Genomic DNA, 41,001 nt, shown 5'->3' with positions numbered 1-41,001 from the left:
TCGCGGCGATCGCGCTCGTGGTGTTGGCGGACACGTTGTACAAGATGAGCAAGGGCGAAGCCGACGGGTGGGACCTCGCGTTCTCCCTGCTCGACTGCGTCCCCGCAGGCGGCGCAGTCGCCGCGGCGCTCAAGGGGACGCGAGCCGCGACCGCGATCGCGAAGTCGACGAACGCGATCGGTTCGCTCGGCGCTGTCCGCGTGGTGCGTTCACTCGCCGGAGGCGCGGCCCGCGCGACCACTTTGGCAGCAAGCCGTGCCGCGTACCGCTTCGGACAGAAGGTCGATGGCATCGCTCTCGCAGCGAAACGATCCGATCGGGTTCAGGACGCGTACATCGCAGCCCGTTCCACCATCCACCGGCTCCGCGGAGGGCAGTTCACCGATCAGGGGAACATCATCATCCACCGGTGGACCCCCGTCGAACGTGGCCCACTGAGTGGTGAAGTCGCGGACACTGCACACACCTTCCGGTCGGGCACGTACAACGAGGTGCTCGTCACCAACCGTGAGAGCACGCTCTACCGAAGTGTGAACGGCGACTCCGAGCACCCGATCGGAGAGTTCTGGGGGAAGACGAAGCCGAGCGGACCGTTCGCGACGCAGCAGGAGTTCGCTCTGCGGCCCGAATGGCACGCCGACCCCACGACGCCCGGCGTCAACACTCCGCTCCCGCAAGCCGACCAGTACCTGCAGGCCGACATGCCAGTGGGGACCCGTGTATACGAGGGCCCCGCGGCGCCCCAGTCATCGATGTCGTGGAACCCGGACACCGACAGCACCCTGTACGGGAACGCGTTCCAGCAGACTCCGGGCGGCAAGGAGCAGGTCTACCTGCCACGCGACGCGTTCGGCGACCAGGCGGCGGCAGCAGAACGGCTCGGTCTACCGTGGAATGATGCGCTGAACCGTCCGGCGACCCTGCCCGTGGTCCGCGACTGAACAAAGGAACACCGTGACCTTCCCCTCGAACGAGCTGGAGCAGGTACTGCTCGCCGCGAGCCGCAACGAGACCGGTATCGATTCGTTCCTCGATCAGCTGCTCGCGTCGGCGGTGTTCGTGCCGTCGAGTGCCGCACCGGACGGTGGGCGCGCACTGGACATCACGTCGATCGACAACCGCGCCTACGTCACGGTGTTCACATCACCCGATCAGGCTGACTCGGCGTCGGCCACCGGTGAGCTTGCTGAGGTACCAGCGTCGAGCCTCCTCGAGATGATTCCGGAACACGTCGGTTTCGCGGTGAATCCCGGCGGCGACCTGGGACTGCCCGTGTACGCGGAGACGCTCCGACAGGCAGCGCACGGTTCCACGAGACTCACCGCGGGGACGCGCATCCGGATCGGCGACCCCGCAGAGGAGCCAACGGCGTTCCTGGAGGCGGTCGCGGCTGAGTTCCGACAACTTAGGCCGGTGCGATCTGCGCGTCGCGCATGGGCTGCTGTGGACGATCAGGCCCCCGGTCTCGTCATCGGTGTCGACGTCGATCCCGACAGTCCCGACACCCGCGCCTCGGTCGTCGATGCCATCGGGCGAACAGCCCGGTCTCTCGGAACCCCCTTCACTGTCGATGCCGTCTTCACGAACGATCGCGACAGTTTCACGGAGTGGATGCAAAGCGAAACGCGCCCGTTCTACACGGATCACTGATCTTGGAACGTATCCCCGCGGTAGCTGTCCCCGACACGCTCCACCTCGCAGTGGACTCAAGCGGTGAGCGAGTCACCGAACCGTACGACCGGGGCGTCTTGGTGGAGTTCGCCTACTCGATCGCAGGTGATCGGCCCGCTGGGCGGGGCACGTCCACTCGGCAGGTGAGCCGTCAATCGCTCATCGACGATGAGACCGGCGGTCGGTACATCGTCCAAGTCGACGCAGCAGCTGATCGCTTCGAGGGGCTCCCAGTCGTGGACAAACCCATTCGTCATCATGGGCTCCTGCCGATCCCGACCCGCGCAGTTCATGCACTGCCGATCACAGCGATCCAGGGGATCTGGGCCGAGATCGTCCGCGACACGGCACGACCGCAGTCGGCCTGGCGGTTGTTCGAGTCTGCTTCCCGTCCGACGCTGAACCTGGTGATCGACCGCGATCCTGCCAAGTGGCGGGCGCGGGCGACCACGGCGCTGGGGCGGAGGCCACACCCGGAGATAACGGTCGTCGAGGACCTGGACGAAGTTCCGCGAATCTGGCGCAAGGCCGCGCGTCATCTCCTGGCCGCCGAGGTGAGCGCTTGACGCCCTCCACATTCGAGCGCCGACTACGCGCAGGCTGGAGACGAGTTGTCGATCTCGGTTTGTGGGTGCTCGGGACGGAAGACGGTGTGCGCGCCATGGCCTCGCTGCGGCTCGGTGCGTGACATGACGACCTACGAACGAACCGCCCACAGGAACGGCACGAGCGCGCCGGCGACCGTGATCGTCGAGATGGACCTGACGAACCCCGATCATCAGGTGCGCTACACCGTGACCGTGTTGCTGCTGGGCGCAGAGCACACGGCCACGGCGTACGACGCCTTCGAGGCACTGAGCCTGGTGCGCGAGGCGCTCGACGACGAGGGCTGGCTCCTGGGCGTGCAGGGGGCACGCGTCGACGTGTGGCCGAGTGGGATGGCGCGACAGCAGGGCGGTGGCATGCGGGCGTACCGACTCCGCCGCGGTCGTCGGCCTCGGTTCAAGGACCTCGTCGATGTGTTCGCCCCGGCCGACGAACACCTCGGCACCGTGCAAGCGCAACGCGCGTTCGTCGAAGCGAAGTTCCCCGACGCCTGACCGGGTGCCGGCGACGACCGGCCGTGACTCCCTGAACACCGAGCCCCCGCGCACGGTTGGGTGGGTACATGTCCTCTGCCCCGCTCTCCGGTGACGACTCCCTGCACCTGCCCGAGTTCGACAGCCCGCCAGCGTCTCCGCTCGACCTCGCTCGCGAGTGGCTGTCCGCGGCGAAGGACCGGGAGGTCTCCGAGCCGCTCTCGATGACCCTCGCCACGGCCGGTGCCGACGGCCGCGTGTCTGCTCGCACCGTCGACGTGAAGCGGATTGCGGCCAACGGACTGGTCTTCGGGACGTCGGAGGACAGCCCGAAGGGCCGGCAGCTCGCCGAGAACCCGCACGCAGCGCTGCAGGCGTACTGGCGCGAGACGATGCAGCAGCTCCGGTTCGAGGGCCACGTGGTCCGGCTGTCGGATGCCGAGTCCGACGCCCTGTTCGCGGACCGCTCCCCGAAGTCACGCGCCGCGACGGCCATCGCTGACCAGTCCGCCGTGCTCGAGCCCCGCACCCTGCAGGACCTGATCGACGACGCGAACGACCTGCTCGACGACTCCGGCGATGATGTCCCCCGGCCGGCACGGTGGGTTGCCTGGCGTCTCGAGCCCGACATCGTGGAGTTCTGGCACGGCAGCCGTGACCGGATGCACCGACGACTGCAGTACGCACTCTCCGAGGGCGCCTGGACGGCCACACGCCTCCAGCCCTGAGGCCGACGGTCGGCGTTCAGTCCCTGGACCACCACCCCGGCTGAGCGGGTTCGACTCGGACCGTGAACGATCGAGCATCGTTCGATCGTTCCGCGATGACGAAGTGGCTCTCCGCTGGGTCGACGGTACCGATCCGCCACACCGGCCACGAGTGCGGCCCGAGTTCGGGATCGAACCACGGCGCGGGCCCGTTGTCGTCCTCGCGCAACGCACGCCGGACGCTCTTCGGATCGAGGTCCGGAAATCCCGCGGCGCGTGTCGCCACGAGCATGCGCTCTGCGGCGGCATCGACGGCGGCGGACCGTTCCGCCCGCGGGTTCCGGGTGATCCAGTAGGCGGCGAGGTACCCGATCACCACGAGGCCGATCGCCGCAACGGTCACGACCCACAGTCCAGCGTCGGGATCGACCGTGATGCGATCGATGCCGGAGACCCCGACGACGAACCCCAGGACGCCGAGCACCCATCCGATGCCCGCGACGCGTTGGGCACGGTGCGACGCTCGAGCGAGGACGCAGCGTGCCTCGGCGACGTCCTCGATCGCAACCGAGATCGCCCCCACACCCGCGCCCGCACCGATCTCCATCGGACCAGTCTCGCTCACGCCGCACAACCGAAGTCGGCTCGAACCACGCAAGACCGCGGCACGAGCCGACTTCGGTTGTGCGAACCGGAACGGAACCGGCGACCGCACCAAGCGCCGCTGCCGCCCCGAGAGCACGCCCCTACCGCCCGATCGGGTTCACCATCGCCCCCGCCCGGATGAGCGACGCCGACTGGTCCGCCAGGTCCACCATCGACAGGGTGTTCCGCAGCTGCAACCGGTTCAGGCACGAGTGCTCGAACGTCGGCACCCGCAGGTCCAGGGGACGACGGCGGTCCGGGTGCGCGGCGGCGTGGGCGTCGATGCACTCCCCCACGACCTGCCAGAAGCGGGATTCCGGCAGCACCCCGTCGTCGTCGAGGATCGCGGCGACGAACCGCAGCACCCCGTCGAACACGTCGGTGAACACCGCGAGCGCGGCCTCGTCATCGGTCACCGGGTGCACGATCCGGTCGATGTCGGCGGGTACCGGGCGGTCGTCGTGCCGACCGAGCACGGCGGCCTCCTCGCCGATGTCCTTCATCACGGCCCGGACCACGACGCCGTCGCGCACCACGAGCACCAGGTTCTCGCCGTGCGGCATGAACACCAGGTCGTGCACGGTCAGGCAGTGCACGACGGGCAGCAGGTAGGCGTCGAGCCAGCGCCGGACCCAGACGTCGGCGGGCAGACCGGAGGCCTCGATCAGCGCCGAGACCACGGCGTTCCCCGAGGCGTCCCGGTGCAGCAGCGCCGCCATCGTCAGCAGTCGCTCGCCGTCCGCCACCCGTGGCAGCGGACTCTCCCGCCACAGTGCCGCGAGCATCTTGCGCTGCGGCGAGGACACGTCGACCCGGTGGTAGGCGTCTCCCGTGTAGCCGATGGCGGCGTGTTCCCGGAGGACCGAGAACCCGGCGGCGGCGAGCGTGGGGTCGGCGGAGACGATCGACTCGACCCAGTCGTTCACGGCCGGGGTGTTCCGCATGTACGCGGGCGACATCCCCCGCAGGAACCCCATGTTCTGCACGGCGAGCGCCGTCTTCACGTACGAGCGTGCCGGCTCGGTGCGGTTGAACGCGGTCCGGATGGACTGCTGCGGCTGGTACTCGTCGGGTCCCTCGCCCAGGTCGACCAGGTCCTGTCGGCCCAGGTCGGGCGCGAAGGTCACGGCGATCCGGTGCTGCCACTGCCACGGGTGCACGGGCAGCCACACGTAGTCGTCGGGGTCGAGCCCACGACGCTCCAACGTGGCACGGAACCCGGCCACGACCGCCGCCGACAGCTCAGACTCCCAGTGCGCCTGCTCGGTCCGGTCCGCGGCGAGCGCCAGGTGCGTGTGCTCGCGTCGGGCGGCGAGCCACCGGTACCGGAACCGTCCGCCGGACTCGGGCGCGAACGCCCGGTACTCGTCGAGCCCGAACCCGATCCGCCCGTTGGCGGCGACGAACGCCGGGTGCCCCTCGGTCATCGCCGCCTCGACGTCCTGGAACGACGCGACGACGCCCTCGACGGAACCGGCCGAACCGGCCGCACCGGACGAAACGGACGCCCCGCCCGACCCGGACGCCTCGGCCAAACCGGCCCCGCCCCGCCCCCGCGCCAGCTGCCCGGCCGACGGCCCGCCCCGCCGGTGCTTCGCCGCGGCACTCGCCAGCGTCGACGCGATCTCCTCCAGGTACGTGCCGAGCAACTCGTCGGGGATCCCGAGCACCTCGTGCAGTTCGAGCACGAGCTCCTGCGCGCTGAGCGGCGCCGACACCCCCGCGCGGGTCCGCGTCAGCGAGGCCTCGTCCATCGACCAGTGCTCGAGCACGTGCTGCCGGGCCCGGAACCGGTAGGTCGACTCCCCCGCGTCGAGCCGCCACCCGTCCCCGTCGGGCACGGGTGCGATCAGCCGTTCGTGGGTGAACTCCGCGATCGCCTTCGCGACGAGGTGCCGTTCGGCGGGTTCCAGGTGCTCGGGCCGCAGGTGCGCGGCCGGCCCGTCGTCGTCGGGGACGCCGATCCGGTCGGTGTCGAGCACCGACAGCAGGGCCCGCTTGCCGTCGACGTCCACCTGTCGCAGCGCGCGGAACCCGACCTCGGCGTTCTTCGCCTGCACGGCGGTGTTCCGCACGTCCGGTTCGACGACGACCCGGCGGGCGCCGAGGGCGTCCCGGCAGTGCTCGACGACGGCACGCATCACCGCGCTGGTCAGGCCGTGCACACGACGGTCAGCGGGCGCCGGCGCGACGAGCAGGTGCATGCCGACGTCGCCGGGTTCGGCCGCCCACACGTCGGTGAGCAGGACGGCGGAGGGGTCGTAGGTCTCCGCCAGGAAGCACGGTTCGCCGTTCCGGCGGCCGAGCCACGCTGCCTGCGCGGGGTCCGCCTGCACGCCGGCCAGGTAGGCACGCACGGCGTCCACGTCGAGGTCGCCCATCTCCCACCACGACGACGCCGGGTGGGCGAGCCACGACTGCACGACGGCGGCGTCGCGTTCCGGGTCCACGGGTTCGACGGTCAGGAGGCCCGGCTCGGCTCCCCCGGGCGCGGTCGCGTCCGGCGCGGTGGTGGTCACGGTCGTGCTCATGCGGAGACCTCCGTGCGCTCGGTCGCGGGGCGGGCCGGCGCGCGCTCCGCGGCGCCGGGGTGCGCCGTGGACGGCGCTGCTGTTGACTGCCCCGAGGCGGGCAGGCCGAACTCCTGGAAGGCGATCCGGGCCTCCAGGCCGTACACGGGGCGACCCGTGACGGACCGGATGATCGACGCGTTCCGCCACGCACCCATGCCGAGGTCGGGCGCGGTCAGGCCGTGCGTGTGCTCCTCGGCGTTCTGCACCCAGATGCGTCCGCCCAGGGTGTCGACGTGGTGGTCGCGCGCGACCGCCAGGCGACCGCGGGAGTCGCGGGCGACGAGGTGCTCGACCGGGTCGAGGAACCGCGGGACCCGCGGGGTGTACCCGGTGGCCAGCACCAGCTGCTCGACCTCGTGCTCGTACGTCTGGTCGAGCTGCTCGTGCCGGAGCGTCAGCCGGTACGTGCCGCGGTCGGCGAGCCAGGCGGCGTCGACGACGCTCGTCTCGGTCCGGAGCGTCGTCGGGACGGGGCCGCGCGCACTGATCCGGTAGAGCTGGTCGTACAGGTCGTCGACCAGGTCGGCGCTGATGCCCTTGTACAGGCCGCGCTGTTCCCGCCCCAGGCGATCGCGGACGGCTTCGGGCAGCCCGTGGAAGTGGTCCGTGTACTCCGGGCTCGTCATCTCGAGGGTGAGCTTGGTGTCCTCCATCGGGAAGAACCGGGGCGACCGCGTGATCCAGTCGAGGCGGTAGCCGTCCTGCCGGATGTCCTCGAGCAGTTCGCGGTAGACCTCGGCAGCGGACTGCCCGCTGCCGACGACGGCGATCGACCCGGCGTCGCGCAGGGCGTCGCGGTTCGGCAGGAACTCGGCGGAGTGCACGGCCGGCCCGCCGATCCCACGCAGCGGGGCGGGGACGGACGGCTCGGTGCCGATGCCCACGACGACGTGGTGTGCGCGGTACGTCTCGGGACCCTGATCGGTCTCGGCGTGCACCGTGAACGTGTCGGTGACCGGGTCGTGCTCGACGGCGGCCACTCGGCGGCCCCACCGCAGGGTGTCGAGCCGGTCGGCGGCCCAGCGGCAGTAGGCGTCGTACTCGCTGCGCAGGGGGTGGAAGTCCTCGCGGATGTAGAACGGGTACAGGCGCCCGGTCTCCTTGAGCCAGGCGAGGAACGAGAACGGCGAGGTCGGGTCGACCATCGTCACCAGGTCGGCGAGGAACGGCACCTGGATCGTGGCGTCGTCGAGCATCATGCCGTGGTGCCAGGCGAAGCCGTCGGCCGCGTCGAGGAACACCGCGTCGAGGTCGGCGATCGGGTCGGTCAGGCAGGCGAGGCCGAGGTTGAACGGGCCGATGCCGATGCCGACGACGTCGTGCACGGCGGGGTCGGCGGTGCGGTCGGCGGTCATCGGTTCGCTCCCTCGGTCTTGGTGGTCGTGGCTCGGACGCGCGCGGCCGTCGCGACGACGTGCTCCAGCGAGGCGCGCATCTGGTCCGGAGTGGTCTCCGGGTTGAGCAGCGTGAGCTTGTTGCACGGCCGGCCGTCGATGACCGTCTTGGCGATGAGCACCCGGCCCTCGGCGAGCAGGGCCGAGCGGATCGGGGCGACCAGCGCGTCGGCGGCCTCGTCCGTCATGCCGGCGGGCTGCCAGCGGAACAGCACCGTGCTGAGCTGCGTCGGCGCGACGAGCACCAGGTCGGGGTGCTCCTCGACGATCCGGTGGGTGACCACGGCGAGGTCGATGACGGCGTCGAACGCGGAACCGATCGCGTCGGCACCGGTCGCCCGCAGGGTGGCCCAGAGCTTCAGGGCGTCGAACCGGCGGGTGGTCTGCAGCGACTTGTCGACCTGGTTCGGCTCGGCGGCGTCCTCCGGGTTCAGGTAGTCGGCGTACCACGCGGTGCGCCGCAGGTCCTCCGGGCGCTGCACGAGCAGGGCGCTCGACGACACCGGCTGGAAGAACGACTTGTGCAGGTCGGCGGTCACGCTCCGGGCCCGTTCGACGCCGTCGAGCAGGTGCCGGCGGGTCGGGGACACGAGCAGACCGCAGCCGTACGCGGCGTCGACGTGCAGCCACACTCCCTCCAGATCACAGACGTCCGCGATCGGCTCGAGCGGGTCGATGACCCCGCGGTCGGTGGTGCCGGCGGTGGCGACGACGGCCATCGGCGTCTGCCCGGCTGCGCGGGCGGCGGCGATCGCCTCGGCGAGGGCGGCGGGCACCATCCGGCCGGCGTGGTCGGTGGCGACGGCGACCACGGCCTCCAGCCCGAGCAGCCGCGCCGACTTCGCGATGCTGAAGTGGGTCTCCGCGGTCGTGAACACGGTGCCGCTGGTGCCGAGGGCCTCGCGCGCCAGCAGTAGCGCCTGCAGGTTCGACTGCGAGCCGCCCGAGGTGAAGATGCCGTCCCCCGCGGCGAACCCGATCCGACCGGCGAGCCAGGCGACGACGTGCCGCTCGATCTCGGTGCCGATGCGGGACTGGTCCCAGGTGTCGACCGACGGGTTCACGGCGGCCAGGACCGACTCCGCCGCGACCGCGGGCAGCGCGACCGGGCAGTTCAGGTGCGCGAGGTACGCCGGGTCGTGGAACCAGACGGCCTCGCGGACGAACAGCTCGTCGAGTTCGGCGAGTGCACGGTCCGTCCCGAGGGGTTCGGCGTCGAGGTCGACGTCCTGCACCCGGGCCCGGAGGACCTCGGGAGCGGTGTCGGTCGTCGGACGGTCGGCGGCGGCGAAGCGGTCGGCCAGACGGTCCACCGTGGACGTCACGGCGGAGCGGTAGCGCTCGGCGGTGGCGGTGGTCAGGAGTTCGATGGGAGGTGTCACGTTAGGTAAGGCTAACCTCACAAACCGCGATCGTGCCACCCGAACGAGGGGCGCGCCGAACGGCCGGGCGTGTCAGACGCCCGTCTGCCGGGTCGTCAGGCGTTCATGAACTCGCTCGGCTGCAGGGCCCGGCCGACGATGCGCACGTCGCCGATCGACCCGACGAACACGTTGTCGAGCTTGTCGCCGTAGCGGTACCCACCGAGCAGCCACGGCTTGCCGATCGTGCTGAGACCGCGGTTCGGGGTGGACGGGTTCCGCACGACCGGGCACCCGTCGACGTACAGCACGGTGTGCGTCCCGTCGTTCACCACGGCCACGTGCCACCAGGCGCCGAGCGGCAACTCGTGCCCCCAGTTCGTCAGCGATCCGTCCTGGCTCGTCGGGTACACGCACCACTGCAGTTCGCGGTCCCCCGACAGGCTCAGCGTCATCGCGGGTTCGTCCGGGTCACCGTCGGCTCCGGTCGCCTTCCCCACCTGGCCGGCGCTCGAGTACTGCGACAGCAGGGCGCTGAAGCCGTTCGAGCTCGGGTCGAACGTGGTCGGCAGCACGAAGAACGCCTCGACCGTGTAGCCCCGGGGGAAGTGGGTCCGGTTGAGCGGTGCCGTGTCGACGGTCTGCAGGTGGTCGCCGCCGGTCTTGCCGCCCTGCAGCGCGAGGCTGCCGGCGCCCGGCTGGTCGGGGTGGTGCGCCGCCGTCCAGCGCAGCGCCCCTGCGACGGCACCGGTCCGCCGGGCGACCACCAGGTCGTTGCCCTTGCCGCTCTGGTCGCGCACCCGCGTCGTCGGCGCGAGCGCCGCCCCGTCCGGGTTGCCGTCGAACCGCCAGTACGCGAGCGTCCCCGGCACCAGCATGCGTGCCGCCGGCCGGGAGGCCCGTGGTGCGACCGGCGCGAACCCCGCGAAACGCGCGTCGAAGTCCACGGCCATGGTGAAGCGGTCGACGTCGCCGCTGAGCGCGGTCTCCTGGGCTGCGAGTTCGTTCGCGTCGCCGAGACCGCCGGCGAGCAGGAAGGGCGACAGCGTCTCGACGTCGATGACGTTCCGCTCGAGGTCGACGTGGTACAGCCGGATCATGGCCGCCCCGCCGTAGTAGCGGTTCTGGTAGTTGGTCAGGTGGAGTGCGACGTCGTGCCCCACGGCGTTCTTCACCGTCGTGCGGCCCGGACCCCAGTAGTGCCCGTTGAGCGTCAGGAACACCTGGTCGTGCTTCGAGATGAAGGAGTCCCAGAGCTGCTGGCCGTAGGGGTCGAACGCCGCTCCACCGCTGGCGTCCGAGTCGACGAGGGCGTGCGTCGTGAGGATGACCGGAGCGTGCGGCCGGGCCGCGAGCACGGAGCTGGCCCAGGCGAGCCCGCTCGCGCTCGTCCGCCAGTCGAGCGCCAGGACGACCCACTCGCGGCCGGCCGCGGTGAACCGGTGGGCGGTGTTGTAGCCGTCGGGGCTCGAGCCGATCCAGCCAGGGGCCTTCCGGAACCGCTGCGGACCGAACACGTCGAGGTACAGGGTGCGGCCGCGCTGGTCGTCGGTCGAGGAGTCGACGTCGTGGTTGCCGGCGAGCACGCTGTAGGGCGCCCCGGCTCGGTCGAGCACGTCGAAGACCGCACCGGACGCGCGCATCTCGGACGCCGCACCGTTCTGGGTCAGGTCGCCGAGGTGCACGAGGAACACGGTGTTGTGCCGGGTCTGCTCGCGGACGACGTACTCGAGCGAGGCCCGCATCGGCGCCGGGTCGACCGCGGCGCCGTCGAACATGTACTGCGTATCGGGCATCACCGCGACGGTGAAGCGCGGCGAGGTCGTGTCCGGGTGCCACCGTCCGGTGTGTCCGCGCACCACCGCTGCCTGCGCGGCCGCGGCCGATCCGCCGAGCACTGCCGGGGCCACGGCGGGTGCCGCGGTCAGCGCATCGGCGACGGCCGGGGCGCTGCCGAAGCCGTTCGACGCCACGAGTCCGGCGGCCCCGGCGAGTCCGGATCCGACCAGGAAGCCCCGGCGGGAGACCGGGATGCGCGTGCTGCGGTCTCCGGCGTGGTCGTGGGCGTCGTCGCGGTCGTCAGGGCTGTTCTGCACAGCACCGCACCGTACGGATCGCGGGGGAACACCCCGGGTCCGTTCCGTGAACTCCAGACCGGCCGCGGCTGCCGGTTCGGTGTGGACCGGTGAGGGCTCCTACAGCTTCTCGATCGGGGCGATCTTGATGAGGAGCTTCTTGCGGCCCGCGGAGTCGAACGCGATCTCAGCGATGCGCTTGGCACCCTGCCCCGTCACCGCGGACACCGTGCCCTCGCCGAAGTCGACGTGCTTGATACGGTCGCCGGCGACGAGTTCCATGTCGCCGTTGTCGCGCACCTGCCCGGACACCCGGTTCGCCCACTCGGTCTTCGGGCGGGTCTTCGAGGCCGCCGCTGCGCGGTCGTACGAGCCGCCGCCCCAGCCGCCACCACCGCGGTAGCCCCCGCCACCGCCGCCGCCACCGAAGCCGCCGTCGCGCTTGGCGTTCAGGGCGCGGGGCTGCGTACCACCACGACTGTTCGCCATGCCCGGGGACTGCTTCCACTCGATGAGCCCCTCGGGGATCTCCTGCAGGAAGCGCGAGGGCATCGCCACGTTCACGTCACCGAACTGCGCACGGGTCATCGCGAGGGACAGGAACAGGACCTTCTTGGCGCGGGTGATGCCCACGTAGAACAGCCGACGCTCTTCCGACGGCCCGCCGGGTTCGTTGGCGGACATCCGGTGCGGGAGCAGGTCTTCCTCGACGCCGGTCAGGAACACCGCGTCGTACTCCAGGCCCTTCGCGGTGTGCAGGGTCATCAGCGAGACCGTGCCCGAGGAGTCGTCGAGCTCGTCCGCCGCGGCGACCAGCGAGACCTCGGTCAGGAAGTCCGACAGCGTGCCCTCGGGGTTGTTCTTCTGGAACTCACGCGTGACGGCCACGAGCTCGTCGATGTTGTCGGCGCGGGCGGCGTCCTGCGCGTCGGGCGACTTCCGCAGGTTGTCGAGCAGCCCGGAGCCGTCGAGCAGCTGCGTCAGGGTGTCGACCACCGGCTGCGTCGGGGCCTTCTCGGACACGGCGTCGAGCAGCGCCGCGAACTCGGTGATGGCGTTGCGCACCTTCGGCCCGAACCCGAGCTCACCCGCGTGCCGCAGGGCGTCGCGCATGGTGGTCTCGTGCTCGTCGGCGTAGCGCTGCAGCGTGGTCTCGGTGACCGAGCCGATGCCGCGCTTGGGCACGTTGAGGATGCGGCGCAGGGCCATCGGGTCAGCCGGGTTGGCGACCGTGATCAGGTACGCCATGGCGTCCTTGATCTCGGCACGCTCGTAGAACTTGGTGCCACCGAGCACCCGGTACGGGATCGCCGCACGGATGAAGATCTCCTCCAACGCACGGGTCTGCGAGTTGGTCCGGTAGAACACCGCCATGTCGCGGTAGTCCATGCCGTCTTCACGCAGGCGCTGGATCTCGTCGGCGACGAACTGCGCCTCGTCGTGGCCGGTGTACCCGGTGAAGCCGACGATCTTCTCGCCGGCACCGACGTCGGTGAACAGGCTCTTCGCCTGGCGGTCGAAGTTGTTCGCGATGACGGCGTTCGCCGCGTCGAGGATGTTCTGCGTCGAGCGGTAGTTCTGCTCGAGCAGGATCGTCTTGGAGTTCGGGAAGTCCCGCTCGAACTCGACGATGTTGCGGATGTCCGCCCCGCGGAACGCGTAGATGGACTGGTCGGAGTCACCGACCACCGTCAGGGACGCGGGGGCGATCGATCCGTCGGTCTCCCGCATCCGGGCGACGTGCTGCCCGGAGTCCTCGAGCTTGTCGACCTGTTCGACCGGCACCGGGCGGGTGAGCTCACGGATCAGGGCGTACTGGGCGTGGTTCGTGTCCTGGTACTCGTCGACCAGGATGTACCGGAAGCGGCGCTGGTACAGGGCGGCGACGTCCGGGAAGGCGCGGAACAGGAACACCGTCTGGCCGATGAGGTCGTCGAAGTCGAACGCGTTCGCCCGGCGGAGTTCGTTCGTGTAGCGCCGGAACACCTCGGTGAACATGACCTCTTGCGGGTCGTTCACGTTGATGTTGCGCGCGTAGGTGTCGATGTCCTGCAGCTCGTTCTTGAGCTTCGAGATCTTCGACGCCGCGGCGCCGACGGTCAGCCCGAGGGAGTCGGCCTCGAGCTCCTTGATGATCCGCTTCAGCAGCGCCTTGGAGTCGGCGGAGTCGTAGATCGTGAACGACTGCGGGAACCCGAACCGCTCGGCTTCGCGCCGCAGGATGCGCACGCACGCCGAGTGGAACGTGGAGATCCACATCCCCTCGGCCTCGCCACCGACCAGGGCCCGGACGCGCTCGCGCATCTCGGCGGCGGCCTTGTTCGTGAACGTGATCGCCAGGATCTGCGACGGCCAGGCTTCCCGGTTGGCGAGCAGCAGCGCGATGCGGCGGGTGAGCACGCTCGTCTTGCCGGAACCGGCGCCGGCAACGATCAGCAGGGACTCGCCGCGGTACTCGACGGCTTCCTTCTGCTGGGGGTTCAGACCCGCGGTGAACGGGTCTTCGTACGCGCGGGCACCGGCGCCCGGCTCGGGCGTCGATTCGAAGGGGTCGAGCACGATCGTCATGTTCGGGACATTCTAGGCGAGACCCCCGACAGCGACCTCGTGCGGCAGGATGGCGCCGTGGCGATCACACCGGACCGACCTGACGTCTTCGTGCTCCCTGCGATGTCGGCCGCGATCCCCGCCACCCAGGACGTCCTCTGCATCCTGCCCCCGGACGGGCGCGACGACCCCGCCGCGATCATCGAGAGTCAGCGTCGTGCCCGTGCTCAGCGGTCTCGACAGGACACGGCGGGGTGCCTGGTCCCGCTGTCGGTCGGCCTGGTCACCGCGGTGCTGTGCCTCGCCGCACTCGGAGCATTCGCTTCGTCGACGTTCCCGAGGAGTGCCCGGCTCGTCGTCACCGTCGTGGTGTTCCTCGTCGTCTCGTCCGCCGTCGCGGTCCTCGTCGATCGGCGGCAACGGCGACGGCCACCGGCGCAGCCCCTCCCGGTGACACCGATCGACCCTCGGGTCGCCCGTCTCGCACCCGGGGACCTGCCCGCGGCCGAGGTCATCCGCGCCTCGGCAGTCCTGCAGGCGCTCGACCGTGCTCGTGCCGACCTCCGGAAGGGCGAACACGACGCCGACCTGACGGACGCGCAGCGGACCGTCCAACCCGGCGACCGGAGCGCGTGGTTCTTCCGGCCCGAGGACCTGGCCGGGCTCCGCACCGCTGCCGCGTCCGCACGCGAGGAGGCCACCGAGGTCCTCCGGTCAGCCGGCATCCCGCTCGAGGCGCTCGAGGACTGACCGGGCACGCACCGCGAGGTCGGGGTGGTCGGCGAACACCCCGTCGAGTCCGGTGCGAATCACGGACGTGAACCACCGCTCCCAGTCGCCGAACGCCGCGACGTCCCCACCACGACGCAGCGGCGACGGCAGGAACCGGTTCTCCGGCCGGAGGGTCCACGTGTACACCGCGAGCCCCACAGCGTGGGCGCGGTCGACGATCGCGCTGCGCACCGGCGTCGGGTCGTCGAGTGCGACGCTGTCGACGCCGGCCATCAGGGTGCCGAGGTCGACGCTGATGCCGTGGAACTCGGTCGCGAACGACGCCAGCGCGGCCTCGGAACGCTCGGCGGCGTAGGTGGGGGCGAGCGACCCGTGGGACGCGACCTCGTCCGCGGCGCTGCCACGGGCCTCCTGGAGGTACACGAGCCGGCCACCGGTCCCCCGCTCGCGCAGGTCCCGCAGCACGCCCTTCTCGAAGCTCTCCACCGTGAGCCGCTCGTCCTGCCGCCACCCGGCCTCGCCGAGCGCGGCGTCGACGAGTGCACCCATCGGGAACCCGGCGCGGTCGAAGGACGCGGCGTGCTTCACCTCGGCGACGAGCCCGACCGGGCGGGGCGCCGCGTCGAGGATCGCGAGCAGGTCGACGAGCCGCAGGATCGGTTGCGCACCGTCGTGCTCGGCGGATCCCGGACGCAGCACCGGCAGGCGCTCGCGGGTGCGGAGCGTCTGCAGCTCGGCCCACGTGAAGTCCTCGGTGAACCAGCCGGTCAGGGTCTGGCCGTCGACGGTCTTCGTCGTGCGCAGGTGCCGGAACTCGGGGTGGTCGGCGACGTCCGTCGTGCCCGAGACCTCGTTCTCGTGCCGGAGCACCAGCACGCCGTCCTTCGTGGGCACCAGGTCCGGTTCGATCGCGTCGGCGCCGAGTTCGATCGCGAGCTCGTACGCGCTCCGCGAGTGCTCGGGACGGTAGCCGGACGCACCGCGGTGGGCGATCACGAGGGTCATGGCGCGACCCTACTGGCCGCGGGTGACCAGCGGGGCGCCTGTGTCGCGGGACACACCCGGCGCTCCGAGGCCCGTCGTTCCCAGCGACGACGCCGAGCATCACCGCATGACCGTCCGTTCGCTCTCCACCGCCGTCGAGGCCCGGATCGACCGCGCCGCACGCCGCGTGCTCGACGCCGGGCACCAGCCGCACCGGCCCGTCCGGGTGTTCGTCACCGAGTTCCTGGTGTTCGGCGCGAAGCAGGCCTGGGCGTGCGCGTTCGGGGCGCTGCTGCTCGCGACCATGGCCGTGGTGCACCTGACCGTGCCGGCGGCGATGCGGAACGACGTGCTGACGATCGCGGCCGTGCTGCTGCAGGTCGGGATGCTCGTGTCCGGGCTCGAGACCGTGCGGGAGCTCCGGGTCGTCCTGCTGTTCCACGTCGTCGGCACCGCGATGGAGGTGTTCAAGACCCACATGGGCTCGTGGACCTACGAGCCGGGTGGGCTGTTCGTCGTCGCCGGGGTGCCGCTGTTCTCGGGGTTCATGTACGGCGCCGTCGGGTCGTACATGGTGCGGGTCTACCGGCTGTTCGACCTGCGGTTCGACCGGTACCCGCGGCAGTGGCTGCTGGCGGTCGTGGCGGGCGGGATCTACCTGAACTTCTTCGGCCACCACTTCGTCGCCGACGCCCGGTACGTGCTGCTCGCGCTCGTGCTGCTGCTCTTCACCCGCACGACCATGCACGTGCGGATCCACCGGGCGACGCTGCGGATGCCCGTCCTCGTGGCGATGGCCCTCGTCGCGGTGTTCATCTGGGCGGCGGAGAACGTCGCGACCTGGGCCGGGGCGTGGAGCTACCCGGCGCAGCTCGCGGTGTGGCAGCCGGTGGCGCCGACGAAGATCGTGGCGTGGTTCCTGCTCATGACGATCTCGGTCGCGCTCGTCACGTGGCTCTACCCCGCGCTGCCGTCGGGACGGGCGGGCTCGACGGGCTCGACGGGCTCGACGGCGGACTCTCGACGTCCTCGGGGCGCGCGTGCAGCGGGCGACCCTAGGCTTCCCTCGACGGGGCCCGCTGGGCCCGCGTCCGCTCGCCGCGAATCCTCAGCCTTCCGCGACCGAGCGCCCCTAGGCTGAGAGGACTCGAATCTCCTAGGAAGAGGACACCATGGCCTTCAAGCCCGGTTTCGACCAGTCCCCCGCCTTCAACGCACAGGGGGCAAACACCTGGGGCGGGCGCGGTGCTGGTCAGCAGCAGGCCGGCTGGGGACAGACCCCGCAGCAGGCCCAGGGCGGCATGACCCCCGAGCAGCTGCAGTACATGTACGACCGTCCGACCGCGTCACCGGTGGACACCGACCGCATGTCGTACGAAGACACCATCGTCAAGACGCTGCTCGCGTTCGGCGTGCTCGTCGTCGGCGCGGTGGCCGGTTGGAACCTGCCGCCGGTCGTCTGGATCGTCGGCGCGCTCGTCGGGTTCGTCCTGGCGCTCGTCAACACCTTCAAGAAGAAGCCGTCGCCGGGACTGATCCTGACGTACGCGTTCTTCGAGGGTCTGTTCGTCGGCGGTATCTCGAACTACTTCCAGACCGCGTTCCCCAAGGCCGACGGCATCGTCGCGCAGGCCGTGTTCGGCACGCTCGGTGTGTTCTTCGTCACCCTGCTCCTGTTCCGTTCGGGCAAGGTCCGCGCGACTCCGAAGGCCACGCGCTTCTTCCTGATCGCGATGGTCGGGTACATGGCGTTCTCCCTGGTGAACCTGGTCCTGATGTGGACCGGCGTGACGCAGAGCGCGTTCGGCCTGATGGGCGTGACGCTCTTCGGCATCCCGCTCGGTGTGCTGATCGGCATCTTCGTGGTCGTCATGGCGGCGTACTCGCTGATCCTCGACTTCGATCAGATCAAGACCGGTGTCGAGCGTGGCGCACCCCGCATCTACGCCTGGACCGCGGCGTTCGGCCTGATCGTGACGCTGGTCTGGCTGTACCTCGAGATCCTGCGCATCCTCGCCATCATCGCGAGCAGCTCGCGCAACTAGTACCACCGCACACGCGAAGGGCCCCGGCGCTGCCGGGGCCCTTCGTCGTTCCCGGGCCGGTGGGCGCGAGAGCGGCAGCGGGACGGCGGTCCCGGCGGCGGTCCGAGTGGTCACGACACCCCGCCGGTCGCCCGCCGAGTGGTCACGAAGTGTCGCCCAGGCCGGGGCCAGCCGACAGTTCGTGACCCCTCGACACCGGGCCCGCGGGGTGTTGTGACCTCTCGACGGCCTCGGCAGCACCCACGCCCACGACTCCAGCCGCCCGAGGTCGCACAACACGCCGCACGCCTAGCGCCTGGGTCCCACGAACTGCCGTCCGACCTCCCGGCAGACGGCAGTTCGTGCGACCCCGCCACCGCCACCGCCACCGCCCCCGCCCCCGCCCCCGGACGCACGAAGGCCCGGCACGCATGACGCGTACCGGGCCTTCGTGGCTCAGGGGAGCCCTACTCCCACTCGATCGTCCCCGGCGGCTTCGACGTGACGTCGAGCACGACCCGGTTGACGTCGGGCACCTCGTTCGTGATGCGGTTCGAGATCTTCGCGAGGGTGTCGTAGGGCAGACGCGTCCAGTCGGCGGTCATGGCGTCCTCGGACGAGACCGGACGGAGCACGATCGGGTGCCCGTAGGTCCGGCCGTCGCCCTGCACGCCCACGGAGCGGACGTCGGCGAGCAGCACGACCGGGCACTGCCAGATCTCCTGGTCGAGGCCGGCCGCGGTGAGCTCTTCGCGCGCGATCTTGTCAGCCGAGCGGAGCAGTTCGAGCCGCTCCTTCGTGACCTCGCCGACGATACGGATGCCCAGGCCCGGGCCGGGGAACGGCTGGCGACCGACGATGACCTCGGGCAGCCCGAGCTCGCGGCCGACCGCACGGACCTCGTCCTTGAACAGGGTGCGCAGCGGCTCGACGAGCTCGAACGTCATGTCCTCGGGCAGGCCGCCGACGTTGTGGTGCGACTTGATGTTCGCGGTACCCGCTCCGCCGCCGGACTCGACGACGTCGGGGTAGAGCGTGCCCTGCACGAGGAACTTGACCTCGGCATCGGAGTCGGAAGCCTTGGCCTCGAGCACGAGTGCCTCGGCCGCGCCCTCGAACGTGCGGATGAACTCGCGCCCGATGATCTTGCGCTTCTGCTCGGGGTCGCTCACGCCGGCGAGGGCGTCGAGGAACTGCTGCTCGGCGTCGATCGTGATGAGCCGGACACCGGTGGAGGCGACGTAGTCCTCTTCCACCTGCTTGCGCTCGTCGGCACGCAGGAGCCCGTGGTCGACGAAGACGCAGGTCAGCTGGTCGCCGACGGCCTTGTGCACCAGGGCTGCGGCGACGGCGGAGTCGACACCACCGGAGAGCCCGGCGATGACCCGCGCGGAACCGACCTGCTCGCGGATGCGGGCGACCTGCTCCTCGATGACGTTGCTGGAGTTCCAGTCGCCGGGCAGGCCCGCGGCACGGTGCAGGAAGTTCTCGAGGACGGCCTGGCCGTACACGGAGTGCTTGACCTCGGGGTGCCACTGCACGCCGTAGAGCTTGCGCTCGTCGGACGCGAACGCCGCGACGGGCGTCGATGCGCTCGAGGCGAGCACCTCGAAGCCGGCCGGTGCCTTGGCCACGGAGTCGCCGTGCGACATCCAGGTCACCTGGTCCGCCGGCTGGTCGCCGAGCAGCGTGCTGGTGCCGGGGGCGAGCGTCACGTCGGTGGCGCCGTACTCGCGCAGACCGGTGTTCGCGACCTCGCCACCGAGGGCGGTCGCCATGGCCTGGAAGCCGTAGCAGATGCCGAGCACGGGGACACCGAGGTCGAGGATGTCACCGTCGAGGGACGGCGCGCCTTCTTCGTACACGGACGACGGACCACCGGACAGCACGATGGCCGCCGGGTCCTTGGCGCGGATCTCGTCCGCGGTGATGGAGTGCGGCACGATCTCGCTGTAGACGTTCGCTTCACGGACCCGACGCGCGATGAGCTGCGCGTACTGGGCCCCGAAGTCGACGACGAGGACGGGACGCTGTTCGGTCTCGCTCACCGAGCGGCCTCCTTCTCACGCTGCTGGGCAGCGATCAGCTCGTGGTAGGTGTCCATGGCCCGCTGCTGCATGCGGTGTTCGACCACGAAGGACATGAACGGGATGATGCCCCCGAGGGCGATGAGCAGGAAGCGCGACGGCCTCCAGCGCATGATGCTCCACAGACGGAAGTCCGTGAAGAGGTAGAGCACGTACAGCCAGCCGTGGGCGATGAGGATCGCGATCGACAGGTTGAACGTGCCCGGGGTCTCGCCCGCCGTGCCGTTGGGCACGAAGAACGGACCGTTGCCGAGCTGCATCTCGAGCTGCAGCGGCGTGTACTTGATGATGACCTCGACCACCAGGGCGAGCAGCAGCACACCGGTGATGTACGCCGAGACGCGGTACCACTTCACCGCCCCCGGGATCTTGGGGATGTCACGGGTTCGGACGGTCAGGGCCATGCCGGCAATCCTACCGTCGGAGCGCGTCGGCTTCGGTGGCGACCGCTGCCTCGCGCTCCTCTTCCTGCTCGCGCTCCCAGGCGTCCTTCACGAACCGGTACCAGAGGAACACGGCGAAGCCGGCGAAGACGACCCACTCGATCGCGTAGAACAGGTTGAGCCAGTCGAACTGGACCTCGCGCGACGGTGCACGGTCGGCGATGGTACCGAGGTCGGCGGCCTTCGCGGTGGTGCCGTCGGCGACCACGTACCCGAGGTACATGCGGTCGTCGAAGGCCTGCCAGGTGTTCACGAACCGGGCGGGGGCGACGGCTGAGTACTCGCCCTTCTTGTAGGCGTCCTGGTCGGGCGACTCCGCCGGGTAGTACCGGCCCTGGATCGTGAGCGTCTGCCCGTCCGCAAGGCGCTCGCCCCCGGCGACGGCGGCCGACCGCTGGTCGGCCCACCCGATCACGACCGGGAGGCTCGCCCCACCGTCCGAGTCCACCAGGTGTCCGACGGTCTGGTACTTCCCACCCCCGGTGCGGCCGGTCAGGACGGTGGTGTCGTCGGCGACGAAGGTCCCGGTGACGGTGACCTTCTGCCCGGCGAGACTCTCGCTGACGGGGCGCTCGGGGGTGGTGACCGCCTCGAGCGTGCGGCGGGTCTCGGTGGTCGCCGGCAGGGGCTTGCCGTTGGCGATCGACCGCTCCAGCTGCCACTTGCCCAGCCCGGCGAACACCGCCGCCAGCACGAGCGCCAGCAGCAGCAGCGCGATCCACCTCGGTCGTCGGGCAACGGCCCACATCTGTATCAGTACTCCGGATCGCGCTGTCGGACCGGGCGCTCGGGGCGCTCGGCGGGGATCTCGACCGGCGACGTCACGGGTGCGGACGTCGGCTCGGACCCCTCATTGTCTCGCTCGTCCCTGCCAGCCGCCTCGACGAGCGCGAACTCCTCGGCGAACTGGCGGTCCCGCTCGGCCTTCCGCGCCGCGGCGGTGGCGTCCGCCTCGGCCTCGGCTGCTTCGGCGCTCTCGGCAGCGGCTGCGGCGGCGACGGCACGTCGACCGCCCATGCGTCCGCGCAGGCGGATGAGCCGGCCCGGGCGCACCACGAGGCGGCCGATCCGGTCCGAGTTCACCGCGAGCAGCGGCCCGAGGACGGCCATGCAGAGGACGTAGAGGCCCGCGAAGGCGGTGATCCGCGCCTCCAGCCCGGCGGCAGCCGACAGCGTCGCGAGGATCAGCGCGAACTCGCCACGGTTCACCAGGATGACGGCGGTGTTGATGCCCTGCTGGACGTTGAAGCCGTTCATCCGCGCGACGATCTGGCCGGCGACCGCGTTGAGCACGACCGTCATGCCGATCGCGCCGAGGACGGGCCAGAGCACCTCGCCGAAGGTCGACAGGTCGAGGCCGAGCCCGAAGTTGACGAAGAAGAACGCGGCGAAGACGTCGCGCATCGGCAGGGCGAGCTGTTCGATGCGGTCGCGGTACCGGGTCGCTCCGCAGAGCAGGCCGATGACGAAGGCACCGATGGCGTCGGTCACGCCGAGCAGATCGCCGATGCCACCGAACATGACCGCGAGTCCGAAGAACAGCACCGTGAACAGCTCGTCGTCACGGGTGGCGAAGATCTTCGAGACCCACTTGCCCGCGAAGCGCGCGAGCGTGAACATCACGATGAGGAACCCGAACGCGAGTGCCAGCTTGCCGACGACGGCCCAGACGTTGGTGTCGCCGGAGAGCACGACCGAGACGATCGCCAGGTAGACGGCGATGAAGACGTCCTCGATCACGGTGACGCCGAGGATCATCGGGGTCTCGTCGTTCGCCAGGCGCCGGAGCTCGATGAGGAGCTTCGTCACGATGGCGCTCGAGGACGTCGCCGTCATGCCCGCGATGATCAGGGCTTCGCGGGTGCCCCAGCCGAGCGAGAACCCGAAGGCGAACCCGACGCCCATGTTGATGACGACGTAGGTGCCGCCCGACACCAGGAGCTTGCCGGCGTTGCCGTAGAACTCCTCTTGGTCGAACTCGAGCCCGAGGTTGAACAGCAGCAGGATGAGCCCGAACGTCGCGATGAGCTCGATCGTGTGGGACTCGACGCTCAGCCCGAACCACGGGGTGTTCGGACTCGCGACGAGTCCGACCACCATGTAGATCGGGATGGCCGGCAGACCGATGGTCTTGCCGAGCCGGCCCAGGACGTAGGCGATGACGAAGAGCACACCGATGGTGAGCAGCTCACCACCCAGGTGCATGCGCTAGCTCTTCCGCGGGGCCTCGGCCGAGGCGGCCGCAAGCTCTCCGCTGCGGTAGAAGGAGAACGCCTTGGCGACCTTCTCGGGGGATCCGGCGACGACGATCGTGTCTCCGGGGAAGACGACGAAGTCCGACGAGGGCGCCGGGTTGGCGCTGTCGCCACGGACCACGGCGACGACGGTCAGGCCGATGAACCCCGAGTCGTGCAGGTCACCGAGGGGCTTGCCCGCGATGGCGTCGTCGTAGTCGACGGAGAACCAGTCGATGGACAGCCCGGGGATCTCGTCGAGCTTGTCGAGGCCCTCGGTGATCCGGGTGCCGCCGAGCAGTTCGGCGAGCGTGTGCGCTTCGTCTTCGCTGAGACGCAGCGAGACCTTCTCGGACTTGTCCGCGCCGTCGGAGACGTCGGCGAACGAGATGAGGTCGGAGTGCCCCGACCGGTGCGTGATGACACCGCACTTGCCACCGTCGTCGGTGTAGAAGCTGTGCAGCACGCCGACTCCGGGGAGTTTGACGCGATGGACGTCGACCATGATGGCTCCCTCTTCGAGTACCCCCATGCTAACCACCCGGTGACCCCGCGCATTCCTCCCGCTACTGTTCTGTGGATGGGGAGAACACGGATCGTCGTGGCCGTCGTCGGGGTGCTGGTCGTCGCGCTGTACGCAGCACTGCTGGCGGTGAACGCACTGGTGCTGGACCCGCTCGCCGCAGTCCCCGGTGCGACCCTGGCGGAGATCCACGCCGAGCTCTCGGAGCAGGGCTTCGCGGTCGGAGCGGACATCGCGACCGTCATCGGGATCGCCGTCGTCGGTGTCCTGTTCGCCGCGGGGCTGTCGGTGCTGCTGCTCATCACCCGGGCGAGGGCGCACGTCATCGCGGCAGTGCTGCTCGCCGTCGTCGTGATGGGGACGCCGATGTCGTTCGTGGCGGCGATCGCCCTCGGCATGGACGTCGCGGACGCCTACGGGGTCGGCGGCGGGGACCACACGATCTGGTCGGGCGTGCTGTACGTGACGAGCCTCGTCGCGCTGATCGGGATCCCGGTGGTGCTCGTGGTCGGCCAGGCGGCGCACGTGCGCCGCGCCGCCCTGCGGGCGCACGCCGCCTGACGGACGCACCACGGGCCTCCAGTCCGGTCTGCTGGCCTGGAGGCCCGCGGTGCGTCCGCGACGCGGCTCGCTACTCCGGCTCGCTCGTCTTCTCGCCGACGACCTGCTCGTCGGACGCCTTCGCGCCCTCGGCGCCGTCCGAACGACCGCCGCCCACGACCACGTCGTCCTCGTCGAAGCCGAACGCGATGTCCGGGGCTTCGAGCCGCACGCGGTCCGCGCTCTCGTCATCGGGCTGCAGCTGCGACTCCCGTTCGGCGGCGACGCGCTTCAGGTAGTTCGCGACCTCGTGCTCGGTCGTCTCCTGGTCCCAGCCGAGCACGTCCGCCATGAGCTTCGCGGCGACGGGCGCCGCTGACTCGCCGCGGTCCCACGCCTCGATGGAGATGCGGGTTCGGCGGGCGAGGACGTCCTCCAGGTGCAGGGCGCCCTCGTGCGAGGCGGCGTAGACGACCTCGGCGCCGATGTAGTCGTCGGCCCCCGGCAGCGGCTCGGCGAGTGCCGGGTCCTGCTCGACGAGCTGCAGCACCTCGGTCGCGAGGGTCCCGTAGCGGTTGAGCAGGTGCTCGATGCGGACCTTGTGCACGTTGAAGCTCCGCGCGGTGCGGGCGCGTCGGTTCCACGCGGCGGGGTATCCCTCGGCGCCGAGGAGCGGGATGTCCTCGGTCGTCGACTCCGGGATCCTGCCGTCCATGGCCGCGACGGCCTCGTCGATGGCGTCCTTGCCCATCACCCGGTAGGTGGTCCACTTGCCGCCGGCGACCACGACGAGCCCGGGCACGGTGTGCGCGACGACGTGCTCGCGGCTGAGCTGCGAGGTCTGGTCGGACTCCCCCGCCAGCAGCGGGCGGAGTCCGGCGTAGACGCCCTCGACGTCCTCGCGGGTGAGCGGGACGGCGAGCACCTTGTTGACGTGCTCGAGGATGTAGTCGATGTCCGCCGCGGTCGCTGCCGGGTGCGCCTTGTCGAGGTACCAGTCGGTGTCGGTCGTGCCGACGAGCCAGTGCCGGCCCCACGGGATGACGAAGAGGACGCTCTTCTCGGTGCGCAGGATCATGCCCGTGTTCGACTGGAACCGGTCACGGGGGATGACGAGGTGGACGCCCTTCGACGCCCGCACCTTGAACTGGCCGCGGGTGCCGATCATCGCCTGGGTGTCGTCGGTCCAGACACCGGTGGCGTTGACGACCTGCTTCGCGCGGATCTCGAACCGTTCGCCGGTCTGGATGTCGTGGGCCTGCGCGCCGACCACGCGCTCCCCGACCTTGATGAACCCCTCGATGCGGACGCGACTGGCTGCCTCGGCGCCGTAGGAGGCGGCGGTGCGCACGAGCGACGCGACGTAGCGGGCATCGTCGACCTGGGCGTCGTAGTAGGTCATGCCGCCGACGAAGGCGTCCTTCTTGAGCCCGGGCATGTTCCTGAGCACCTGCTTCCGGCTGAGGTGCCGGTGGTGCGGGACGCCGGGCGGACGGCCGCCGGACCAGCTGAACACGTCGTACATCGCCATGCCGATGCCGATGTAGAAGCGCTCCCAGACCCGGTGGTTGAGCGGGTAGAGGAAGCGCACGGGCTTCACCAGGTGCGGGGCGATGCGCTGGAGCAGCAGGCCGCGTTCGATGAGGGCCTCGCGGACGAGTGCGAAGTTGAGCTGCTCGAGGTAGCGGATGCCGCCGTGCACGAGCTTGGACGAACGGCTCGACGTCCCCGAGCCCCAGTCGCGGGCCTCGACGATGCCGACGCTCAGGCCGCGGGTCACGGCGTCGAGCGCACTGCCCGCACCGACGATCCCGCCGCCGACGACCAGGACGTCGAGCTCCTTGGTCTTCAGCGTCTCGATCGCGGCCGCACGTTCGTCCGGCCCGAGCTTCGCCGCGGGGTCGAACCCCACGCCGGGCGCGACGTCACGCGGACGTCCGGCCGTGCTGGTCTGCTTCGTCGTGCTGGACTTGGCCATCGTCGCCTCCGGGTCACGGTCGGCGCCGTGGCGTCACCCGGGGTCGTGCCCGGGTGCCACCGTCACTGGTGGTACGGCGCCACGACCACTTCTACTCGCTGGAACTCCTTGGCGTCGGAGTATCCCGTCGTCGCCATCGAGCGGCGGAGGGCACCGACCAGGTTCGCGCGGCCGTCGTGGGTCGGCGTCGGACCGTTCAGCACGTTCTCGAGCGGGGCGATCGTGCCCACCTCGACCCGGCGGCCGCGGGGCAGCTCGGGGTGGTGCGCCTCGGCCCCCCAGTGGTAGCCGCCACCCGGGGCCTCGGTCGCACGGGCCAGTGCGGTGCCGAGCATCACGGCGTCGGCGCCCACGGCGATGGCCTTGACGATGTCGCCCGCGGTGTCGAGCCCGCCGTCGGCGATGACGTGCACGTACCGGCCGCCCGACTCGTCGAGGTAGTCACGACGGGCACCGGCGACGTCCGCGACGGCGGTGGCCATCGGGGCGTGGATGCCGAGCGCGGCACGGGTGGTCGACGCTGCGCCGCCACCGAAGCCGACGAGCACACCGGCGGCACCGGTGCGCATGAGGTGCAGCGCCGACGTGTAGGTCGAGGCACCGCCCACGATCACCGGGACGTCGAGCTCGTAGATGAACTTCTTGAGGTTGAGGGGTTCCTCGGTCTGGGAGACGTGCTCGGCCGAGACCGTGGTGCCGCGGATGACGAACAGGTCGACACCGGCGTCGACGACCGTCTTCGAGAACTCCTGGGTGCGCTGCGGGCTGAGCGAACCGGCGACCGGCACTCCGGCTGCGCGGATCTCGGCCAGTCGTGCGGTGATCAGCTCGGCCTTGATCGGCTCGGAGTAGATCTCCTGCATGCGCTTCGTGACGTTGCCGTCGGTGAGCGACTTGATCTCGTCGTAGTACGGGGTCGGGTCCTCGTAGCGGGTCCACAGACCTTCGAGGTCGAGCACACCGAGGATGCCGAGCTTGCCCATCTGGATGACCGTCGCCGGCGAGGACACGGAGTCCATCGGCGCCGACAGGATCGGCGACGCGAACGTGAACGCGTCGATCGACCACTGCACGCTGACGTCGCGCGGGTCACGCGTCCGCCTGGAGGGGACCACTGCGATGTCGTCGAACGCGTACGCCCGACGTCCGCGCTTGCCTGCACCGATCTCGACTTCGCTCACTCGGACAGCCTACCGGGCGGGCTCTGCGGCGTGCACGGGCCGGACGGTGCGGGTGCCGGGCAACCTCGCACGGTGCGAGGCCTGCCGCCTACGGTGCGAGGTTCCGTGTTCGGTGCGAGGTCGCGAGGGTCGCACGACGTGCGGCACCTCGCACCACGCAGCCGTCAGCGCGGGTGGCGCGGGTGGCGCGGGTCCCGGCGGCGCTTCCGGAGCGCCCGCAGCACGAAGCCGAGCAGGAGCGCGAGCACCACGAGGACGACGAGCAGCACGGCCGCGACCTTGACGAGCAGCGCCGCCCCGACGAAGAGCGCGATGAACACGAGCCAGACGAGGGCGTCGAGCACGAGGGGTCCGGAGGTGCGCACCCGCGGAACGATACCGACCCGCGCGGGGCGAGCCGCGCCTCCTGGCCGGGTGCGACGGGCGACGCCGTCGTCAGCCGAAGACGCCGTCGTCAGCGCAGGACACCGCCACGCCGACGAGACGCCGCCGAATTCCGAGGCGTCTCGACGGGACCGCGGCGTCAACGGAACACGACGGCGTCATGCGACCACAGCCATGCGACCAGGGGCGAGCCGCGCCTCCTGGCCGGGTACAGGAGCGGGGCCGTGCGGCGCGAAGCGACCACGCACGGCCCCACCCGTCACGGATACCACCCCCACAGCGGTACCCGTAGCCGACGACAGCGCTAGCGCTGTGCGTCGACGTCCTTGGCGAGCGTCCCCAGGTAGAGCTCGATGACCTTGGGGTCGTCAGCGAGTTCCTTCCCGGTGCCCGAGTACGCGTTCTTCCCCTGGTCGAGCACGTACCCACGATCGCAGATCTGCAGACAGCGTCGCGCGTTCTGCTCCACCATGATGATCGACACACCGGCCTTGTTGATCCGGCGGGTCCGCAGGAACGTCTCGTCCTGGCGCACGGGGGACAGTCCGGCGCTCGGCTCGTCGAGCAGGAGCACCTTCGGGTCCATCATCAGCGCACGGGCCATCGCGACGGACTGCCGCTCACCACCCGAGAGCGATCCGGCCCGCTGGTTCCGCCGCTGCGCGAGGACCGGGAACAGGTCGTAGATGACCTCGAGCCGCTCGGCGAACTTCCGGGGCCGCAGGTACAGCCCCATCTGCAGGTTCTCCTCGATGGACAGCGAAGGGAACACGTTGTTCGTCTGCGGCACGAAGCCGACACCGGCCTGCACGAGCTTGTTCGCCTTGAGGTTCGTGATGTCGTCACCCTGCAGGGTGACCGATCCCTCGCGGATGGACACGAGCCCGAACAGCGCCTTGAGGAGCGTCGACTTGCCCGCACCGTTCGGCCCGATGATGCCGATGAGCTCGCCCGGGTAGCAGTCCAGGTCGCAGCCGTTCAGGATGTTCACGCCCGGCAGGTAGCCGGCGACGAGGTTCTTCGCGCTGAGCACCGGCTCGCGTTCCAGCGTGGCCGCCGGGGACGGACTGGAGGCACTGCTCGCGTTCGTGGGGTCCGTTGCGTCCGTCATCGGGTCGTCTCCTCTGCTGCGTCCTCTTCGGCGACTTCCTCCGCCAGTTCCTCGAAGGTCTCCTCGGTGAGGAGCGAGTCGTCACCCAGGTCGGTGTCGTGGTGCGCACCGAGGTAGGCGTCGATCACGGCCTGGTCGTCCATCACCGTGTCCGCCGGGCCCTCGGCCACGACCTTGCCCTCGGCCATCACGACCACCCAGTCCGAGATGTGCCGGACCATGTGCATGTCGTGCTCGACGAACAGCACGGTCATGCCGTCGTCGCGCAGGGACTGGATGTGCCCGAGGAGCGACTGGGTGAGCGCGGGGTTCACGCCGGCCATCGGCTCGTCGAGCATGATCATCGTCGGGTCGGACATCAGCGCCCGGGCCATCTCGAGCAGCTTGCGCTGCCCGCCGGACAGCGAGCCGGCGTAGTCGTCGGCCTTGGTGTCGAGCTTGAACCGGGCGAGGAGGTCCTCGGCCTTGGCCGTGATCTCGCGCTCCCGCTTCGCCCACACCGGCTTGACCAGTGCGGCGAAGAAGTTCTCGCCGGGCTGGTCGCGCGCACCGAGGAGCATGTTCTGCATCACGGTGAGCCGCGACAGCGCCTTGGTCAGCTGGAAGGTGCGGACCATGCCCTTGTTCGCGATGTGCGTCGCGCTCGTCTTCTGCAGCGTGGCGCCGTTGAACTGCGTCTTCGCTCCGGGGCTCGGCTTGTCGAACCCGGTGAGCAGGTTGAAGAACGTGGTCTTGCCGGCGCCGTTCGGGCCGATGAGGGCCGTGATGGAGCCGCGCTGGACCTCGAGGTGGTCGACGTCCACGGCGGTCATGCCCCCGAAGCGGCGGGTGACGTCGTCGACGGTGAGGATCGGGTCGGCCTTGGGGTGGCCGTAGGTCTCAGACACTGAACGTCAGCTCCTTCTTGTTGCCGAGCAACCCCTGTGGACGGAACACGATGAGCAGCATGAGCGCGACGCCGACGAGCACGTACGAGAACTGCTCGGCCTGCTGCGCGTTCATGATCGAGTCGGGGATGAAGTCGCCGGCCAGCGTGCGGATGAAGAGCCGGACGACGAAGAAGAGCACGGCTCCGAGCACCGGTCCGAACACCGTCGCCGCACCACCGAGGATGAGCGCCGTCCAGATGAAGAACGTCATCGAGCGGCCCATGGCGTCCGGTTGCACCGAACTCGGCAGCACGTAGATGATGCCCGCGATCGCACCGAGCGCCCCACCGAACACGAGCGCCTGCATCTTGTACGAGTAGACGTTCTTGCCGAGCGAGCGGACGGCGTCCTCGTCCTCGCGGATGGCCTTCACCACGCGGCCCCACGGGCTGCGCATGAGCAGGAAGAGCACCAGGGTGAACAGGGCGACCATGGCCCACGCCGCGATGCGGATCCACCAGCCGTTGACGCCGTTGTTCGCGTACGTGAACCACAGGATCGTGGTGGTCCCGTCGGGCAGCGGGCTGAGGGCGGTGAACGGGTCGCGGTAGCTCGACCCGGTGATGCCGTTCGAGCCGCCCGTGGTCGAGGTGAGCAGGCTCGAGCGGCCCACCATGCGGATGATCTCGGCGCCGGAGATCGTGACGATCGCCAGGTAGTCGCCGCGCAACCGCAGGGTCGGGATGCCGAGGATGATCGCGAACACGATCGCGACGAGCAGGGCGATGAGGACCGCCATCACGAACGGCAGCCCGTTGGTGATCGAGATCGCGAAGCCGTAGGCACCGAGCAGCAGGAACGCTGCCTGGCCCATGTTCACGAGGCCGGTGAGCCCGAAGTGCACGTTCAGGCCGATCGCGGCCAGCGCGAACGCCGCCGTGGTCGGGGCGAGTGCCTCCTGGGTGAGCGAGGACAGCAGGTTGAGGATGTAGTCCATGCGCGTGCTCCCTTAGCCGATCCGCTCGGCGCGGCCGAAGATGCCCTGCGGCCGGAACAGCAGGATGAGGATGAGGATGACGAGGGCGGTGGCGTACTTGAAGTCACCGGGGAGCACCAGGTTCGTGAGCTCCACGACGACGCCGATGATCATCGAGCCGACCAGGGCGCCGTACGCGGTGCCGAGGCCACCGAGCGTGACCGAGGCGAACATGAGCAGGAGCAGCTGGAGCCCGGTCTGCCAGTTCACGCCGTTCAGGACGAGTCCGAGCATCACACCGGAGAGCCCCGCGAGGCCGGCGGCGAGCGTCCACACGAAGCGGATCACCCGGTCGACGTCGATGCCGGAGGCCGCGGCGAGCGCCGGGTTGTCGGACACGGCCCGGGTCGCCCGGCCGAAGCGGGTCTTCGCCAGGAAGAGCCCGGTCGCGATCAGGACCACGAGCGCGATCCCCATGGCGACGTACGACTGCACCGTCAGGGTGACGCCGGCGAACCGCACGGTCTCCGGGTTGCCCTGCTGGATGCGGACCGTCGAGGCGCCGAAGAAGTACTGGAACGCGTACTGGGCGGCGATCGACAGACCGATCGTCACGATCATGAGCTGTGTGAGGCTGATGCGCCGTCGCCGGAGTGGGCGCCAGATCGCGGCGTCCTGCAGGTACCCGGTCGCGGCGCACAACAGCGTGACGACGATGCCGGTGACCCAGATGTTCCAGCCGAGCTGGTTGGCGAACACGTACGCCAGCAGACCGCCGAGGGTGACCTGCTCACCGTGCGAGAAGCTCGACAGCCCAGTCGTGCCGTAGATGAGCGAGAGCCCGATCGACGCCAGTGCGATGAGCAGCCCGAGCCGGAGACCCGAGGCGAACTGCTGCCAGGCCCGCTGGATGCTCACGCCCGACGAGTCCGTCGAGGTCGTGGCGCCCTTCTGGTCGGACAGCTGGAAGATCTGCCCGACGTTGGCGTTCAGGGTGGCCTGCACCTTGCGGTCGGCGTCGGCGGCGTTCGTCAGGTACTGACCCTTCGGCAGGGTGCCCTGGTCGACGCTCACCGTGTACTCGCCGGCCGTGTCGACGCTGACGGACCAGCGGCCGTCGCCGTTGGTCGTGGCCGTCTGGTCGAAGCCGCTCGGGCCGGTCACGTCGACGTCGACGCCCTCGGCCGGTTCACGCTCGGAGTCGGTGATCGTGCCCTGGATGCACCCGTTGTCGGGGCTGACGGTGCACGCCTGGCTGGTGGCCGGTGCCGAGGTGGCACTGAAGGCCGGCAGGGTGACCGCCCAGTCGATCAGGAAGGTCGCCAGGAACGCGGCGACGAGCACGGCCGCGAGGACCGGTCGTCGTCGTGCGTGGCGGAGGCGGAACAGGCGCGGCTGCGCCCGTCCCGGAGGAGTGATGGATCCCACGGAAGAGCCTCTCGTTCGGATGACGAGGAACCTATGGGGATTTTGTGACACCCGTGTTTCCAACACGTTCCCTGTGTGATTCGTACCCGAACTGTGACGTTGTGGAGGAATGCTCCGAGGCGGGCGCGATCCGTGCCTCCAGGCGGAATGCGGCGACAGCCGCTCGCGTTACCATGTCCTATCCGGAACCCGTCGTCGTGTTCCCGGTGTCTCGACACTTCACTCGCCCACGAAGGGGACCCATGGACCAGCCGGATCCGTTCGGATTCATCGGACTCACGTACGACGACGTCATGCTGCTGCCCGGGCACACCGACGTCATCCCGAGCGAGGCGTCCACGGCGTCCCGGCTCACCAAGCGGATCTCCGTCAACGTCCCGCTGCTCTCCGCCGCGATGGACACCGTCACCGAAGCCCGCATGGCCATCGCCATGGCGCGCCAGGGCGGCATCGGGATCCTGCACCGCAACCTGTCCATCGAGGACCAGGCTGCCTACGTCGACAAGGTCAAGCGCTCCGAGTCGGGCATGATCACCAACCCGGTGACCACCACCCCGGACGCCACCGTGGCCGAGGTCGACGCGCTCTGCGGCCAGTTCCGCGTCTCCGGCCTGCCGGTCGTCGAGCAGGACGGCACCCTCGTCGGCATCATCACGAACCGCGACATGCGCTTCGTGGCCACGTTCGAGCAGGCCACCACGTACGTGCGCGACGTCATGACGAAGGCCCCGCTGATCACCGCGATGGAGGGCATCGACCCCGAAGAGGCGATCGCCATCTTCGCGCAGCACAAGATCGAGAAGCTGCCGCTGGTCGACGCCGACGGCAAGCTCCGCGGCCTCATCACCGTCAAGGACTTCGACAAGAGCGAGCAGTACCCGGACGCCACGAAGGACGACGAGGGCCGGCTCCGCGTCGGTGCCGCGATCGGGTTCTTCGGCGATGCCTGGCAGCGTGCCGAGGCCCTGCGTGACGCCGGCGTCGACGTGCTCGTCGTCGACACCGCCAACGGCGAGAGCGAAGGCGTGCTCGACATGGTCCGCCGTCTCAAGGCCGACCCGACGTTCGACGCGATCGACGTCATCGGCGGCAACGTCGCCACCCGCGCGGGCGCCCAGGCGCTCATCGACGCCGGTGTGGACGCCGTCAAGGTCGGTGTCGGCCCGGGCTCCATCTGCACCACGCGCGTCGTCGCCGGTGTGGGTGTGCCGCAGGTGACCGCCGTGTACGAGGCCTCCCTCGCCGCACGCGAAGCCGGTGTGCCGATCATCGCCGATGGTGGCCTGCAGTACTCGGGCGACATCGCGAAGGCCCTGGTGGCCGGTGCCGACACCGTCATGCTCGGCTCGCTGCTGGCCGGCACCGACGAGTCCCCCGGTGACCTGGTGTTCGTGGGTGGCAAGCAGTTCAAGGCCTACCGCGGCATGGGGTCCCTCGGGGCCCTGCAGACCCGTGGCAAGAAGACCTCGTACTCGAAGGACCGCTACTTCCAGGCGGACGTGCCGAACGACGACAAGCTCATCCCCGAGGGCATCGAGGGCCAGGTGCCCTACCGCGGCTCGGTCGGCAACGTCGTCTACCAGCTCACCGGTGGGCTGCGGCAGTCGATGTTCTACGTCGGCGGTCGCACGATCCCCGAGCTGAAGGCCCGTGGCAAGTTCGTCCGCATCACGGCGGCGGGGCTCAAGGAGTCCCACCCGCACGACGTCCAGATGGTCGTCGAAGCGCCGAACTACCGCAGCTAGCAGCATTGCTCGACCAGACGCCCCCGCTCCGGACGGAGCGGGGGCGTCTGGCGTTCGTACGCGGACGCGTCAGGCCGAACGCCAGTCGTCCGACGTGATGTGCGAGCCACCGTGCGGGCCCATCTGCAGCATCCCGCCGTCCACCGGCAGGGACACCCCGGTGATGTAGGACGACGCACGCGAGGCCAGGAACGCCACGGCGGCCGCGATCTCCCACGCGTTGCCCGGACGGCCGAGCGGGACACCGGGGCGGTCGATGGTGTGCGGGTCCTCGTCCTCGGCGCCGGTCATCCGGGTGGCGATCTCGCCGGGGGCGACGGCGTTCACGGTGATGCCGTGTTCGGCGAGCTCGATCGCCATGGTCTTCAGCAGGCCGCCGAGCCCGTGCTTCGCGGCGTCGTAGGCACTCGATCCGTAGCGGGGCTGGTGTTCGTGCACGCTCGTGATGCCGATGATCCGGCCGCCGGTGCCCGCCTGCACCATGTGCTTCGCGGCGGCCTGCATCGTGACGAAGGCGCCGTCGAGGTCGGTCGACACCGTGTGGCGCCACTGGTCGAGGGTCATCTCGAGGAACGGGGCGTTGTCGCCGGTGCCGGCGTCGGCCACGAAGACGTCGACGCCGCCCAGCTGCGAGACGAGGCGGTCGACGACGGCGGCCGCCCCGGCGAGGTCGGAGACGTCGATCTGCTCGACGAAGGCCCGACGGCCGGTCTTCCGGACCTCCTCCGCGGTCTCCTCGGCACGGTCCGGTTCGGACAGGTAGGTGATGCCGATGTCCATGCCGGCTTCGGCGAGTGCGACGGCGGTCGCACGGCCGATCCCGGATTCGGAACCGGTGACGATGGCTGTGGTGGGCTGGAAGTCGCTCATGCGGCGGAACGTACGCCGGGCCTCCCGGGCGCCTTGCCGGACCATCCGCCTGGCGCAGGTCGGGTCGTCACGCCGGCACCGTCGTTCCTGCACCGATCCCTGTCCCTGCGCACAGGAACGTCACGGCTCGGTAACGAAACACCTTTGCGTACCGCCCCGTCACACGGGCGAAACACATGGACCCTACGTTTCTCGACATCCAGTGGAGGCGTCGCATTCACCCGAAGCGGCACAGCCTCCGCGCAGAGAAAGGGCTCCACGGATGATCAGAACCACCCGTGCCACCGCGGCACTGGCGTTGGCGGGCGCAGCAGCCGTCCTCCTCGCCGCGTGTTCCACCACCGGCAGTGCTTCCCCCTCGAGCTCGGCGTCGAGCGATGCGAAGAAGGATCCCGCCGCCAGCTGCAAGGCCCCGGACACCCCCGGTACGGACGCGCTGAAGATCGGCACGATCCTGCCCCTGACCGGTTCGCTGGCCTACCTCAACCCGCCGGCGGAGTCCGGTGTCGGCCTGGCCGTCAAGGACATCAACGCCGCGGGCGGCGTCCTCGACAAGGACGTCACGATCGACCCGGCGACCGACTCCGGCGACAGCAACGACATGACCGTGTCGAGCTCCGCCGCGACGAAGCTCGTCAACGCGAAGGTGCCGGTCGCGATCGGCGCCGAGTCCTCGTCCGTCACGCTGAACGTCATCGACCAGCTGACGAGCAACTGCATCGTCGAGATCTCGCCCGCGAACACCGCGACCGACCTCTCCGGCTACTCGTCGTACTACTACCGGACCGCACCGCCGGACTCGGTGCAGGGTTCCGCGCTCGGTCAGCTCGTGACCGGTGACGGCAACGCGAAGGTCGCCTTCCTGGTCTTCAACGACACGTACGGCACCGGCCTCCGCAACTCGGTGCAGGCTGCGGTCGAGGCGTCGGGTGGCCAGGTCGTCTACGGCGGCAAGGGTGAGGGCCAGGAGTTCCCGCCCGGCCAGACCACGTTCTCGTCCGAGGTGACCGCGGCCCTGGCCGCGAAGCCCGACGCGATCGTCGTCCTCGCCTTCGACGAGACGAAGTCGATCATCCCGGAGCTCGTGTCGCAGGGCAACGAGGCGAAGATCTACATGTCCGACGGCAACACGGCGGACTACTCGAAGGACTTCGACAAGGGCACCCTGACGGGCGCCCAGGGCACCATCCCCGGTGCCTCGCCGAAGGACGACTTCAAGAAGCAGCTCGCTGCGTTCTACAAGGACTCGTCGGGCAAGACGCTCGCCGACTACTCGTACGCGGCGGAGTCCTACGACGCCACCGTCCTCGCCGCCCTCGCCGCGGTGAAGGGCAAGGGCACCGACTCCGGCACGATCCAGGCCAACATGGCTGCGGTGTCGGGTGCTGACGGCGGCACCGAGTGCGCGACGTTCAAGGAGTGCAAGACGCTCCTGGACGACGGCAAGGACATCCACTACACCGGCCCGTCCGGCATCGGTCCGTTCGACGAGAACAACGACCCGTCGGCCGCCTACATCGGCATCTACAAGTTCGACGGCGACAACAAGCCGGTCTACCAGAGCGCCATCCAGGGTGCGGTGAAGAAGTAGGGCGCAGCCCAGCACCGCTCGCGAAAGCGACAGTCCCCCACGGAACTTCCGTGGGGGCCTGTCGCTTTCGCGTCGGTGGCGGGGACGCCCGGCAGGGTCCGTCGCCGCAGCAGGACGGACCGACGGACGGCCTGGAGGCCCGTGGTGCGTCCGTCAGACCGGCTCGGCCTGGGTGGGTGCGAGCGCCCGGCGACGGGACGCCCGCGCGGCGGCGAACGAGTCCGCCGTCAGCACCACGAGCGCGAGCCACACGATGCCGAAGCCGAACCAGCGCCCGGCCGACATCTCCTCGTGCTGCACGAGCACCCCGACGAGCAGCTGCATCACGGGCGCCAGGTACTGGGTCAGCCCGAGCGTCGACAGGCTCACCCGGCGTGCCGACGACGCGAAGAGCAGCAGCGGCACCGCGGTCGCCGGCCCGGTCAGCACGGTGATGACCGCGTGCCCCCAGCCCTCGCTCGTGAACGTCACGCCGCCACCGAGCCCGGTCACGCCGAGCACGATGAGCGCCACGACCGCGATCGGCAGCAGCAGCACGGTCTCGATCGTCAGGCCGCTCAGGGCGTCCACGGTGCCGCCGACCCGCTTCTTCACCAGGCCGTACAGCCCGAACGAGAACGCCAGGGCGAGCGAGATCCACGGCATCTGCCCGTAGCCGATCGCGATGACGACGACCGCCACGACGCTCAGCCCGACGGCTGCCCACTGCGCCGGACGCAGGCGTTCGCGCAGGACCACGACGCCGAGCGCGATCGTGACGAGCGGGTTGATGAAGTAGCCGAGCGCGGCCTCGACGGTGTGGCCGGTGGTCGTCGCGAGGACGTAGACGGTCCAGTTGACCAGGATCAGGACGGCGGCGAGCCCCATCACGAGCATCACACGGCGCTGGGCCATCAGGGTGCGGGTGCGGAGCCACGACCGGGTCACCGCGATCGCCACCGCGCAGAACACCAGGCCGAAGACGATCCGCCACGACACGATCTCGAACGCCGCCGCGGGGGCCATGGCCGCGAAGAGCAGCGGCATCAGCCCCCAGAGCCCGTAGGCCACGATGGCCTGCACCACGCCGACGGATGCCTCGCTGCGGACGGGTCGCGCCGGACTCGGTTCACTCACGGAACCATCCTAGGAACGACGGCCGACGCGTGGGACGCGCACCGGGCCTCCAGGCGGGGTGAACGGGCTGATCAGGACCGGCGCACCCGGGTGACCGGCCCCGGACGCACGAACGCCCCGTCGGCCCGAAGGCCGGACGGGGCGTACGTGGTGAGTACTCGACTCAGTGAACGATGACCGCGAGGACATCGCGGGCCGACAGGACCAGCAGGTCCTCGCCCGAGTACTTGACCTCGGTTCCGCCGTACTTGGAGTAGATGACCTTGTCACCCACGGCGACGTCGAGCGGGACGCGGTTGCCGTTGTCGTCGATGCGACCCGGACCCACGGCGACGACCTCGCCCTCCTGGGGCTTCTCCTTCGCGGTGTCGGGGATGACCAGACCGGAAGCGGTGGTCTGCTCCGCCTCGACCTGGCGGATGACGATGCGATCCTCGAGCGGCTTGATGCTGACGGCCACGGTGACCTCTTCTTTCTCGGTACGGACTCGGTACAGATGAAAACCGGGTTGGCACTTCGCACAGGAGAGTGCCAACGCCAACTCTAGGGGGCCTCTGGCACTCGGTCAATCCGAGTGCCAGCACATCCGGAGAACACGCAGCACCTGCGAGGATCGACGCATGGACGCCGCCGAACTCACCGCACTGCTGACCCCCGACGGGATGGCCCTGCTCGACCGTACCCCGGGTGTCTCCGACGGCGGCGAGATCGTCCGTGTGGTGTCCCGGCTGCGCGCCGAGGGGCACGATCCCCGACTGGTCGCCGCGGTGCTGACCCAGGCGAAGCTGCGGCTGAAGGCCCGTGGCAAGTTCGGTGACTTCGCCTCCCGCATGCTCTTCACCGAGGCCGGGCTCGAGCAGGCCACCCGGCTGCAGGTCGCGGCCCAGCACGCCGGACGCTTCGCGGCGGCCGGGCTGACCCGGGTCGCCGACCTCGGCTGCGGCATCGGCGGGGACGCCATGGCGATGGCCGCGCTCGACCTCGACGTCACCGCCGTCGACCGCGACGAGGTGACGGCGGCCGTCGCGACCCACAACCTGGCGGTCTGGCCGAACGCACGGGTGGAACTCGGTGATGCCGCGTCCTTCGACCTGTCCTCGGTGGACGGCGTGTGGATGGACCCCGCACGCCGCACCTCCGGCCACTCGGACACCCGCCGGCTCGCCGACCCGGACGACTGGTCGCCCTCGCTCGACACCGTGTTCGCCGCGGCGACGACGACGCCGACCGGTGTGAAGCTCGGACCGGGCATCGACCGCGACCTGATCCCGGACACCGCCGAGGCGCAGTGGACCTCCGTCGACCGCGAGGTCGTCGAGCTCGCCCTGTGGTTCGGGCCCCTCGCCCGCCCCGGGATCCGCCGCGCTGCGACCGTCATCGGCGCACACGGCATCGCCGAGATGACCGGAGCGGCCGACGCCGACGACGCCGAGGTCGGACCGCTCGGCGCCTACCTGTACGAGCCCGACGGAGCCGTGATCCGCGCACGGCTGATCGGCGACCTAGCACGAGACCTCGACGGGCACATGCTGTCCGAGGGCATCGCCTACGTCACGTCCGACCGCGCCGTCACGACCCCCTTCGCGCAGGGTTTCCGGGTGCTCGACACGATGCCGCTCGACGTCAAGCGACTGGCCGCGCGGCTCGCCGCCGACGGCATCGGCACCGTCGAGATCAAGAAGCGCGGCGTCGACGTCGACCCGGCGCAGTTCCGCAAGCGGCTGCGGTTGCGCGGTTCGGGTCGCGTCACGCTCGTGCTCACCCGCCTGGAGGGACGCCACACGGCGATCCTGTGCAAGCGGCTCTCCGACACGGTCGGCTGACGGCCGGGGGCCGCGTGCGGTGCTGCGCGCGCGTCGGCGTCGGCGTCAGCGTCAGTTGACGAAGGCGCCGGAGTTCGAGCTGTAGTCGGAGTAGTCGGAGTAGTCCGACGCGTTCGCGATCGAGATCCACACCAGGGCGACGATCAGGATGAACAGGCCCGTCAGGATCCAGCCACCGATGATGCCGGCGAGCGCCAGGCCGCGGCCACCCTCGCCGGTCTGCTTGATCTTGCCGAGGGCGATGTGGCCCATGATCGCGCCGGCCGGGCTCGTCAGGATGATGATCGGCCAGATGATGATGCCGCCGAACGCGAAGACGATCGACAGGATCGACAGGACGTTCGTCTTCGGTCGCTGCGCGTAGGGCTGGTACGTGTACGGGTTCGACGCGTAGGGCTGCGGCTGCGCGTACGGGTTCTGCTGCTGGCCGTACGGGTTCTGCGGGGCGCCGTACGCATGCTGCTGCTGCGGGGCCGCGTACGGGTTCTGCTGCTGCGGAGCCGCGTACGGGTTCGACGAGGCCTGCGGTGCCGCGTAGGGGTTCTGCTGCTGGCTGTGCGGGTTCGACTGCTGCTGCGGCTGACCGTACGGGTTCTGCTGCTGCTGCGGGACGCCGTACGGGTTCTGCTGCTGCGGGGCCGCGTACGGGTCCTGCTGCTGGCCGTACGGGTTCTGGGGCGCTTCCGGGGCCGACGGCGCCTGCGGTGCGTCAGGGGCCTGCGGGGCGTCCGGGGCGGGCGTGCCGTCGGGCTGTCCGTTCGCCGGGCCGTTCGGCGTCTCGCCCGGCTTCGGCCACTCGTTCTGATCGGACACCGTCCACCCCTCTCGGGCGTCCGGTCTCTCCGACGCCCGTGTGAATCCTCCCACAGGCTCCCGAAGAAGGACCGGGGCCGAACTGGTCAGACCTGGTCAGACCTGGACGGTCGTCACCGGCAGGGTCGAGTCCGCCGCGATGCCGAGGTCGCTCGGCGCGTGCCCCTCGGCCACGAGTCGGGCACCGACGGCGGCGATCATCGCGCCGTTGTCGGTGCACAGGTCGAACGGCGGGATCCGGAGCCGCACGCCAGCGGCCGCGCAGCGCTCCTCGGCGACCTGTCGCAGTCGGGCGTTCGCGACGACCCCACCGCCGAGCAGCAGCCGGTCGACCCCGGTGTCGCGGCACGCGTTCAGGGCCTTGGTCAGCAGGACGTCGACGACGGCCTCGCGGAAGCTCGCGGCGACGTCGGCCACCGGCACCTCGCGGCCCTCGTCGCGGCAGCGCTCGACCCACCGTGCGACGGCGGTCTTGAGCCCCGAGAACGAGAAGTCGTACCGGTGCGCGGCCATGTCCTTCGGCAGCGTCAGTCCGCGGGGGAACCGGATCGCCGTCGGGTCGCCCTCGGCCGCAGCCCGGTCGATCTGCGGGCCGCCGGGGTAGGGCAGTCCGAGCAGCCGCGCGACCTTGTCGAACGCCTCGCCCGCCGCGTCGTCGATCGTCTCGCCGAGCAGTTCGACGTCGCCGACCAGGTCCCGCACCAGCAGCAGCGACGTGTGACCGCCGGAGACCAGCAGCGCGATCGTCGGCAGCTCGATCTCGCTGCCGTCCTCGCGAAGCACGTCGGCCCCGACGTGCCCGACCAGGTGGTTCACGCCGTACAGGGGCTTCCCCGTGGCCACGGCGAGCGCCTTCGCGGCTCCCACCCCGACCATGAGCGCCCCCGCCAGGCCCGGCCCGGCGGTCACCGCGACGGCGTCGAGTTCGTCGAGGGTGACGCCGGCACGCTCGAGCGCCTCGTGCAGCGTCGGGGTCATCGCCTCCAGGTGGGCCCGTGCGGCGACCTCGGGCACGACCCCGCCGTAGCGCGCGTGCTCGTCCATGCTCGAGGCGATCACGTTCGCCAGCAGGGTGCTCCCCCGCACGATGCCGACGCCGGTCTCGTCGCAGCTCGTCTCGATGCCGAGCACCAGTGGTTCAGTCGCGCTCACCGAGGGCCTCCTGTCCGATGGGTCCGACGCCCGACGACCGCTCGGCGTCCGGGCCGGGCAGCTCTGCCCGCATCACCCACGCGTCGACGCCGTCCGGTTGGTAGTAGCGCGGTCGGGTCGCGATGTGCTCGAACCCGAACGCCGTGTACATCGCCTGCGCCACGGGGTTGTCCGCGCGCACCTCGAGGAACACCTCGCGCACACCGCGGCGCCGGGCCTCGTCGAGCAGCTCCGTGAACAGGACCCGCCCGAGCCCCTTGCCGCGCTGGTCCGCGGCGACGGCGATGGTCTGCACGTCGGCCACCGGGTTGCCCGCGAGCGACGAGAGGCCGGCGTACCCAACGA

37 protein-coding genes (1 of these 37 cut by a window edge) are annotated in these 41,001 nt (G+C 70.2%); 12 read left to right on the top strand and 25 right to left on the bottom strand.

All coding sequences use genetic code 11. The features are described 5' to 3' along the window. The 5 genes from QRN49_RS08670 to QRN49_RS08650 all read left to right on the top strand — a co-directional run. Positions 1–941, top strand: a 941-nt coding sequence (locus QRN49_RS08670; RefSeq protein WP_284755145.1) for a hypothetical protein, incomplete at its 5' end; no start/stop codon positions are given. 13 nt (positions 942–954) lie between these two features. Beyond that, positions 955–1,650, top strand: coding sequence for an enhanced serine sensitivity protein SseB (locus tag QRN49_RS08665; protein WP_284755144.1), 696 nt, complete (start codon positions 955–957; stop codon positions 1,648–1,650). Between the two features lie 164 nt (positions 1,651–1,814). Beyond that, positions 1,815–2,237 (top strand): hypothetical protein, encoded by a 423-nt coding sequence (locus tag QRN49_RS08660; protein ID WP_284755142.1) that lies wholly within the window; start codon positions 1,815–1,817, stop codon positions 2,235–2,237. A 123-nt stretch (positions 2,238–2,360) separates the two neighbouring features. Further along, on the top strand, positions 2,361–2,771 hold the full coding sequence (locus QRN49_RS08655) for a hypothetical protein (protein ID WP_071414712.1): 411 nt from the start codon (positions 2,361–2,363) through the stop codon (positions 2,769–2,771). Positions 2,772–2,839: 68 nt separating this feature from the next. Next, positions 2,840–3,478, top strand: a complete 639-nt coding sequence (locus tag QRN49_RS08650) for a pyridoxal 5'-phosphate synthase (RefSeq protein ID WP_284755141.1) — start codon at positions 2,840–2,842, stop codon at positions 3,476–3,478. Between the two features lie 16 nt (positions 3,479–3,494). Here QRN49_RS08650 and QRN49_RS08645 read toward each other — a convergent pair whose 3' ends face one another. The 6 genes from QRN49_RS08645 to QRN49_RS08620 all read right to left on the bottom strand — a co-directional run bounded on the left by QRN49_RS08645 (position 3,495) and on the right by QRN49_RS08620 (position 14,073). Then, positions 3,495–4,082 carry a hypothetical protein gene (locus QRN49_RS08645; protein WP_284755140.1) on the bottom strand — a complete coding sequence of 196 codons (588 nt, stop codon included), beginning with the start codon at positions 4,080–4,082 and terminating at the stop codon, positions 3,495–3,497. A gap of 121 nt (positions 4,083–4,203) precedes the next feature. Further along, positions 4,204–6,633, bottom strand: coding sequence for a GNAT family N-acetyltransferase (locus QRN49_RS08640; RefSeq protein ID WP_284755139.1), 2,430 nt, complete (start codon positions 6,631–6,633; stop codon positions 4,204–4,206). Continuing rightward, positions 6,630–8,030, bottom strand: a complete 1,401-nt coding sequence (locus QRN49_RS08635) for a lysine N(6)-hydroxylase/L-ornithine N(5)-oxygenase family protein (protein ID WP_284755138.1) — start codon at positions 8,028–8,030, stop codon at positions 6,630–6,632. Before QRN49_RS08635 ends, QRN49_RS08640 begins: the two co-directional genes overlap by 4 nt. Then, on the bottom strand, positions 8,027–9,451 hold the full coding sequence (locus tag QRN49_RS08630) for a pyridoxal phosphate-dependent decarboxylase family protein (RefSeq protein ID WP_284755137.1): 1,425 nt from the start codon (positions 9,449–9,451) through the stop codon (positions 8,027–8,029). Before QRN49_RS08630 ends, QRN49_RS08635 begins: the two co-directional genes overlap by 4 nt. 95 nt (positions 9,452–9,546) lie before the next feature. Continuing rightward, positions 9,547–11,526 carry a LamG-like jellyroll fold domain-containing protein gene (locus tag QRN49_RS08625; protein WP_284755135.1) on the bottom strand — a complete coding sequence of 660 codons (1,980 nt, stop codon included), beginning with the start codon at positions 11,524–11,526 and terminating at the stop codon, positions 9,547–9,549. A gap of 99 nt (positions 11,527–11,625) precedes the next feature. Continuing rightward, positions 11,626–14,073 carry an ATP-dependent helicase gene (locus QRN49_RS08620; protein WP_111028996.1) on the bottom strand — a complete coding sequence of 816 codons (2,448 nt, stop codon included), beginning with the start codon at positions 14,071–14,073 and terminating at the stop codon, positions 11,626–11,628. A gap of 57 nt (positions 14,074–14,130) precedes the next feature. Between QRN49_RS08620 and QRN49_RS08615 the strand changes: the two genes are divergently transcribed. Next, positions 14,131–14,802 carry a hypothetical protein gene (locus QRN49_RS08615; protein ID WP_282819714.1) on the top strand — a complete coding sequence of 224 codons (672 nt, stop codon included), beginning with the start codon at positions 14,131–14,133 and terminating at the stop codon, positions 14,800–14,802. On the opposite strand, the gene QRN49_RS08610 is transcribed toward QRN49_RS08615, so the two are convergent. Then, complete coding sequence (locus QRN49_RS08610; RefSeq protein WP_282819715.1) at positions 14,767–15,789, bottom strand: glycerophosphodiester phosphodiesterase family protein; 1,023 nt, start codon at positions 15,787–15,789, stop codon at positions 14,767–14,769. The genes QRN49_RS08615 and QRN49_RS08610 overlap by 36 nt on opposite strands. A 106-nt stretch (positions 15,790–15,895) precedes the next feature. On the opposite strand from QRN49_RS08610, the gene QRN49_RS08605 reads away from it, so the two are divergent. Both QRN49_RS08605 and QRN49_RS08600 read left to right on the top strand, forming a co-directional pair. Continuing rightward, entirely contained in the window at positions 15,896–16,909 is a 1,014-nt protein-coding gene (locus QRN49_RS08605) for a DUF817 domain-containing protein (protein ID WP_284755134.1), read from the top strand. A 31-nt stretch (positions 16,910–16,940) separates the two neighbouring features. Next, positions 16,941–17,813: a Bax inhibitor-1/YccA family protein gene (locus QRN49_RS08600; protein ID WP_111038510.1), complete on the top strand. Its 873-nt coding sequence runs from the start codon at positions 16,941–16,943 to the stop codon at positions 17,811–17,813. A 446-nt stretch (positions 17,814–18,259) separates the two neighbouring features. Here the strand turns inward: QRN49_RS08600 and guaA are convergent, their stop codons facing one another. From guaA to QRN49_RS08575, 5 genes are read right to left on the bottom strand one after another with little or no spacing between them, the layout of a single operon-like run. Continuing rightward, positions 18,260–19,840 carry a glutamine-hydrolyzing GMP synthase gene (guaA, locus tag QRN49_RS08595; RefSeq protein ID WP_284755133.1) on the bottom strand — a complete coding sequence of 527 codons (1,581 nt, stop codon included), beginning with the start codon at positions 19,838–19,840 and terminating at the stop codon, positions 18,260–18,262. Beyond that, positions 19,837–20,283 (bottom strand): DUF3817 domain-containing protein, encoded by a 447-nt coding sequence (locus QRN49_RS08590; RefSeq protein ID WP_017885467.1) that lies wholly within the window; start codon positions 20,281–20,283, stop codon positions 19,837–19,839. Before QRN49_RS08590 ends, guaA begins: the two co-directional genes overlap by 4 nt. A gap of 10 nt (positions 20,284–20,293) precedes the next feature. Further along, positions 20,294–21,070, bottom strand: coding sequence for an SURF1 family cytochrome oxidase biogenesis protein (locus tag QRN49_RS08585; RefSeq protein ID WP_284755132.1), 777 nt, complete (start codon positions 21,068–21,070; stop codon positions 20,294–20,296). Positions 21,071–21,075: 5 nt separating this feature from the next. Next, on the bottom strand, positions 21,076–22,527 hold the full coding sequence (locus tag QRN49_RS08580) for a cation:proton antiporter (protein ID WP_284755131.1): 1,452 nt from the start codon (positions 22,525–22,527) through the stop codon (positions 21,076–21,078). A 3-nt stretch (positions 22,528–22,530) separates the two neighbouring features. After that, positions 22,531–23,061, bottom strand: coding sequence for a cation:proton antiporter regulatory subunit (locus QRN49_RS08575; protein ID WP_017885470.1), 531 nt, complete (start codon positions 23,059–23,061; stop codon positions 22,531–22,533). A 75-nt stretch (positions 23,062–23,136) separates the two neighbouring features. Here QRN49_RS08575 and QRN49_RS08570 point away from each other — a divergent pair, with 75 nt between their 5' ends. Beyond that, the gene (locus QRN49_RS08570; protein WP_259514662.1) at positions 23,137–23,640 is read left to right on the top strand and encodes a hypothetical protein; all 504 of its coding nucleotides are present in this window, start codon (positions 23,137–23,139) and stop codon (positions 23,638–23,640) included. 70 nt (positions 23,641–23,710) lie between these two features. Here the strand turns inward: QRN49_RS08570 and QRN49_RS08565 are convergent, their stop codons facing one another. From QRN49_RS08565 to QRN49_RS08535, 7 genes are all read right to left on the bottom strand, one after another. Further along, a complete protein-coding gene (locus tag QRN49_RS08565) occupies positions 23,711–25,597 on the bottom strand; it encodes a glycerol-3-phosphate dehydrogenase/oxidase (protein ID WP_071245430.1) in 1,887 nt (628 codons plus the stop codon). Between the two features lie 62 nt (positions 25,598–25,659). After that, a complete protein-coding gene (locus QRN49_RS08560; protein WP_027466694.1) occupies positions 25,660–26,778 on the bottom strand; it encodes a GuaB3 family IMP dehydrogenase-related protein in 1,119 nt (372 codons plus the stop codon). 164 nt (positions 26,779–26,942) lie between these two features. Continuing rightward, complete coding sequence (locus QRN49_RS08555) at positions 26,943–27,143, bottom strand: hypothetical protein (RefSeq protein WP_284755130.1); 201 nt, start codon at positions 27,141–27,143, stop codon at positions 26,943–26,945. A 323-nt stretch (positions 27,144–27,466) separates the two neighbouring features. After that, positions 27,467–28,273, bottom strand: coding sequence for an ABC transporter ATP-binding protein (locus tag QRN49_RS08550; RefSeq protein ID WP_027466696.1), 807 nt, complete (start codon positions 28,271–28,273; stop codon positions 27,467–27,469). After that, positions 28,270–29,160: an ABC transporter ATP-binding protein gene (locus tag QRN49_RS08545; RefSeq protein WP_027466697.1), complete on the bottom strand. Its 891-nt coding sequence runs from the start codon at positions 29,158–29,160 to the stop codon at positions 28,270–28,272. Before QRN49_RS08545 ends, QRN49_RS08550 begins: the two co-directional genes overlap by 4 nt. Further along, the gene (locus QRN49_RS08540; protein ID WP_027466698.1) at positions 29,153–30,139 is read right to left on the bottom strand and encodes a branched-chain amino acid ABC transporter permease; all 987 of its coding nucleotides are present in this window, start codon (positions 30,137–30,139) and stop codon (positions 29,153–29,155) included. Before QRN49_RS08540 ends, QRN49_RS08545 begins: the two co-directional genes overlap by 8 nt. Positions 30,140–30,151: 12 nt before the next feature. Then, positions 30,152–31,462: a branched-chain amino acid ABC transporter permease gene (locus QRN49_RS08535; protein WP_111023304.1), complete on the bottom strand. Its 1,311-nt coding sequence runs from the start codon at positions 31,460–31,462 to the stop codon at positions 30,152–30,154. Positions 31,463–31,788: 326 nt separating this feature from the next. On the opposite strand from QRN49_RS08535, the gene guaB reads away from it, so the two are divergent. Next, positions 31,789–33,291 carry an IMP dehydrogenase gene (gene guaB, locus QRN49_RS08530; protein WP_071404638.1) on the top strand — a complete coding sequence of 501 codons (1,503 nt, stop codon included), beginning with the start codon at positions 31,789–31,791 and terminating at the stop codon, positions 33,289–33,291. Between the two features lie 69 nt (positions 33,292–33,360). On the opposite strand, the gene QRN49_RS08525 is transcribed toward guaB, so the two are convergent. After that, entirely contained in the window at positions 33,361–34,161 is an 801-nt protein-coding gene (locus QRN49_RS08525; protein WP_284755129.1) for an SDR family oxidoreductase, read from the bottom strand. A 262-nt stretch (positions 34,162–34,423) separates the two neighbouring features. Between QRN49_RS08525 and QRN49_RS08520 the strand changes: the two genes are divergently transcribed. Further along, positions 34,424–35,752, top strand: coding sequence for an ABC transporter substrate-binding protein (locus QRN49_RS08520; protein ID WP_071404636.1), 1,329 nt, complete (start codon positions 34,424–34,426; stop codon positions 35,750–35,752). 153 nt (positions 35,753–35,905) lie between these two features. On the opposite strand, the gene rarD is transcribed toward QRN49_RS08520, so the two are convergent. Next, positions 35,906–36,868 carry an EamA family transporter RarD gene (gene rarD / locus QRN49_RS08515; protein ID WP_284755128.1) on the bottom strand — a complete coding sequence of 321 codons (963 nt, stop codon included), beginning with the start codon at positions 36,866–36,868 and terminating at the stop codon, positions 35,906–35,908. 163 nt (positions 36,869–37,031) lie between these two features. Then, entirely contained in the window at positions 37,032–37,328 is a 297-nt protein-coding gene (gene groES / locus QRN49_RS08510; protein WP_017885484.1) for a co-chaperone GroES, read from the bottom strand. A gap of 160 nt (positions 37,329–37,488) precedes the next feature. Here groES and QRN49_RS08505 point away from each other — a divergent pair, with 160 nt between their 5' ends. Further along, complete coding sequence (locus QRN49_RS08505) at positions 37,489–38,691, top strand: class I SAM-dependent methyltransferase (RefSeq protein ID WP_284755127.1); 1,203 nt, start codon at positions 37,489–37,491, stop codon at positions 38,689–38,691. Between the two features lie 51 nt (positions 38,692–38,742). Here the strand turns inward: QRN49_RS08505 and QRN49_RS08500 are convergent, their stop codons facing one another. The 3 genes from QRN49_RS08500 to rimI all read right to left on the bottom strand — a co-directional run. Further along, complete coding sequence (locus QRN49_RS08500; RefSeq protein ID WP_284755126.1) at positions 38,743–39,504, bottom strand: DUF4190 domain-containing protein; 762 nt, start codon at positions 39,502–39,504, stop codon at positions 38,743–38,745. A gap of 96 nt (positions 39,505–39,600) precedes the next feature. Continuing rightward, a complete protein-coding gene (gene tsaD, locus QRN49_RS08495) occupies positions 39,601–40,656 on the bottom strand; it encodes a tRNA (adenosine(37)-N6)-threonylcarbamoyltransferase complex transferase subunit TsaD (protein WP_111023300.1) in 1,056 nt (351 codons plus the stop codon). Then, positions 40,643–41,001 carry the 3' portion of a ribosomal protein S18-alanine N-acetyltransferase gene (gene rimI, locus QRN49_RS08490; protein WP_111023299.1) on the bottom strand. It continues 187 nt past the right edge of the window, so 359 of the gene's 546 nt are visible here — the last part of the coding sequence; its start codon lies off the right edge, out of view; it ends in the stop codon at positions 40,643–40,645. Before rimI ends, tsaD begins: the two co-directional genes overlap by 14 nt.

The sequence above is a fragment of the Curtobacterium sp. ME-Dv--P-122a genome, from assembly GCF_030209645.1.
In the GTDB taxonomy this organism is placed as follows: Bacteria; Actinomycetota; Actinomycetes; order Actinomycetales; family Microbacteriaceae; genus Curtobacterium; species Curtobacterium flaccumfaciens.
This window is presented reverse-complemented; position numbering and strand designations above follow the sequence as displayed.

Excerpts from the sequence above, each read along its gene's own strand:
- QRN49_RS08655 (WP_071414712.1), top strand. The coding sequence starts at position 2,361 with ATGACGACCTACGAACGAACCGCCCACAGGAACGGCACGAGCGCGCCG.
- QRN49_RS08650 (WP_284755141.1), top strand. The coding sequence starts at position 2,840 with ATGTCCTCTGCCCCGCTCTCCGGTGACGACTCCCTGCACCTGCCCGAG.
- QRN49_RS08640 (WP_284755139.1), bottom strand. The coding sequence starts at position 6,633 with ATGAGCACGACCGTGACCACCACCGCGCCGGACGCGACCGCGCCCGGG.
- QRN49_RS08635 (WP_284755138.1), bottom strand. The coding sequence starts at position 8,030 with ATGACCGCCGACCGCACCGCCGACCCCGCCGTGCACGACGTCGTCGGC.
- QRN49_RS08620 (WP_111028996.1), bottom strand. The coding sequence starts at position 14,073 with ATGACGATCGTGCTCGACCCCTTCGAATCGACGCCCGAGCCGGGCGCC.
- QRN49_RS08610 (WP_282819715.1), bottom strand. The coding sequence starts at position 15,789 with ATGACCCTCGTGATCGCCCACCGCGGTGCGTCCGGCTACCGTCCCGAG.
- QRN49_RS08605 (WP_284755134.1), top strand. The coding sequence starts at position 15,896 with ATGACCGTCCGTTCGCTCTCCACCGCCGTCGAGGCCCGGATCGACCGC.
- QRN49_RS08600 (WP_111038510.1), top strand. The coding sequence starts at position 16,941 with ATGGCCTTCAAGCCCGGTTTCGACCAGTCCCCCGCCTTCAACGCACAG.
- QRN49_RS08590 (WP_017885467.1), bottom strand. The coding sequence starts at position 20,283 with ATGGCCCTGACCGTCCGAACCCGTGACATCCCCAAGATCCCGGGGGCG.
- QRN49_RS08585 (WP_284755132.1), bottom strand. The coding sequence starts at position 21,070 with ATGTGGGCCGTTGCCCGACGACCGAGGTGGATCGCGCTGCTGCTGCTG.
- QRN49_RS08580 (WP_284755131.1), bottom strand. The coding sequence starts at position 22,527 with ATGCACCTGGGTGGTGAGCTGCTCACCATCGGTGTGCTCTTCGTCATC.
- QRN49_RS08575 (WP_017885470.1), bottom strand. The coding sequence starts at position 23,061 with ATGGTCGACGTCCATCGCGTCAAACTCCCCGGAGTCGGCGTGCTGCAC.
- QRN49_RS08570 (WP_259514662.1), top strand. The coding sequence starts at position 23,137 with ATGGGGAGAACACGGATCGTCGTGGCCGTCGTCGGGGTGCTGGTCGTC.
- QRN49_RS08565 (WP_071245430.1), bottom strand. The coding sequence starts at position 25,597 with ATGGCCAAGTCCAGCACGACGAAGCAGACCAGCACGGCCGGACGTCCG.
- QRN49_RS08550 (WP_027466696.1), bottom strand. The coding sequence starts at position 28,273 with ATGACGGACGCAACGGACCCCACGAACGCGAGCAGTGCCTCCAGTCCG.
- QRN49_RS08540 (WP_027466698.1), bottom strand. The coding sequence starts at position 30,139 with ATGGACTACATCCTCAACCTGCTGTCCTCGCTCACCCAGGAGGCACTC.
- guaB (WP_071404638.1), top strand. The coding sequence starts at position 31,789 with ATGGACCAGCCGGATCCGTTCGGATTCATCGGACTCACGTACGACGAC.
- QRN49_RS08525 (WP_284755129.1), bottom strand. The coding sequence starts at position 34,161 with ATGAGCGACTTCCAGCCCACCACAGCCATCGTCACCGGTTCCGAATCC.
- QRN49_RS08520 (WP_071404636.1), top strand. The coding sequence starts at position 34,424 with ATGATCAGAACCACCCGTGCCACCGCGGCACTGGCGTTGGCGGGCGCA.
- QRN49_RS08505 (WP_284755127.1), top strand. The coding sequence starts at position 37,489 with ATGGACGCCGCCGAACTCACCGCACTGCTGACCCCCGACGGGATGGCC.